The organism is Actinomycetota bacterium, from assembly GCA_030650795.1.
Taxonomy (GTDB): Bacteria; Actinomycetota; Actinomycetes; order S36-B12; family S36-B12; genus UBA11398.
In genome coordinates this window covers 1-55,843 of record JAUSDJ010000021.1, presented here as the reverse complement: position 1 = coordinate 55,843, position 55,843 = coordinate 1, and the positions used below count along the sequence as shown (strand labels likewise).

At 58.8% G+C, this 55,843-nt stretch carries 59 protein-coding genes, 2 tRNA genes and 1 pseudogene (1 of these 62 cut by a window edge); 36 read left to right on the top strand and 26 right to left on the bottom strand.

Annotated elements, in window-relative coordinates; all coding sequences use genetic code 11:
• Window positions 1-562: the 5' portion of a hypothetical protein gene (locus Q7L55_06370; GenBank protein ID MDO8732180.1), read on the bottom strand. Its footprint begins 536 nt before the window's first position; the window shows 562 of its 1,098 coding nt (coding positions 1-562); the start codon lies at window positions 560-562; the stop codon falls past the left edge of the window.
• A 250-nt stretch (window positions 563-812) separates the two neighbouring features.
• On the opposite strand from Q7L55_06370, the gene Q7L55_06365 reads away from it, so the two are divergent.
• Window positions 813-1,583 (top strand): thioesterase family protein, encoded by a 771-nt coding sequence (locus tag Q7L55_06365; GenBank protein MDO8732179.1) that lies wholly within the window; start codon window positions 813-815, stop codon window positions 1,581-1,583.
• 51 nt (window positions 1,584-1,634) lie between these two features.
• Here the strand turns inward: Q7L55_06365 and Q7L55_06360 are convergent, their stop codons facing one another.
• Window positions 1,635-2,057, bottom strand: a complete 423-nt coding sequence (locus Q7L55_06360; GenBank protein MDO8732178.1) for a CoA-binding protein — start codon at window positions 2,055-2,057, stop codon at window positions 1,635-1,637.
• A 75-nt stretch (window positions 2,058-2,132) separates the two neighbouring features.
• Here Q7L55_06360 and Q7L55_06355 point away from each other — a divergent pair, with 75 nt between their 5' ends.
• From Q7L55_06355 to Q7L55_06325, 7 genes and pseudogenes are all read left to right on the top strand, one after another.
• Window positions 2,133-2,579, top strand: coding sequence for a hypothetical protein (locus Q7L55_06355; GenBank protein MDO8732177.1), 447 nt, complete (start codon window positions 2,133-2,135; stop codon window positions 2,577-2,579).
• 144 nt (window positions 2,580-2,723) lie between these two features.
• The gene (locus Q7L55_06350; protein ID MDO8732176.1) at window positions 2,724-3,113 is read left to right on the top strand and encodes an SHOCT domain-containing protein; all 390 of its coding nucleotides are present in this window, start codon (window positions 2,724-2,726) and stop codon (window positions 3,111-3,113) included.
• Between the two features lie 103 nt (window positions 3,114-3,216).
• Window positions 3,217-3,564: a nuclear transport factor 2 family protein gene (locus Q7L55_06345; GenBank protein ID MDO8732175.1), complete on the top strand. Its 348-nt coding sequence runs from the start codon at window positions 3,217-3,219 to the stop codon at window positions 3,562-3,564.
• Window positions 3,565-3,608: 44 nt separating this feature from the next.
• On the top strand, window positions 3,609-4,070 hold the full coding sequence (locus tag Q7L55_06340; protein ID MDO8732174.1) for a MarR family transcriptional regulator: 462 nt from the start codon (window positions 3,609-3,611) through the stop codon (window positions 4,068-4,070).
• A gap of 10 nt (window positions 4,071-4,080) precedes the next feature.
• Window positions 4,081-5,392 (top strand): annotated as a pseudogene (locus Q7L55_06335) (MFS transporter).
• Window positions 5,389-5,949 (top strand): hotdog fold domain-containing protein, encoded by a 561-nt coding sequence (locus Q7L55_06330; protein ID MDO8732173.1) that lies wholly within the window; start codon window positions 5,389-5,391, stop codon window positions 5,947-5,949. The pseudogene Q7L55_06335 and the gene Q7L55_06330 overlap by 4 nt, the downstream one beginning before the upstream one ends.
• A gap of 182 nt (window positions 5,950-6,131) precedes the next feature.
• The gene (locus Q7L55_06325; GenBank protein MDO8732172.1) at window positions 6,132-6,788 is read left to right on the top strand and encodes a hypothetical protein; all 657 of its coding nucleotides are present in this window, start codon (window positions 6,132-6,134) and stop codon (window positions 6,786-6,788) included.
• A 196-nt stretch (window positions 6,789-6,984) separates the two neighbouring features.
• Here the strand turns inward: Q7L55_06325 and Q7L55_06320 are convergent, their stop codons facing one another.
• The 5 genes from Q7L55_06320 to Q7L55_06300 form a co-directional block, all read right to left on the bottom strand.
• Complete coding sequence (locus Q7L55_06320; GenBank protein MDO8732171.1) at window positions 6,985-7,746, bottom strand: SDR family oxidoreductase; 762 nt, start codon at window positions 7,744-7,746, stop codon at window positions 6,985-6,987.
• A gap of 48 nt (window positions 7,747-7,794) precedes the next feature.
• Complete coding sequence (locus Q7L55_06315) at window positions 7,795-8,637, bottom strand: META domain-containing protein (GenBank protein MDO8732170.1); 843 nt, start codon at window positions 8,635-8,637, stop codon at window positions 7,795-7,797.
• A gap of 95 nt (window positions 8,638-8,732) precedes the next feature.
• Entirely contained in the window at window positions 8,733-9,638 is a 906-nt protein-coding gene (locus tag Q7L55_06310) for an alpha/beta hydrolase (GenBank protein MDO8732169.1), read from the bottom strand.
• 13 nt (window positions 9,639-9,651) lie between these two features.
• Complete coding sequence (locus tag Q7L55_06305; protein ID MDO8732168.1) at window positions 9,652-9,936, bottom strand: SHOCT domain-containing protein; 285 nt, start codon at window positions 9,934-9,936, stop codon at window positions 9,652-9,654.
• A 40-nt stretch (window positions 9,937-9,976) separates the two neighbouring features.
• Window positions 9,977-10,420: a DUF6325 family protein gene (locus Q7L55_06300; protein MDO8732167.1), complete on the bottom strand. Its 444-nt coding sequence runs from the start codon at window positions 10,418-10,420 to the stop codon at window positions 9,977-9,979.
• Window positions 10,421-10,719: 299 nt separating this feature from the next.
• On the opposite strand from Q7L55_06300, the gene Q7L55_06295 reads away from it, so the two are divergent.
• The 6 genes from Q7L55_06295 to Q7L55_06270 are packed head-to-tail and all read left to right on the top strand — an operon-like array spanning window position 10,720 to window position 17,342.
• Complete coding sequence (locus Q7L55_06295) at window positions 10,720-12,384, top strand: nitrite/sulfite reductase (protein MDO8732166.1); 1,665 nt, start codon at window positions 10,720-10,722, stop codon at window positions 12,382-12,384.
• Window positions 12,381-13,088 (top strand): phosphoadenylyl-sulfate reductase, encoded by a 708-nt coding sequence (locus Q7L55_06290; protein MDO8732165.1) that lies wholly within the window; start codon window positions 12,381-12,383, stop codon window positions 13,086-13,088. The genes Q7L55_06295 and Q7L55_06290 overlap by 4 nt, the downstream gene beginning before the upstream one ends.
• On the top strand, window positions 13,085-14,302 hold the full coding sequence (gene cobA, locus Q7L55_06285) for a uroporphyrinogen-III C-methyltransferase (protein ID MDO8732164.1): 1,218 nt from the start codon (window positions 13,085-13,087) through the stop codon (window positions 14,300-14,302). The genes Q7L55_06290 and cobA overlap by 4 nt, the downstream gene beginning before the upstream one ends.
• A 3-nt stretch (window positions 14,303-14,305) precedes the next feature.
• The gene (locus Q7L55_06280; GenBank protein MDO8732163.1) at window positions 14,306-15,001 is read left to right on the top strand and encodes a CbiX/SirB N-terminal domain-containing protein; all 696 of its coding nucleotides are present in this window, start codon (window positions 14,306-14,308) and stop codon (window positions 14,999-15,001) included.
• 48 nt (window positions 15,002-15,049) lie between these two features.
• Entirely contained in the window at window positions 15,050-16,099 is a 1,050-nt protein-coding gene (locus Q7L55_06275; protein ID MDO8732162.1) for an acyl-CoA dehydrogenase family protein, read from the top strand.
• A 25-nt stretch (window positions 16,100-16,124) separates the two neighbouring features.
• Window positions 16,125-17,342, top strand: coding sequence for an acyl-CoA dehydrogenase family protein (locus Q7L55_06270; protein MDO8732161.1), 1,218 nt, complete (start codon window positions 16,125-16,127; stop codon window positions 17,340-17,342).
• Here Q7L55_06270 and Q7L55_06265 read toward each other — a convergent pair.
• Complete coding sequence (locus Q7L55_06265; protein MDO8732160.1) at window positions 17,339-18,259, bottom strand: pirin family protein; 921 nt, start codon at window positions 18,257-18,259, stop codon at window positions 17,339-17,341. The two genes, Q7L55_06270 and Q7L55_06265, sit on opposite strands and share 4 nt — an antisense overlap.
• Before the next feature lie 20 nt (window positions 18,260-18,279).
• Window positions 18,280-19,245 carry a pirin-like C-terminal cupin domain-containing protein gene (locus tag Q7L55_06260; GenBank protein MDO8732159.1) on the bottom strand — a complete coding sequence of 322 codons (966 nt, stop codon included), beginning with the start codon at window positions 19,243-19,245 and terminating at the stop codon, window positions 18,280-18,282.
• A gap of 99 nt (window positions 19,246-19,344) precedes the next feature.
• On the opposite strand from Q7L55_06260, the gene Q7L55_06255 reads away from it, so the two are divergent.
• Complete coding sequence (locus tag Q7L55_06255; GenBank protein ID MDO8732158.1) at window positions 19,345-19,974, top strand: TetR/AcrR family transcriptional regulator; 630 nt, start codon at window positions 19,345-19,347, stop codon at window positions 19,972-19,974.
• Window positions 19,974-20,777, top strand: a complete 804-nt coding sequence (locus Q7L55_06250; protein ID MDO8732157.1) for an alpha/beta hydrolase — start codon at window positions 19,974-19,976, stop codon at window positions 20,775-20,777. The genes Q7L55_06255 and Q7L55_06250 overlap by 1 nt, the downstream gene beginning before the upstream one ends.
• A 3-nt stretch (window positions 20,778-20,780) precedes the next feature.
• On the opposite strand, the gene Q7L55_06245 is transcribed toward Q7L55_06250, so the two are convergent.
• Genes Q7L55_06245 through Q7L55_06235 form a run of 3 tightly spaced genes read right to left on the bottom strand, consistent with a single transcriptional unit; the run spans window position 20,781 to window position 23,610 of the window.
• Window positions 20,781-21,749: an NADPH:quinone oxidoreductase family protein gene (locus tag Q7L55_06245; protein MDO8732156.1), complete on the bottom strand. Its 969-nt coding sequence runs from the start codon at window positions 21,747-21,749 to the stop codon at window positions 20,781-20,783.
• 47 nt (window positions 21,750-21,796) lie between these two features.
• Entirely contained in the window at window positions 21,797-22,558 is a 762-nt protein-coding gene (locus Q7L55_06240) for an SDR family oxidoreductase (GenBank protein MDO8732155.1), read from the bottom strand.
• On the bottom strand, window positions 22,555-23,610 hold the full coding sequence (locus Q7L55_06235; GenBank protein MDO8732154.1) for a phosphotransferase family protein: 1,056 nt from the start codon (window positions 23,608-23,610) through the stop codon (window positions 22,555-22,557). Before Q7L55_06235 ends, Q7L55_06240 begins: the two co-directional genes overlap by 4 nt.
• Window positions 23,611-23,758: 148 nt before the next feature.
• Here Q7L55_06235 and Q7L55_06230 point away from each other — a divergent pair, with 148 nt between their 5' ends.
• Window positions 23,759-24,301, top strand: a complete 543-nt coding sequence (locus Q7L55_06230) for a hypothetical protein (protein MDO8732153.1) — start codon at window positions 23,759-23,761, stop codon at window positions 24,299-24,301.
• 9 nt (window positions 24,302-24,310) lie between these two features.
• Window positions 24,311-25,069 (top strand): sulfite exporter TauE/SafE family protein, encoded by a 759-nt coding sequence (locus Q7L55_06225; protein MDO8732152.1) that lies wholly within the window; start codon window positions 24,311-24,313, stop codon window positions 25,067-25,069.
• Here Q7L55_06225 and Q7L55_06220 read toward each other — a convergent pair whose 3' ends face one another.
• The 4 genes from Q7L55_06220 to Q7L55_06205 all read right to left on the bottom strand — a co-directional run bounded on the left by Q7L55_06220 (window position 25,070) and on the right by Q7L55_06205 (window position 30,075).
• The gene (locus tag Q7L55_06220) at window positions 25,070-25,831 is read right to left on the bottom strand and encodes a helix-turn-helix transcriptional regulator (protein MDO8732151.1); all 762 of its coding nucleotides are present in this window, start codon (window positions 25,829-25,831) and stop codon (window positions 25,070-25,072) included. It abuts the gene before it with no gap.
• A 12-nt stretch (window positions 25,832-25,843) separates the two neighbouring features.
• Window positions 25,844-27,793 (bottom strand): hypothetical protein, encoded by a 1,950-nt coding sequence (locus Q7L55_06215; protein ID MDO8732150.1) that lies wholly within the window; start codon window positions 27,791-27,793, stop codon window positions 25,844-25,846.
• Entirely contained in the window at window positions 27,790-29,214 is a 1,425-nt protein-coding gene (locus Q7L55_06210) for a sigma 54-interacting transcriptional regulator (protein ID MDO8732149.1), read from the bottom strand. Before Q7L55_06210 ends, Q7L55_06215 begins: the two co-directional genes overlap by 4 nt.
• A 108-nt stretch (window positions 29,215-29,322) precedes the next feature.
• On the bottom strand, window positions 29,323-30,075 hold the full coding sequence (locus Q7L55_06205) for a lysophospholipid acyltransferase family protein (GenBank protein MDO8732148.1): 753 nt from the start codon (window positions 30,073-30,075) through the stop codon (window positions 29,323-29,325).
• Between the two features lie 113 nt (window positions 30,076-30,188).
• On the opposite strand from Q7L55_06205, the gene Q7L55_06200 reads away from it, so the two are divergent.
• The 4 genes from Q7L55_06200 to Q7L55_06185 all read left to right on the top strand — a co-directional run bounded on the left by Q7L55_06200 (window position 30,189) and on the right by Q7L55_06185 (window position 33,257).
• A complete protein-coding gene (locus tag Q7L55_06200) occupies window positions 30,189-31,070 on the top strand; it encodes a universal stress protein (protein MDO8732147.1) in 882 nt (293 codons plus the stop codon).
• 47 nt (window positions 31,071-31,117) lie between these two features.
• Entirely contained in the window at window positions 31,118-31,747 is a 630-nt protein-coding gene (gene orn, locus Q7L55_06195) for an oligoribonuclease (GenBank protein MDO8732146.1), read from the top strand.
• Between the two features lie 60 nt (window positions 31,748-31,807).
• A tRNA-His gene (locus Q7L55_06190) sits at window positions 31,808-31,883 on the top strand.
• A 93-nt stretch (window positions 31,884-31,976) separates the two neighbouring features.
• Window positions 31,977-33,257: a site-specific integrase gene (locus tag Q7L55_06185; protein ID MDO8732145.1), complete on the top strand. Its 1,281-nt coding sequence runs from the start codon at window positions 31,977-31,979 to the stop codon at window positions 33,255-33,257.
• Here the strand turns inward: Q7L55_06185 and Q7L55_06180 are convergent.
• The 3 genes from Q7L55_06180 to Q7L55_06170 all read right to left on the bottom strand — a co-directional run bounded on the left by Q7L55_06180 (window position 33,208) and on the right by Q7L55_06170 (window position 37,310).
• On the bottom strand, window positions 33,208-33,516 hold the full coding sequence (locus Q7L55_06180) for an excisionase family DNA-binding protein (protein ID MDO8732144.1): 309 nt from the start codon (window positions 33,514-33,516) through the stop codon (window positions 33,208-33,210). The two genes, Q7L55_06185 and Q7L55_06180, sit on opposite strands and share 50 nt — an antisense overlap.
• A gap of 122 nt (window positions 33,517-33,638) precedes the next feature.
• A complete protein-coding gene (locus Q7L55_06175; protein MDO8732143.1) occupies window positions 33,639-34,133 on the bottom strand; it encodes a hypothetical protein in 495 nt (164 codons plus the stop codon).
• 87 nt (window positions 34,134-34,220) lie between these two features.
• Window positions 34,221-37,310 carry an AAA family ATPase gene (locus Q7L55_06170; GenBank protein MDO8732142.1) on the bottom strand — a complete coding sequence of 1,030 codons (3,090 nt, stop codon included), beginning with the start codon at window positions 37,308-37,310 and terminating at the stop codon, window positions 34,221-34,223.
• A 410-nt stretch (window positions 37,311-37,720) separates the two neighbouring features.
• Here Q7L55_06170 and Q7L55_06165 point away from each other — a divergent pair, with 410 nt between their 5' ends.
• From Q7L55_06165 to Q7L55_06150, 4 genes are all read left to right on the top strand, one after another.
• Entirely contained in the window at window positions 37,721-38,518 is a 798-nt protein-coding gene (locus Q7L55_06165) for a hypothetical protein (GenBank protein ID MDO8732141.1), read from the top strand.
• A 293-nt stretch (window positions 38,519-38,811) separates the two neighbouring features.
• Window positions 38,812-40,341 (top strand): Eco57I restriction-modification methylase domain-containing protein, encoded by a 1,530-nt coding sequence (locus Q7L55_06160; GenBank protein ID MDO8732140.1) that lies wholly within the window; start codon window positions 38,812-38,814, stop codon window positions 40,339-40,341.
• Window positions 40,338-41,324 carry a BsuBI/PstI family type II restriction endonuclease gene (locus tag Q7L55_06155; GenBank protein MDO8732139.1) on the top strand — a complete coding sequence of 329 codons (987 nt, stop codon included), beginning with the start codon at window positions 40,338-40,340 and terminating at the stop codon, window positions 41,322-41,324. Before Q7L55_06160 ends, Q7L55_06155 begins: the two co-directional genes overlap by 4 nt.
• A 132-nt stretch (window positions 41,325-41,456) precedes the next feature.
• On the top strand, window positions 41,457-42,320 hold the full coding sequence (locus Q7L55_06150) for a hypothetical protein (protein MDO8732138.1): 864 nt from the start codon (window positions 41,457-41,459) through the stop codon (window positions 42,318-42,320).
• Window positions 42,321-42,511: 191 nt separating this feature from the next.
• Here the strand turns inward: Q7L55_06150 and Q7L55_06145 are convergent, their stop codons facing one another.
• Together Q7L55_06145 and Q7L55_06140 are read right to left on the bottom strand one after the other, a co-directional pair.
• Window positions 42,512-43,510: a hypothetical protein gene (locus tag Q7L55_06145; GenBank protein MDO8732137.1), complete on the bottom strand. Its 999-nt coding sequence runs from the start codon at window positions 43,508-43,510 to the stop codon at window positions 42,512-42,514.
• Entirely contained in the window at window positions 43,507-44,571 is a 1,065-nt protein-coding gene (locus Q7L55_06140) for a DUF262 domain-containing protein (protein ID MDO8732136.1), read from the bottom strand. Before Q7L55_06140 ends, Q7L55_06145 begins: the two co-directional genes overlap by 4 nt.
• Before the next feature lie 157 nt (window positions 44,572-44,728).
• On the opposite strand from Q7L55_06140, the gene Q7L55_06135 reads away from it, so the two are divergent.
• Window positions 44,729-45,004, top strand: a complete 276-nt coding sequence (locus tag Q7L55_06135) for a helix-turn-helix domain-containing protein (GenBank protein ID MDO8732135.1) — start codon at window positions 44,729-44,731, stop codon at window positions 45,002-45,004.
• On the opposite strand, the gene Q7L55_06130 is transcribed toward Q7L55_06135, so the two are convergent.
• The 3 genes from Q7L55_06130 to Q7L55_06120 form a co-directional block, all read right to left on the bottom strand.
• Window positions 45,001-45,306, bottom strand: a complete 306-nt coding sequence (locus Q7L55_06130; protein MDO8732134.1) for a helix-turn-helix transcriptional regulator — start codon at window positions 45,304-45,306, stop codon at window positions 45,001-45,003. The genes Q7L55_06135 and Q7L55_06130 overlap by 4 nt on opposite strands.
• Window positions 45,299-45,667, bottom strand: coding sequence for a type II toxin-antitoxin system RelE/ParE family toxin (locus tag Q7L55_06125; protein ID MDO8732133.1), 369 nt, complete (start codon window positions 45,665-45,667; stop codon window positions 45,299-45,301). Before Q7L55_06125 ends, Q7L55_06130 begins: the two co-directional genes overlap by 8 nt.
• A gap of 134 nt (window positions 45,668-45,801) precedes the next feature.
• Complete coding sequence (locus Q7L55_06120; protein ID MDO8732132.1) at window positions 45,802-46,041, bottom strand: hypothetical protein; 240 nt, start codon at window positions 46,039-46,041, stop codon at window positions 45,802-45,804.
• Between the two features lie 408 nt (window positions 46,042-46,449).
• Here Q7L55_06120 and Q7L55_06115 point away from each other — a divergent pair, with 408 nt between their 5' ends.
• The 6 genes from Q7L55_06115 to Q7L55_06090 all read left to right on the top strand — a co-directional run bounded on the left by Q7L55_06115 (window position 46,450) and on the right by Q7L55_06090 (window position 52,354).
• Complete coding sequence (locus tag Q7L55_06115) at window positions 46,450-46,602, top strand: hypothetical protein (GenBank protein MDO8732131.1); 153 nt, start codon at window positions 46,450-46,452, stop codon at window positions 46,600-46,602.
• 7 nt (window positions 46,603-46,609) lie between these two features.
• Window positions 46,610-47,317 (top strand): disulfide bond formation protein B, encoded by a 708-nt coding sequence (locus tag Q7L55_06110; GenBank protein MDO8732130.1) that lies wholly within the window; start codon window positions 46,610-46,612, stop codon window positions 47,315-47,317.
• 184 nt (window positions 47,318-47,501) lie between these two features.
• Window positions 47,502-48,338 carry a nitrilase-related carbon-nitrogen hydrolase gene (locus tag Q7L55_06105; GenBank protein MDO8732129.1) on the top strand — a complete coding sequence of 279 codons (837 nt, stop codon included), beginning with the start codon at window positions 47,502-47,504 and terminating at the stop codon, window positions 48,336-48,338.
• A gap of 16 nt (window positions 48,339-48,354) precedes the next feature.
• The gene (hydA, locus tag Q7L55_06100) at window positions 48,355-49,773 is read left to right on the top strand and encodes a dihydropyrimidinase (GenBank protein ID MDO8732128.1); all 1,419 of its coding nucleotides are present in this window, start codon (window positions 48,355-48,357) and stop codon (window positions 49,771-49,773) included.
• Between the two features lie 37 nt (window positions 49,774-49,810).
• Window positions 49,811-51,298, top strand: coding sequence for a CoA-acylating methylmalonate-semialdehyde dehydrogenase (locus tag Q7L55_06095; protein ID MDO8732127.1), 1,488 nt, complete (start codon window positions 49,811-49,813; stop codon window positions 51,296-51,298).
• Between the two features lie 36 nt (window positions 51,299-51,334).
• Complete coding sequence (locus Q7L55_06090; protein MDO8732126.1) at window positions 51,335-52,354, top strand: TIGR03842 family LLM class F420-dependent oxidoreductase; 1,020 nt, start codon at window positions 51,335-51,337, stop codon at window positions 52,352-52,354.
• A gap of 36 nt (window positions 52,355-52,390) precedes the next feature.
• Here Q7L55_06090 and Q7L55_06085 read toward each other — a convergent pair whose 3' ends face one another.
• Complete coding sequence (locus Q7L55_06085) at window positions 52,391-52,945, bottom strand: heme-binding beta-barrel domain-containing protein (GenBank protein MDO8732125.1); 555 nt, start codon at window positions 52,943-52,945, stop codon at window positions 52,391-52,393.
• A gap of 114 nt (window positions 52,946-53,059) precedes the next feature.
• Complete coding sequence (locus Q7L55_06080; protein MDO8732124.1) at window positions 53,060-53,668, bottom strand: vitamin K epoxide reductase family protein; 609 nt, start codon at window positions 53,666-53,668, stop codon at window positions 53,060-53,062.
• A gap of 101 nt (window positions 53,669-53,769) precedes the next feature.
• Between Q7L55_06080 and Q7L55_06075 the strand changes: the two genes are divergently transcribed.
• The 3 genes from Q7L55_06075 (at window position 53,770) to Q7L55_06065 (ending at window position 55,574) form a co-directional block, all read left to right on the top strand.
• A complete protein-coding gene (locus Q7L55_06075) occupies window positions 53,770-53,991 on the top strand; it encodes a DUF5522 domain-containing protein (GenBank protein MDO8732123.1) in 222 nt (73 codons plus the stop codon).
• Window positions 53,984-55,477: a GDSL-type esterase/lipase family protein gene (locus tag Q7L55_06070; protein ID MDO8732122.1), complete on the top strand. Its 1,494-nt coding sequence runs from the start codon at window positions 53,984-53,986 to the stop codon at window positions 55,475-55,477. Before Q7L55_06075 ends, Q7L55_06070 begins: the two co-directional genes overlap by 8 nt.
• Window positions 55,478-55,501: 24 nt before the next feature.
• A tRNA-Lys gene (locus Q7L55_06065) sits at window positions 55,502-55,574 on the top strand.
• Window positions 55,575-55,843: the final 269 nt, after the last annotated feature.

Below are 55,843 nucleotides of genomic sequence, written 5' to 3'. Positions count from 1 at the left end.
AAAGACCCGCCACGAACAAAGTGCCACCAACATATTTGATGTCAGTGATCGACGCTGTGCGGATTGGATTGCGGACGAGCCGGAACTCACGCTCTCCGAACTTGACGAGTTCTCCCTCGTCGCCATACGCCATGAACATGTCGACGCGCTCATCCTCAGCACTTGGAGCATCGTCGAGCGTCACTTCGGAGAGCGCGACGCCTTCGAGATCCACTGCAGCAAGAGTCCCGTCGGTGCGGTCGATCCGAATGATCACAGGCACAGCCGCATCGCCAGCGCCGCGCGTGACGGAAAGATAGATATTCTGAGTGCGAGGGTGAATCGCCAAGTCCCCGATGTGCACGTCGCTCACGCTGCAGCCCAAGTAGGACGCCAAGTTCGCGTCGAGATCGTGCAGATCAAATGGCTCCGCGCTCCCATCCGGGCCGGCATCGGCTACGTCCAATGCCACGATGGTCGCCCTTCGGCTGTCCGCGACGAACAAGACATCCGCAGGACCAAAGGTCAAGGCGCCTGCCGACTCCAAGACCACGTTTCCCTTTTGCAATCCGAAATCGGCCATTCGATCCTCCACCCAGAGATATGTATTTACCCTAGTTCTCGAATCACGCACGCGCAGGGCTCTGACATATGCCGCACCACAGGTCGACTGTCGTCCGCTGCATGAACGTCCTTAATCTTTGGTGCCGTTTGCGCCAATTGTCATGAATGCCAGGCAAACGGCCTGCTCTCAATGCTTGAATGCATAGAGGTAAGTGACACGAGCAGCGGCTCAAACGGCGACAGCTTCGAGGCATTGAGGAGGCCATCAGTTGTCAACTTTGGTTGACATACTCGCAATGCAGAGCACCCACCAGGACGTCTTCGTCACTGGAATCTTCGACTCGGCCACACCGAGTATCTTCGGTGGTCAACTTCTGGCTCAAGCACTCATGGCCGCCTGCAAAACCGTGCCTGCAGAAAGAGTGCCGCATTCACTGCACGCGTATTTCGTGGCAGCCGGTGATTGTTCAAAGCCAGTGGAAATTCGCGTCACACGCGAACGAGACGGTCGCGTAATCTCTGCGCGCAAGATGACAGTTGTACAGGGGAATCGCCTGTTGATGAATGCGCTCGCATCATTTCAAATACCCGAAGCAGGTATCGAGGCCCAATCTGAGACCTTCCCAAGAACTTCCGTGCCGGGTGATTCATTCGAGCTCTACCCGCATCCTGTTTCCCGCGACATTCAGATTGTCGACTCGGCACCGGAGTTGCAGCTTGCCCATCCTCCGAGAAGCTGGTGTCGAGTGCTTCCCGAGTTAACGGAAGACAGCGGCCTTCAAGCCTGTGCGATGACATACGTCTCCGACTTCTACACCGGCCTCGTCCAGTTCTCAGAATTTCCCTCGGATGCGATGGTCACCAGCATCGATCACGCAATCTGGTTCTACCGTCCATTCAATTTGAATAATTGGCACCTCATGGATTGGCACGGCCATTCCTTATCGTCTGGACGCGGCCACTACAGCGGCAACTTCTATGACGAGACAGGTCGAATGGTGGCTTCGGCCAGTCAGGAAATGGTCGTTCGCCCCAATTAGGAGCGCTCGTCGACAGTGCTTTCACTCATCGCATCATGTTGAGAGAAGCGATCAATCAAGCAAGCCAGCCCATTCGACCGCCGGGCAGCGGTCCATCACCATGCCGAGCCCAGCAGCATTCACCCGCTCCGCTGCCGCAGCGTCAATGACTCCAAACTGGAACCACACCGCACTCGCGCCAATTGTGATGGCTTCGTCTGCTACCTGCCCAGCCAGACCACTGTTCACGAACACATCGACCACTCCAATGGGCCCGACTGCTTTTCGCGCTTCGGTCAGAGTCGCGTGCCCTTTTTCACCGAGCACGGTCTCAGCGGAAGGATGCACGGGGACGATCCGCTTACCCTTTCGCTGCAAGAGTTGCGCGATGCGGTAGGCGTCGCGGGCTTGGTTGTTCGACAGACCAACCACCGCCCACACTTCGACATCGTTCAATAGTCGAGCGATGACTTCTGGATCGTTGATTGCCGCCATCCCGCAAATCTACGCTCTTGCGACTCGCCAAAGGGAAGGTGAAAAACTCCCTTTGTCTGCGCTAGCGTGCGCCGCATGACAATTTCACGGACGAGCGCAATCGCCCTCACGGCAGGCCTCGTATTCGCATCTTTCAGCCTGGTGGCCTGCAGTAGCAGCACGCCGAGCTCGTCACCGTCAGTTGCCACCGAGGCACCTGCGAGCCAGGCGCCTGTGGATGGGGCGACTGACGGCGGCAGCACCTATTGCGATCCGCTGGCAGCGGCTTACGCAATCAAGCCAGCGTCAGGCGAGCCGGTAAGTGATGCGCAACTCCTTGCCTTTGGCGAGGCCATGGTGCCTGTGGCGGATGCGGCCGCAGCTGATGGTCGCCAGGACCTTGCGGACATGTTCACGCTGATTTCCCAAGTGAATAGCGATCCGAATGGAACAACAGAAACTCAGACGAGCCAGGCGCTCAATGAGGTCCTCGCGAATGCTGACGCAGTCAAGGCGGATTGCGGGATTGACCTTCTCCAGTAGTCGGAATATTGCCTAGAACGCATTGGAGTCACAAGTTCGCTTATGCGAATTCGTTACTCCTGCCGGTGCTGATCCACATCGCTGGCAGACTGCGCCCTGAATGCACGCGGAGTTCCCGCAGGCGCATCTACGAAGGGAACCCTCGTGTTCGAAGACAACGGCCACTATCTGCTCGGACTTATTGAATTCTTCTTGTTCTTTGCATGGTTCATGTGCTTGTTCTGGGTGTTGAGTGACATCTTCCGCAGCAAGGACCTCAGTGGCGCAGCGAAGACCATCTGGGTCGTCGCCGTCATCATCGTGCCTTGGCTTGGCATTCTCGTGTACCTCATTGTTCGCGGTGGCGGCATGCACGAGCGCGCCGTTGAGCAGGCACAGGCCATGCAGAAAGCACAGACTGAATACATCCAGCAGGTTGCCGGAACTACCGGAACGCCGACTGAACAAATCACCTCAGCGAAGTCTCTGCTCGACAGCGGCGCCATCAACCAGGCTGAGTTCGATCAGCTCAAGACGAAGGCACTCGCTTCCTAATTTCAACACCGATTAGTTTCAACGACGAACGCCCCACCGGTAGCAAGCAGTTGGTGGGGCGTTTGTCATTTCTGCATCTACCTCATTGGGCACAATGGCTCGCATGACGCCAACTGAAACTGCACAGCGGTATGTCGAACTCTTCAATGCCAATCGCATGGGAGATATGGGTCGCCTCTTTGCGGAAGATGGCCTGTGGGTTCCACCCAATGGAACGCCACCGACACGTGGTCGCGAGGCAATCATCGCTGGCTATGAAGCGCTGACTGAGCAAGTCGCTTCCATGACCTTCACCCAGGTCCGCTATTACCAAGACGGCAACGTTGCTATTGCAGAGATGATCTCGATGTCGCCAAATGGTCCAACCGGACGCGTCGCAGACGTATTCGAGTGCAATGAGAACGGCGAGATATTGCGGATGACGGGGTATAGCGGCCCAGCCCCAATGTGACCCTGCAATTTTATTAGGCCACCTAATTTGGTAGCCTTACGAATATGCATCGGCAGTTGAGCGGGTCGCGCACCAGTCAGTCGTCTGGCTCGCCCAGCGATTTGGGCATCGATGTCGCAAGCGCGATTGTCCGACTTCACAGGCGACTCAAGGCTGAACGCATCGATGATCAGATCGGTGACACCCACTACTCAGTGCTGGTGTTCTTGGTCAAGCAAGGTCCACACTCGTTGAAAGAACTGAGCATTCGCGAGCGAGTCACTCCCCCTTCGATGAACCAAACCGTCAATGCCCTCGAGGCTGCCGGATATGTCGAACGCCATGACGATCCCGATGATCGGCGCAAGGTGCTCATTGCCGCCACTGACACCGGCATTGCCATGGCAAAGAAGACACGGCGCTTGCGTCACGGCTGGCTGAACTCTCGTCTGAAGGATTTGTCGCCAATAGATCGCGAGGCATTGGAGAGGGCGGCACACATTCTTCGCCAGATCGCCGACTCATGATGAGGCGACTATGAGCGCGATGTTTCGCTCACTCTCAATCTTCAACTACCGAGTGGGCCACTGGAGCGATCGTCTCCAATATTGGCTCTTGGATGCAGCGGACCGCTCAAGACTGGCTGGTCCTCACCCAATTGACGCACAACAATGCAACTGCAGTCGGCGTAGTCATGGCTTTGCAGTTCGGCCCATCAGTGCTGTTGCTCCCATTCACCGGAATGGCCGCCGACCATCTCGATCGTCGCAAGCTCCTGATGGCCACCCAGGGAGCCATGGGGGCTCTGGCTCTTGGCCTGGGCATCCTGACGATCAGTGGATCAGTGCAGTTGTGGGAAGTGTTTGTCTTCGCATTCCTTCTCGGATGCGTCACTGCATTCGATACACCAGCACGCCAGACCTTCGTCTCTGATCTGGTCCCAGGAGGAAATCTCTCCAACGCAGTTGCATTGAACTCAACTTCGTTCAACGGCGCGCGACTGATTGGCCTCGCTGTTGCTGGCGTGCTCATTGCAGTGCTGGGGTCGGGCTGGGTCTTCATCATCAATGGGCTTTCATTCAGTGCAGTTCTTGCTTCTCTCACCCTGCTGCGAGTTCACGAACTTCAGCGTCGTGATCGGCCGGTGCGCGAACGGGGAAGCTTCGTCGAGGGATTCCGATATGTCTGGCAGCGCCCTGACTTGAAGGCGATTCTGTTGATGCTGTTCTTGCTCGGCACCTTTGGCATGAACTTCCCGATCTACCTGTCCACGATGTCCGTCTCGGTGTTCCATGCCGGAGCCGGAGCATTCGGATTACTGACGTCTGCGATGGCACTGGGCTCGGTCGCTGGTGCCCTGATGTCGGCCCGCCGGGCCCGGCCCAAGGTCACACTGCTCCTTGTTGGCGCGTCAATCTTCAGCATCTCTCTCGCCTTTGCAGCGATCGCACCCACGTATGCGCTGTTTGCAATCGACTTGATGATCGTCGGCGTTGCTTCGCAGACTCTCATGACAACCGCCAACAGCACCGTTCAACTCTCAACGGATCCGGCTATGCGCGGACGCGTGATTGCCATCCTGATGGCGGTGATCATGGGCGGCACCCCCATTGGTGCACCGATTATTGGCTGGATTGCCAACGCCTATGGGCCGCGCGCTGCAATCGGACTCGGCGCATTCGCCGGACTCCTGTCCGCGTGCGTCGGCCTCTACTACTTGGTGAAGTTCCACCATCTGCGTATACATCTTGAGCATTGGCGTATCCGGGTGACCCAGCGCGAGCCCGATCATCTGGCTGCGATGTTTGCCGCAGTTGGCTCATTGGAGACGTACGCTGCGCAACCATGACTTCTGAAGCAACAGTCGATCGACTTTCGCGCGCGTTACGCGAGGTACAGGACTCCTTGCCAAACTCGACCGCGCCAGAAGAGATTTCACTCGCGGCGGCTACGGCTCTGGAACAAGCCGCGGCCTTACTTGAACCCCATCGCTACGAGTTCATCCAGTCACCGGACTGGTCACTGCACGGCGGCGAAAGCGGAGTGCGAAGCCTTAGTCCGCAGTTGATCAATCCTCAGTGGCATGACGAGAGCATGCAGGCAACGATCGTCTTCACGAATTTCTTCCACGGCGCCAACGGAGCAGCACACGGCGGGGCCATTCCATTGATCTTCGATGAGATCATCGGTCGCATCGCGATCGATGACGGAATCCTGCGCCGAACGGCTTACCTGAAGGTTGATTTTCGAAATGTCACACCCGTGAACAAGGAATTGACTATCGAAGCCCACCTGGCGCGAAGCGAGGGCCGCAAATACTGGTTCCGCGGGACTGTTCGCGATGGCGAAACCCTCTGCGCTGAAGCCGAAGGTTTATGGATCGCATTGAAACCCGGCGCAATGTAAGGCCATTACCGGTCAAGATTTTCAAGAGCATGTCTGTGAGGCACTTGTGAATTTCTCCGCGTCCCTCACGCACAATTTTGCCTTTCTGTGCGTTGCCTGAGAATCAACCTTTTGCGCTTCCCACGCTGAGCTATTGCGAACAGACTTCAAACAACGCAAGACAACGTTCGAAGGAGATCGACATGAAGGTTCAACGCTTTATCGCAACCACAGCTGGCCTCGCACTCGTTGCCTCGGCACCGCTACTTGCATCGTCGGCTTCCGCGAACAACAACGGTAATGACCACCACGGCGACAACGGACGCGGATCAGACCACAGTTCTCCGCGTGACACCGTCAGGGTATCTGTCACTCAAGCACAGGCCACAATAATTCTTGCTGCCCGCAAGGCGTACTTCACAAGTATCGCTTCAGCGAACTCGGCTCTGCAAGGTGTCCTGACGCAGGTGCAGACTGAGATATCCAATTCGACGAGTGCTCAACGTCTCGCCTTGGTAATTGCCAAGGATGCATACCAGTTCACAGTTGACGCTGGGCTCGATGCAACAGGTGCACGCGCAGCGCTTGATCAGGCGCAGACTGCATACAACTCTGCGGTGAGCGCCGCCAAGAGCGCAGCGCAAGCGAAGGTGGACTCTTCCAAGAGCGCCTTCAAGGCAGCCGTTGAGAATGCAAAGAACGTCTACAAGGCAGCCGTTACCGCAGCCTTCCCGGCGGGCACAGCAATTCCCAAGGAGTTGTTGAACATCTCGAGCAAGAGTTTCGAATTGCTCCATGGCGACCAGAATTGGAACTCACTGGTGAAGATCCAGGGCTCGCATCTTGGGGTCCATAGCTAGCCAGCGATGAAACGTGGGGCGAGTCCATCGGGCTCGCCTCACCTCGCATTTCTGATGTGGCAGGAATACTTGATGACGTGAGCAAGAGGTCGATTGCAGTCGCAAGTGCTCTCGTGATCACTGTCTCACTCTTGGCGAGCCAGGCGGCTGGTCAGGCGCCGAGCAAGAACAGCATCGTGTAAACACAATTGTGTGCTCAGACAAGCGTGAAGCCACCGTCTGCAACGAGGATCTGCCCGGTAGTGAAAGCGGCATCCGCAGACGCCAGCATGTACACAGTGTTCGCCATTTCACGCGCGCTGGGGATGCGGCCGTAGGGAGTCTTGCGAGCAATGGCCTGCAGAAAGGCCTCAGGCGATTCAAGCAGGTTCGGCGTGCCGATATATGCCGCCGCAACAGCGTTAACCGTGATCTCGCGTGGGGCAAGTTCGGTCGCGAGGTAGCGCACTGAGACTTCAAGTGCTCCCTTGGCCACAGCCATCGGAAAATACCCGAGACCTTGAGTCGGGTGGAACAGACGCTTGGTCGCAACGCTGCTGGTAGCAACGATGCGCCCCGATCCCGACGGCATCATCGGTGCGGCGAGCTGAGCGATCGACATCAGAGCAAGGGGACCCACTTCCATAGCGCGCAGCCACTGCGCGCGATCTGCCGAAAGCGGATCGGCGTTGGTGAGATGGAAGGCGTTGTGAACAACGACATCAAGCTCGTCAGTCAATTGCGTAATTTCCGAGAACAGCGACTGAATTCCCTCGTCGGTGCCCATATCGGCCTGAATGACGTGCGCGATTGAACCGCGGGTTCGGACGCCGCTAGCCACGGCCTCTGCGGCAGAACGATCATGCGCAAAATTGATGAACACTTCGCAGCCTTCGTCGACAAAGCGGTCAACGATGGCCTCGCCCCAGCCCTTTGAACCTCCGGTCACCAAGATCTTGCGCCCAGAATCCCCAGTCATATTGACCCTCCCTCATTAGTTCTTGGGAGGCTAACCGAGTTCGGGTCCTTAGGAAGCAGGAACGAAGGTGACTTGAGTGGCGCCGGAGGCATCCCTCAACGTGAGTCGATTGCCGTCTCGGTGATACGTCGCAACCTTTGCAAGCGCTGCAAAGTACCGCTGTTCGGTCGTCATGACTGAATTTGGCTCGCACGCCATCATTGTCGAAATCGCAGGTCCGATTTTCAGACGCTTTTTGCCGGAGGTGGTGAAACTGGCGGTGTAGGTATTGCAACCGCCGTTACCCGAAAGCCCACCTTCATTGTTGAACTTGGCCGTGACCTTGGACGTGTTGGCGTCGCTGACAACGCCACCTTTCCCGTTGTTGATTCCCGACGCGATCCACGAGGTTCCTGCAAGGCCAGTTGCATCTGCCTTGTATGTGAGAACAGTGGGACTTCCACTCTTGAGTTGCAGCCGCGAATTAGCCGTGAAGGAGTCCACCAATGCAAGATTTGCCAGCACAGCCGATTCTTGAGTAGCAGCCGCACCGCTACACGACATCATCGTCATCGGACCCACCGTGATGGTGAGCGATGAGCCTGCTTCTTTGTAGGTGCCGTTGAAGCTGTTGCAACCGGTCGAACCCGAAAGCTTGCCGCCCGCCGCAAAGACAAGAGTCCCGGCAGATGGAGAGGAGGTGGCTTTCTTTGCTGAACCGCTGGAAGAAGCGAAGGAGGTGAGCTTCCAGGCACTGCCTGCAAGCGATGAACTGCTCGGAGTTCTTGAGCCAACTGTTTCGGTTGTCGAGGCATCCGGACTCGCTGAGAACGGCGTTGCGATCGGTCCTGACGACGTGTCGCCTGAGTTTGACGAATCAGAACCGCAGGCCGACGCCAAAAGGCCGGTCATGGTCAATGGAACTGCAATCAGCAAGTACTGGCGTCTGCGCGTCAACATGCCAACAGCGTATGTCGCAGGATGGCAAATCAAGGACTCAGATCAACTTAAAGATGGGACTGAAACCAAGTTGTGACCGACCCCAAAGCGAAGTGCAATCCGGGGTCGCTGTCGAGTGAATTGTGATCGGCACCCGGCACAACTATCCACTCTTTGATCTCGGGAATCGAAGCAAAGATCGGCTCGATCGTTTCAATAGGCGCGGTGTCATCCAACTCGCCACTGACAAACAGGCACGCGCAATTGGCAAGGCTTTCGGTCATTGGCAATAGTTTCAAGTCGGCCATTCGATCGACGCTGGCAAGGTAGAAGGAGTCCTTGCCCAAACCTTGGGTTCCTTGCAAAGCGCTGGTGCCGCCCTGCGCTTGCTTCAACAGCGCATAGCCAGCGGCAAACTTCGGACTGAAAGGAAATATCTGATCTATTGGTACAACTTCGGGTGCCTCGCCACTTTCGAGCCGAATGCGTTCAACAACAAGGCGCTGCTTCAGCGTGACCCAATCCCAGGCAGGTCGAGCTGCGCGCAACATATCGGTGCCAGATCCGGGACTGGAAAGTGCGGCAAGTGCTTTGATCCGAGGATTTGTTGAGGCCAATTGCAGTGCGATCGGACCGCCATAACTGTGGCCATACAGTCCGATTCTGTTGGAATCCACCTCCGGCTGGGCCTGGAGTTCGGCCAAGGCCAGACGAGCATCGCTTGCCCGAGAACTTGGGTCGATCCAACCCGGATCGCCTTGGCTCTCACCAAAACCGGTGTAGTCGAATCGCAAGGAAGAGATACCAGCTTCTGCCAAGGCCTGCGCAACCTCGGGCATGACAAGGTTTCGAACTCCAGAGAGCCCCTGGCACAGAAGAACGCCCGGAGTGGCCTCTCCCGCTGCCTGAAAGGTTGCGGCCAGTTGCTCACCGCGGGCATTGCTGAAGCACAACTCTCGGGGATCAGCTGACATCAGGGCACCTGCCTTACGAACCGAGGAGCTTGACCTTCTGCGCGGTGAACTCTTCTTCGGTGAGAACGCCCTGATTCTTCAGATCCGCGAGCTGCTTGAGCTGGCTGATGACCTCGTCAGTCATCTGTCCGGCGCTCGGGGCAGCCGGTGCTGCTGGAGCCGGCGCAGCCTGGGCCTGCTGAGCCTCAACCTTTTGGGCTTGCCGGTTGCGCATTCCACCTGAGACTGCCGTGGCAGTGCCGGCTACAACAGCCGTCGTGGCAGCAACACGAAGAAGGCTTGGTCCGCGACGAATCATTGGTGTCTCCCTAGTTCAGATGTGACGGTGAAAGTCAGATTCAGCTCGCGAGTTCGGCAGCAGCAACCGCGGCAAGCACGAATTCACGAGGAATGCGGTCATGGGCAACCACGCGGCCGTTCGCATTTTCAATTGCTCCGGCCAGACGGGCTGCCCAGGTGTTCTCCCACAGGATCAGCCCAGCAGATGAATTGGGGGCCAGTTCAGCCGCAACCGTGGCGATGTCATCCTCATTGAGCAGCCCCTGGAGCTGGTCGAAACTGTCCAGGAAGCCCATTGCGAAGTCACCGTCAACAGCGTCGGCTTCCAGCCAAACCACGTCACCATTCTCATCCTTGGTGATGAAGACGAGGTCCAGAATCCGCACGATCCCCGCCTGCGCTAGGGCAGCAATCTCAGGGGCGATCTCGCCCTTGAACTCATTGCCGGGAAACTCAACAACGAGATACTCGACAGGTCCGATTTCCGGTGCGTCGGTTGGCATGTTTCTCCTCTAGATCGTGGCTGAGTCAGCGTAGTGTGCGGGTAGTTCTTAAGGACTGCTCAGTCGGCGAAATGTCGGCTTCATGCAAAGGTTTCGCAACTGTCTGGTTCGTCGTAGACACTCCCTTACCCCGGAAGTTAGGCTTCCTTTATGTCAGTTGCATTCCTCACGCGCCGCATGCATGTAGATCTTATGCGCGTGACCTCAATGCGCTGTTGCTAGTCGCCTCCCCCCTTCGGCGACCCCTCTGCTGTTGCTGGTGTTCCAGCGCTGCGCATCCACACCCCTCAAAGGAATTGATGACGACCACGACCGGTACCACCCGCCCCGCCAAGTCCAACGGCCAATGGGCGGTGGACGGTGATGCCCCATTGAATCCCAATGAGGTCATGAAGCAGGAGGCTGACGGTCTTTCGGTCCGCCATCGCGTGGAGACCATCTACGCCCTTGAAGGCTTCGACTCCATCCCAAGCGATGATCTCCGTGGCCGCCTGCGCTGGTGGGGGCTGTACACCCAGCGCAGGCCCGGCATCGATGGCGGACGCACGGCCACTCTTGAGCCAGAAGAGCTCGAGGATTCCAACTTCTTGCTGCGCGTTCGCTCTGATGGCGGGCGCCTGACCCTTGCGCAACTGCGCACCATCGCTGGCATCTCCATTGAATTCGGTCGGGGCACTGCTGACGTCACCGATCGTCAGAACATCCAGCTCCACTGGATTCGCATTGAAGACGTGCCTGAAATCTGGCGTCGACTCGAATCAGTTGGCCTGTCCAGTGCGCAGGCTTGCGGTGACGTACCTCGCGTGATCCTGGGTTCGCCGGTGGCCGGAGTCGCTGTCGACGAGATCATCGATGGCACTCCCGCGATCGAAGAGATCCTGAACCGCTATCTGCTCGATCCTGAGCTGGCAAACCTGCCGCGCAAGTTCAAGTCAGCAATCAGCGGCTCGCCTCGCCTTGACGTTTGTCACGAGATCAATGACATCTCTTTTGTTGGCGTAGTTCACCCCGATCATGGTCCGGGCTTCGATCTCTGGGTCGGTGGCGGACTTTCGACCAATCCTCATCTGGCCGTGCGCCTTGGCGCCTGGGTTCCGATTGAAGAGGTGCCCGAGGTGTGGGTCGGCGTCGTGAAGATCTTCCGCGACTACGGCTACCGCCGCTTGCGCACCAAGGCTCGCTTGAAGTTCCTGGTTTCCGATTGGGGTGCTGAGAAGTTCCGCCAAGTTCTCGAGCAGGAGTACCTCGGCCGTGCGCTCATCGACGGACCGGCCATCGCCGATACCGGCCAGCGCGACCACGTCGGTGTCTACCCGCAGAAGGATGGCCGCAACTACGTGGGTGCTGCCCCAACCGTGGGCCGCCTCTCTGGTGATCGCCTCGCCGCCCTTGCTGATATCGCTGAGGCTGCCGGTTCAGATCGCGTGCATCTCACTGCTGATCAGAAGATCGTCGTCTTGAATGTCGAAGGGGCCAATGTCGATGCGCTGGTCATCGCGCTGTCCTCGATCGGACTTGAGGTCTTCCCGAGCCAGTTCCGGCGCAGCACCATGGCCTGCACCGGCGTTGAGTTCTGCAAGTTGGCCATCACCAACACAAAGGATCACGCAACCACGCTGATCTCTGAGTTGGAAGCTCGCCTTCCCGAGTACAAACTGCCGCTGGCTGTGCACGTCAACGGCTGCCCCAACTCCTGCGCCCGCATTCAGGTCGCTGACATCGGCTTGAAGGGCATGCGTGCCCTCGATGCTGATGGCAACGATGTTGAAGGCTTCCAGATTCACCTTGGTGGTCGCCTTGGCCATGAGTCCGGCTTTGGTCGGACCGTCAAGGGCTTGCGGCTACCAGCCGATCAGCTTCCCGATTACGTCGAACGAGTTGTGCGCCGCTTCACTCAAGAGCGTGAAGACGACGAGTCGTTTAGCACCTGGGCCCTACGCGCGGATGATGAGGCAATCAGATGACAGTTGTGCAAAGAAGCGACGCTCGAGTTCTGCAGGCCGTTGCTCGATATGCCTCAGCGGGTCTTGAGGGCGCAGATGCAGCAGAGGTGATCCGCTGGGCCGCCGACTCCTTTGCCGGGCGTGTGGTTTCGACTCAGGCTATGGCGAACACTTCGATGTCGCATCTCATCTCCACGATCGCTCCTGAGATTCCCGTGGTATTCCTCGATACGGGCTATCACTTCCCCGAAACCATCGCCACTCGCGATGACTTGGTAGCCCGCACCAATATCAACCTGATCACGATCACGCCATTTCAATCGGTCGCCGAGCAGGACGCGCAATATGGCAAGGATCTCTGGGCTCGCGACCCCGACCTGTGCTGCGAGTTGCGAAAGGTACTCCCGATGGAGGAGTCGCTCATCGGCTACGAGGCCTGGATCACTGGACTGCGCATCGCCTCCTCGCCCAGCCGGGAAGATGTTCCCGTCGTGCAGTTCGACGAGAAGCGCGGCGTGCTGAAGATTTCACCCATGCTGCACTGGTCTGATGATGATCTCCTGCGCTACACCCTGGAAAACGATGTGCCGGTCAACCCTTTGATGTACAACGGCTACCCCTCGATCGGTTGTGCTCCTTGCACCGCCCGTGTCGCTGAGGGCGATGACCCACGTTCTGGACGTTGGGCCGGCATGGACAAGATCGAGTGCGGCCTGCACACATGAGCAGTTACCCACTCTCGCTGAACTTGGCGGGCAAGCGGGTTGTTGTGATCGGCGCGGGCTCAGTCGCGCGAAGAAGGATTCCTACTCTTATTGCTGCTGGCGCGCGAGTTCTCGTGATCGCGCCATCGGTGACCGATTCGATCGACCAGCTCAGCCAAGAAGGTTCAATTGAGCTGCAGTTGCGCCGCTTTGAAACTGGTGACACCTCAGGGGCTTGGCTCGTGCACGCATTGACCGACGATGCAGGAGTGAACGCGGTAGTTGCCGCCGAGGCTGACGCCGCCGGTATCTGGTGCGTACGAGCCGATCAGGCTTTGCTCTCCGAAGCATGGACGCCGGCTTCCACGAGCGTTGACGACATCACCATCGCAGTGACCGCTGGCGGGGATCCTAAGAGAGCGGCCGCCATTCGCGATTCCATCGCTGATCTACTCAAGGACGGATCGTTACCTGTCCGACGAGTGCGCCCAGCAGATGGGCATGTCGTGCTGATCGGCGGCGGCCCCGGTGACCCGGATCTCATCACCATTCGCGGCCGCCGTGCTCTGGCTATGGCCGATGTGGTGGTCTTTGATCGCCTTGGCCCGACCGCATTGCTAGAAACCCTTGCCGACGATGTCGAGCTCATTGCGGCCGGCAAGAGTCCCGGTCACCAATCACTGACCCAGGATGAAATCAACCAGGTGATCGTGGATCGAGCTCAGCTTGGCAAGCGAGTGGTGCGCCTCAAAGGCGGGGATCCCTTTGTATTTGGCCGCGGTTCAGAAGAGGTCCAGGCGTGTGTTGCAGCTGGCGTCACAGTCGAGGTGATCCCAGGCATCAGCTCAGCGGTCGCCGCTCCTTCTGCTGCAGGCATTCCCGTTACCCATCGAGGACTTTCCAATGGCTATGCAGTCATCACAGGCCACCAGCTTGACGACCTCACGCCGCTGGCTCAGTTGCAACTGACTCTGGTTGTGCTCATGGGAGTTGCCACTCTGCCTGGTTTGGTGACGGGTTTGATGGCCGCTGGCAAAGTTGAATCAACACCTGTGGCCATCATCGAGAACGCGAGCACAAGCAAGCAGCGAGTGACCGTGGGCACTCTTGAATCAATAGTGAAGCTTGCCGCTGAAGTGGGTGTTCGCAATCCAGCTGTCATCGTGGTGGGCGATGTTGTCTCGGTGCCGAACTTGCTCGCAGCCGAATCCGCGCTGCATCAGGTCTCGGGTTAGTTCATGAGCGAACTTGTCGTACTGCTCGCACACGGCAGTCCAGATCCGCGCTCGAGTGAGGCCGCGGCAAAGATAGCCGTTCAACTGGAGCATCATCTGGCTGGGCCGATCGTGCGCATCGCCTATCTCCAACACAACTGGCCCACCCTCACAGCGGCCATCGGTCGCGAATTGGATTCGGGAGCCATCAACAAGGTTCGCGTGCAACCCTTGATCCTCACTGAGGCAACCCACGCAGTTCGCGACATCCCCGACGCCATCGCACGTGCCGAGCGTGACCATCGGATGACTCTTGAGGTCGGCGACACCATCGGCATGGATCCCAGCCTTGGACCCGCACTGGACGCCCTGATTCCCGCTGGCGTGCCTGTGGTGCTGGCGTGGGCCGGTGGCCGCACGCCTGCTGCCTTCGCTTCGACTCAAGCTCTGGCTGATGCTTGGGCAAGTCAAAGCGGCCGCGAGATCCTGCTGGCAATCGTCAGCGCATCTGGTGAGGCGATCATCGCCGCAGTGCATGAGTTGCAGCAACGCACCGGCCGCACGCCCGTTGTGGCCACCTTCACCTTGTTCCCTGGGATGCTCGCCGATCAAATTTCAGCCGCCGCAGCCCAGGCTGGGACCTGCGCCACCACCCCGCTATGTCAATTGCGCAAGCTCATTGACATTCTTGACCAGCGGCTAGGTGTGCAAACCGCTTGACGGGACTCCACACCCGTAGAACGCTTCACTCGACCCGGGAGGAACACGTTGGATCTGTATGAGTTGCGCCGCCAGGACTATGAAGTTGAGGAGATCGGCCAGGAAGTCCTCGTCGCATTTGGCGATTTCTTCAGCGATCAGTGCCCAACGTCAGTCGTTCGAGCCGCTGAACCCCTTGGTTTCGATCAGAGCCTTTGGGAGCGCCTAGTCGAGATGGGCACCACCACAATGGGCCTTCCCGAATCTGCGGGCGGCGATGGTGCCGGCGTGGTTGAGCTGGCGCTCGTTGCTGAAGAGTTTGGCCGGGCCGTCGCTCCGGTTCCTTACATCGAACATGTAGTGACTTCGCGCGCACTCGCAGCGGCAGCGAACCCAGAACTTGATCAGATACTTGCGGGTGCCGCCGATGGCTCACGCATTGTTGCTCTTGCCAGCTTCCCCATCCAGCCCGGTTCCAAGCAATTGGTCCCCGCTGGAGCGATAGCCAAGAGCGTGCTCGGCTTGGCTGGCGATGACCTCGTGCTGTACACCGTGGAGCAGTCCCCTGCCCATGTACGCAATCAGGGCCACACTCCCCTGGCCTGGTGGGATTTCGATTCGGTGTCAGATCGAATCGTCGTCGCAAGTGGCGCGAAGGCCCGCAAGATCTTTACCCGTGCGCATGACGAGCGCATGGTGCTCATAGCCAGTGCTCTCATCGGGATGACCGAATCAGCTCTAGCCCTCACGGTGGAGTTCACCAAGACGCGCGAAACCATGGGCGTGCTCATTTCAACTCTGCAAGGAGTCGCGTTCCCACTCACGGATATTGCAACCAATATCGCCGGGGCTCGCAACATCGCTCGCAAGGCTGCTTGGTATCTCGACACCGAACCTGATGCGCGGCCCGAACTGCCAGCCATCGCGATGGTTTACAGCTCTCAAACTGCAACTCATGGCACGACGAACGCAGCACACTTCCAAGGTGGGCTTGGCTTCACGCTAGAAGCCGATGTCAGTCTGTACTTCCTACGCAGCAAGGGTTGGAGCGCACTCGCTGGCGACCCAAGCGCCCAACTTCTCAATATCGGCGATCACGTACTCGCCTCGGTCAAGTAGTCAACGAAAGTAGAAGGAGAACCCTATGGATTTCAGTCTGATTGACTTGGACGACGAGCAACGTGCGCTGCAGCAGGAGATTCGCGCATACCTCGCCGAGCTGTTCACCCCCGACGTCTTCAAGGAAGAGCACGAGACCGGCAGCGGCTTCAACACGCGGGTCTACGAAGGCCTTGGCAAACGTGGCTGGCTGTTTCCCGAGCTGCCGGTGGAACAGGGCGGCGCCGGCTTCACCCCGCTGCAGCAGAAGATCATGGGCATTGAGATCGCCCGGCAGGACGCACGTGTGATGATGATGCGCGGTGTGACGAGCCTGCCGATGTCGGCTGTCCGCAAGCACATGCGAGCGGATGTGGCCGATCCGATCCTGAAGGCATGCGCCGAGGGCAAGGCGGTTATGTGTCTTGGCTACTCCGAGCCTGATGGCGGCTCTGACATCGCAAATGCCAAGGTGCGCGCCGTGCAGGACGGCGATATGTGGACGATCAATGGCTCCAAGATGTGGACGACCGGCGCGCATGTGTCGACCTACACCTTCCTGGTGACGCGCACTGATCCTGATGCTCCCAAGCACAAGGGCATCACGATGTTTCTTGTCCCTCTGGATACTCCGGGAGTGACCATTCAAGGAATCCGGACCTTCAGCGGTGAGCGCACCAACATCGTGTACTACGAGGACGTTCAGCTCCATGATCGTTACCGTCTCGGCGGTGTCAACGACGGTTGGAGTGTCTTGCATGGGCCGCTCGACGCCGAGCACAGCATCGGTATCGACATGTCTGAGGGTCTTACCGATCCATCCGTCGGTGTCGGCTTTGCCAGGGTACTTGGCGAGTCGATCAACGAGGTTGCTGAATGGGCCCACAAGACGGTCAGCCCTGATGGCCGCAGCATGGCAGAGGACACCCGCGTGCGCGAGCGCCTTGGTGCTGCAATGGTCGACTTCGAGGCTGGCCTCAGTACCCCTGGCCCCATGGGTCGCGTGCGAGCATCTGACGCCCTTGTGAAGCAGTCAGCGATTCTCCAGGATCTTCTTGGGCCCGCGGGCCTGCTCCCAATGGATGAGGAGGGAAGCGTGGGCAAAGGTGACGCTGAATATGCCCACCGCTTTGCGCAGGGAACCGGCACTTACGGCGGCACTGTCGAGGTGTTCCGCACCATCATCGCTCAGCACGTGCTCGGGCTCCCAAAGGCCTCGTACCCCGGCTCGAAGGTGTTCCTCGCCGGCAAGAAGAAGAGCTAGCCGCGGGATTTCAAACGCAAATGGGGAAGCTCAGGGGCCAGGATCGGCTCCTGAGCTTCCCCATTTGGCCAGCCAAAAACTGGGTGATCCTTCGGATCTGTTGAACCTGATTGGTTCTCGGCATTCCACTGGTGCTGGAAACGAACAATCTCTTCATGCGTTCTACCGATGAAGTTCCACCACATGACAATCGATTCACCCAGCGGTTGGCCTCCGATCATCAGCATCCGCGATTCCGAAGTCGCGGTCAGCCTGATGACCCCCGAGCCGGGCCGCACATACGCAAGATTGCGCTCGCCAAGATCTGTGCCATCAACGGCGACGGCACCGCTATCCAGCAGGAAACCGTGCTCATGCGCGGCGTTAACCTCGAGCTCAATCGTTGTTCCAGACTCCAATAGCAATTCAGCTCCGAGTAATGGTGAGTAGGTGACCACGGGCGAAGTGCTGCCAAGCAGCGAGCCGAGGAACACCCAAGCGCGCACGCCTTCGCGCTGGACGACCTGAGGCAAGTAGTGCTCAAAGCCAGGGTCAACCCATCTCGAGGAATCAGGAAGCGCAACCCACATCTGCACTCCATGGAGCGGGCCGCTGTCCGGCACTGACATCTCAGAGTGGCTGATGCCACGGCCCGCCGTCATCAGATTCAACTCGCCAGGTCGGACTGTTGCGATCGAGCCGGCACTGTCACGGTGTTCGATCTGGCCAGCAAACAACCAGCTCACGGTTTGCAGACCAGTGTGCGGATGCGCGCGTACTGACATGCCGGATGTTCGCGTTGCGCTGACAGGGCCGTAGTGATCAAGGAAGCACCAGCCTCCGATGAGGCTGCGAGTGCGTGTCGGAAGAGTCCGACGCACAGGCATGCCCTCATCAAAGCCGAGCGCAACCTCGTGAGGCCGGATGATCTCGACCATGTTCATCCGTCGTTCATCCGTCAGACGCGGTGCGGCTGGATCGCATCTGCAGGAATGACTCCGAGCCGTCCGGCTTGGAAATCTTCGAAGGCTTCGACGATTTCAGCCTGCGTGCTCATGACAAAGGGACCGTATGCAACAACCGGCTCTCGTAACGGCTCGCCTCCGATGATGAAGAGTTCGAAGTTCGGCGAGCGCGACTCCTGCTTCTCCGCAGCGGTGATGCGCAGTGCAGTGCCGTATTGAAGGATGGCGGTTTGCCCTGCCGACAAAGGCCGTTGTTCAACGCCGACTGAGCCCGAACCGGCAAGTGCATAGAGAATGGAGTTGAAGCTTGGACTCCACGGAATATCGATCTGTGCACCGGGCGCGAGAGTCAAGTGGGCGATTGACAAGGGTGTGTGCGAAATGCCTGGGCCCTTATGCCCATCAATCTCACCCGCGAGCACTCGCAGGACCGCGCCGCCATCGGCACTGGTCAGCAACGCAGAGTCTGCATTCTGCAGATCCTGATACTGCGGATCAATGCGCTTCTTATCGCGAGGCAGGTTGATCCACAGTTGCAGGCCATGGAACAGGCCGCCCGACTCGACCAGCTCCGCTGGTGGAGTTTCAATGTGCAAGATGCCGTTTCCCGCAGTCATGTACTGAGTGCCGCCGTCCAGAATCAGCCCACCACCACCGTTGGAGTCCTGGTGGATGAACTTGCCGTCAATCAGATAGGTGAAGGTTTCAAAGCCGCGGTGTGGGTGCCACGGTGTTCCCTTGGGCTCGCCAGGGGCATATTCGACCTCTCCCATCTGGTCCATGTGAATAAAGGGATCCAGATCAGCCGCGCTGATGCCGTAGAAGGCGCGACGAACCGGAAATCCCTCGCCCTCGAATCCTCGAGGTGCAGTGGTAACGCTGGTCACCGTGCGTTGGTCGGCAGCGGGATCCACGCTCACGCGGGGCAGGGTCAGCGGGTCAGCAGAGATGGCAGCCATGGTGGCTCCTTTCGAAAATAAGTAGTTTACCATTCAACTACCCACGGCACAAGCAGCAGCCCGCCTCTCAGAATGCTCCTCATAGCCCATACTTAGCCAGTGTCCACCGCCGCCGAAGATCCTGTGGAACTCGCGGTTGACCGAGCCTTGAAGCCCTTGCGAGATGACGCCGTTCGCGATGTCGAGGCCATCTTGGATGCAGCCCTGAAGGCCGCCGAGAAATCAACGCCGGCAGCCCCACGTGTGGCCGACATCGTCGCCGAGGCTGGCACTTCCAACCAGGCCTTCTACCGGTACTTCACCGGCAAGGAAGACCTAATGCAAGCCGTGATGGCTCGGGGTCTGCGGCGAGTGCGCGCATATCTCGTGTACCGGATGTCCAAAGCCACCGAGCCGGAAGCCCAAATTGAGCTCTGGATCCGCGGGCTGCTCACCCAGGCCACCAACCAGACAGCAGCAAGGCAGGGGGCCGCGGTCAGCGAGATTCTCGCTGGTTCGCATCGACGTCCCGATACTCGAACAGCAGAGGCCACCAACGCACTCTGGGATCTGCTGCTCGCCCCCCTGCAAGCCTTGGGCAGCGAGCAACCTGAATTCGACGCTCGGGTGATCCACGAGGCAACGATGGGCACGATGTCTCGACACCTTCAAGTCCAGTCCGTGCCGTCCGACCAAGAGTGCTCGCACCTCGTTGCCTTCTGCCTGCATGGATTGAATCTGCAAGCCTGATGCATGCAGAGCTCGATCGAACGGTCGCCGTCAATGGTGCACAGATTCGATACCGTGTCTTCGGTGAGGGAACTTCACCGCTCGTGCTCATTCACGGAGCTGGCGCGCATCACATGTGGTTCTACCGAATGTTTGCCGGGCTTGAGTACGACTGGCGAGTCATCGCCATCGATTTCAGCGGGCATGGCGCAAGCGACCATCGCACTGCATATTCAGTGCAGTTGTGGGCTAGCGAGATCGCCGCAGTCATCAAGGCCGAGCAGGCTGCGCCTGCCGTCGTGGTTGGTCACAGCATGGGTGCGCGCATCGGCGTAGCACTTGCCGCGCAGTACCCCGAACTCGTGCACCGACTGGTGATGCTCGACGGCAATGTCCGCTCCCCTGCTGAATACCCAAAGCCCGGTGATCGCCCTGGGCCGCGAGAACATCGAGTCTTCGCCACCCGCGACGAGGCCATTGCACGCTTCCGACTCGTGCCAGGGCAAGACGCACCCGGGACCGAACTGATGCGGCCGCTCGCGGAATATTCACTCTGCGAAGCCGAAGGCGGGTGGACGTGGCGGCACGACTGGAATAGCCCGACAACGCCATACGACGAATACATCAATGGCTGTATCGCACAGCTCACGATGCCAGTGACCTTTGCGTACGGCACCGCAAGCCCTGTGGTCAATGATGCCAAAGCTCAGTACTTCGTCTCACTTGCCCAAGTCGAAGTGACCATCTTGCCGATTGCGGACGGGCAGCATCACTTGATGCTCGACAGGCCCGATGAATGCATCGCAGCCATTACAGCTGCGTAGCAGCTACATCCGAATGACAACCTTGCCCGTTGACTTGCGCTCGGCTACGAATTGGAGTGCATCACGAGCTTGCTCGAGAGGAAACACATCGGAGATGTGTGGCACCACGCCCTGACTGACGAGTGCGTTGAGCGCGGCATCCCCGGCAGCAACCTCATTCGGCAGATGCTCACTGACGGTGCGAATCTCAAAGCCCTTGATGATTCCGCCCTTGAGCAGCACCAGATTCAGTGGAATGCGTGGGATGTCTCCCTGGGCAAAGCCAACGACGACAAACACGCCACCCCAGGCGATGCCGCGGAATGCTTCCTCGGCATATGGGCCGCCAACGGGATCAATGATCAGGTTTGCTCCTGAGCCAGTGATTGCTTTGATGCGCTCCTTCAGGCTCTCAGTTGTGTAGTTGATGCCAGCAACAGCACCCAAGCGCGCGCATACCTCGAGCCGCTCGTCGCTTGCCGCGACGGCGATCACGCGAGCACCGAGTCGGGTAGCAAGATCAACCGCTGCGGTGCCAACTCCTCCAGCTGCGCCAAGCACGACCACCCAATCATCTGGCTTGAGATGACCAACAGTCACAAGTGCGTGATACGCGGTGCGATAGGTAACGCTGAAGGCAGCAGCCTGTTCAAGAGTCAGACCAACGGGGATCGGCTTCAGCGAAGCTGCAGTAACAGCAATCTGCTCGGCGAATGAGCCAACAAAGGAACCGCCCATCACCAAATCGCCCACGCGAACATTCGTCACGTTGGCCCCTATCGAGGTGACCTCACCAGCGAATTCACTGCCAGGTGTGAAGGGAGTGGGGATCGAGACCTGATACAGATTCTCCATGATGAGCAAGTCTGGAAAATTGATTGCGGCCGCTCGAATCGCGACCACAGCATCATCTGGCCCCGCTATCGGATCTGGCAGATCCAGGATCGACAGTTGAGCCGGCGGGCCGTAATTCTCACAGACAACAGCCCGCATGACTTCTCCTCGTGAAATTGTTGATTGATGCTAGCCAGTTCGAAGGCCTATGGCATTCCACCATCAACGCGGATCGTGGCGCACGAGGTGTAGCTAGAAGCATCGGACGCGAGATAGATAACGGCGCCCACAATCTCTGGTGGATCACCAATGCGCTTCATCGCGATGCGCTGCATGCCTGGCTTCATCGCTTCCAGATCCCACGCCTTGGAGATGTCAGACATCATCGTTCCGGACATCACCGTGTTCACGCGAACTGCCGGACCGAAGGCAGTTGCGAAGCCCTCGGTCATTGTGTTCAGAGCAGACTTGGCACCGGCGTAAGGAATGATCGTTGCGCTTGGCCGGATGGAACCAGACGAGCTGATGTTGATGATCGAGCCAGCGCCGGCAGCGACCATCCGCTCGCCCATCAACGCGGTGAGCCGATAGGGACCCTTGAAGTTCAGGTTCATCACGCTGTCGAACATCTGCTCAGTGACTTCTGAGTTCTTCTCGTAGATCGGCGACATGCCCGCGTTGTTCACCAACACGTCGACTTTGCCAAAACGCTCATAAACTGCATCGACGAAGGGCTCGATCTCATCCCAACGCCCGACATGGAGTGCATAGGGCATTGCCTGGCGACCAGTGGTCTTCTCGATGTCCTGCGCCACCGTTACACAGTTTTCAAGTTTGCGACTGGCGATGACAACGTCAGCACCAGCCTGTGCACAGCCGTAGGCCATCTCTTTGCCCAAGCCCCTGCTACCACCGGTGATGACGACGACCTTGCCGGTCAGATCGAACAGGCCATCGAGATAGCTCATTTCACTCCATTGGGCATCGTCGCGGCGAGTCCAGCAGCCTGGCTCATGAGTTCGAGCACAAGTGGACCGAAGCCAGCAAGCGACGGATTGTCGAGATTTTCCCTCACGACTCTGGCATATGACATCTCGAGCACGATGGCCAATTTCCAACGAGCAAGAACGAGGTAGTAGTTGAAGTCTGCAGTGCTGCGACCGCTCAACTTCTCGTAGTGCGCTAGCAATTCCTCCAGTGAGGCCTGACCTGCCGTGGTGGCCTTGATATTCGAATCATCCGCGTCACCTGTTGGGCCCCAATCGCGCAATGCCCATGCGAGGTCAAGCAGCGGATCACCGATGGTGGTCATTTCCCAGTCGACAACGGCAGCGAGACCGGCCGGAACATCGTTGGTGAACATGATGTTTGCGAATTGGTAGTCGCCATGCATGATGCCGGGTTCCCAGGCGCGTGGCTTGTTGTTATCCAGCCATGCCGTAGCTTCGTCAAGCCCTGGGATCTCACGGAACTTGTATGCGTCCAGGAACGAGGTCCAACGGCCCACCTGTCGCTCATGGAAGTTGTCAGGGCGACCAAAGCCCTCCAGCCCTTGGGCCTTCCAATCAACAGCAGCAAGCTTCGCAGCACCTTCAACCAATGCGTACCCGAGCGAAGGGCGCAAACTGAGATCAGACGCATACGGCTCCGGCCATCCGCCACCTGTCATTGACCATCCGATGATCTGCTTCATCAAGTAGAAAGGGATGCCTAGCACTTCTGGGTCTTCGCAACCAACGACGAGCTCACCGCGTGGCACGTCAGTGCCATTCAATGCAGCTAGGAACCGCTGTTCGCGAAGGATCCCATCGGCGCGCGCAGGTCCCATCGTGCGCGGCGGGATGCGCATCACAGTGCGATCGCCTCCGCGATCAACGAGGTACAACTCGTTCTGCGAGCCACCAGAGATCTTTGTCAGTTCAGGGGTGTCACCCGTGCCCGGGCGATCAACCGAATCCATCCAGCGCGTGAGGCGCTCGAGCTCGGCGGGAGTGAAGGGATGTGTCGCGGTATCAGCCATAACAAGAGAATAGCATTCTGACAGGCCAGAATGCTATTCTTAGCAAGAATTATTCGTGGCTTTGCCTTGGGGTTCGCGCGGCGAGCCTGAGGCTATAAGCATGGTCGAAGGACAACGCTGGTAGTACCTCACCACGGAAAGGGCGCAGATGAACCAGAAGCCAAGAAATCTGCTCCTGGCTGGGCTGGCCCTCAGCGGCCTCCTCGTGCTCAGCGCCTGTGCTTCGGGCGCAGAACCGGCAGCAGATTCGTCCTCATCAGCTTCAGCCACTCCCACTTCAAGCATCACTCAGATCCCAGCGCTCAGCAGCGCTTGCGCCAGTGTGTACGAGGTTGATCTATTGGTGAATGACTACAACGCCGGTGCTGTGGCCAATGGTGACTTCACCGAGAAAGAGGCCTTGGCCGACTACGCGCGATTGACCAAGGCGGTCAACACCGGTGCCAAGACTGTCGTCGGTGGCGGCGCCGCCAAGGCCGCCGTTCTGGCCAAGAGCAGCAAGCGCAGTCTGCGCATCGTCAAGGCACTCAACAAGAGTGCAACTCTTGGCACCATGTCGTCTGCCAAATCCAAGAAGCTTTCAGCACAACGCACTCGCATGATGGGCGTCTGCACTGCGGCGGGCTACCCACTGCCGGCCGTTAACGCGCAAGCGAACGTGGACGTTACGCCACAACCATCTGCCAGCTGACTTCGGTTCATGCTGCTTGTCCTTGAGTTTCTTCTTGCCATTTTCGCGGGAGTACTCGCAGGCGCGGTCGGCGGAGGCGGCGGGATGCTGTTCGTGCCGATTCTTGTGTTCAGCGGTCTGACGCCCGTGGCTGCTGTCGCAACCAGCAATATCGGAATCCTGGTCACAGCTGCGGCCGCCACATTCAGCAATGCTCGAGCGCACCTGGTTCCCTGGCGGCGAGTGATCATGATTGGCATCCCCGCCGTGATCATCGCTCCACTTGGTGCGTTTGTCGCTCACCATCTGCCAGGCACTGCACTGCTCCTTGGTTTCGCTGCTCTGAATCTGCTCAACGTGGTGCTCACGAATCAACGCATCGATGCCGAGGACGCCGAGAATGCGCATCACACCAACGCAGCCACTGCAACGCAGATTGCTCTCACTGGTGGATCTGGCGGCTTCCTCGGTGGACTCTTTGGCATTGGCGGAGGCTTGATCACAATCCCGCTGCAGATCCTGTGGCTCAACACGCCCATCAAAGTTGCTGCGCGGGTGTCACTTGCCGTGATCGTGATGTCGAGCACGGCTGCCCTACTCGGACATGTGGCAAGCAGTGCCGACATTGATTGGCGGGCAGGGATTTTTCTTGGATTGGGCGGTTTGATTGGCGCGCCCATCGGCGCTCACCTCTTGCGTCGCATGACTCCGCGCATGGCAACTCGGCTATTGCAGACTGTGTTGATCGGCGTTGCCATTCTGGTCACGTCCAAGGCGATCGCAGGCTGATCAACTGGTGAGCATGCCCCCATCCTGTGCGACCGAGACTGCGTCCTTGCGCGAGTTCACGCCTAGCGCCTGGTAGATCCGAAGAGTCTCCTGGCGAATGGTGGACTCGCTGAACCCAAGATCCTCAGCAATGGACCGATTCGTTTTGCCATCGCGGATACCTCGTAGTACGAGTACCTGACGTTCGGAGAATCCGGAGTCCTCGTCACCGCTGCCCTCGGAGCCGCGACGCTGCTCTGTACCGCTCATCATCGAGAGCCGTAGTTCCAGCAGGCTGACGACCGCAGAAACAAAGGGCTTACTTGCTGGGTTCTCCGGGAGCGGCTCGGCGAACGTTAGGACAAGCACCTGTTCGGGGATGGTCACGCGATTAAGCGGGGCTATCACGACGGCGCCGCGCACGCTCGGTTGCAGGCTGTTGGGGATCAGCCGACTAAGGCGCGTGCCACTTTCTCCCCAAGATATGTCGCCCTTGGACAGCAAGCTCGACAGCGCTGGGTGGGCACTGAGCACGATCTCATGCACGATGTACGCATCCGCAACGCCATACGAAGATGTCAGGGTCAGCGTGCCCTGCGCGTTCACTGAGAACAGCAGCACGGTTTCGCAGGACCACGAATCAAAGATGCGCAAGGCAAGGAGCCTTGTCAGCTCATCCCACTTCGGCGTGCGCACTAGAGACTGAGCCAACAAGGTCAGCCGCTCCACCCGATCAGGAGCATTATTGGATGTGGCAACTGGCCGGTTCTCTGCTAGGACCATCGATACCTCTGACTAGTGTGCGCCACGGGCACGAACATAGTCACTTACAACGTAATCCCCCAAGCGGTCACTTGATGCCGCGAGCACGCGTCCACCATTGCGGCGAGCCATCTGATCAAGGAAGCGCTCCAGGCTTGGATCAGTGCCGAGTCGGAACCAGGAAATCGGCACCTTGCGACGAGTCATGAGATCGATCTGCGCCACGGTCAATGCGATGGTTTCATCGCTTGGCGGCCAGCTGAAGCAGGAGTAGCCCTCGTTGTCGATGTAGGCAGTTGGCTCGCCATCGGTGACCACCATGACTACTCGTTGCGCTGAGTGATGCTTGTCGAGGAACCGGCCGGCGAGCATCAAGGCGTGATGCAGGTTGGTGCCTTGGATATAACTGGCTTCAAGCTCTGGCAACTCATGTGGCTTCACCACCTGTGCAACATTGGCGAAAGAGATGATTTCCAGGGCATCCAGAGGATAGGCACTTGCAGCGAGCGAGTGGAGTGCCAGCGCCATGGTCTTCGCGGCGCCCCAAGTGTCACTCATCACCATCGAGAAGGACTGGTCGATCAACAGGCACACAGCGGCACGCGTGCGCGTCTCGGTTTCATGCACTTCGAAATCTTCGGCGCGCAATTTCAATTCAGCATCACCGCTCATGATCTTGCGATTCACAGCATTGCGAACCGTGCGAATGACATCGATGGGCTGTTCATCGCCGAACTGCCAAGGACGCGTCAGACCCGTGATCTCGCCGGCAGCTCCAGTGCGATGCACACTGTGATCGCCTTGCTTGCTGACGTCGAGCGAGGAGAACACCTCCTTGAGCGCTGAACGACCGATGCGTCGAACCGCCTTGGGAGTGAGTTCAAGTCGATCTCCATCGCGCTCGAGGTAGCCCTCCTCCTCGAGTTGACGTTGGATGTCGCGCATGGCACGCAGATCATCAACGGCCTGCCGACCGAGAGCGCGTGCAACTGCCTGCTCGTCAATGTTGTCCAGGTTGGCACGCGCATCGCTGTCGCTGAGCTGATCCATCAGCGCTTCAAGATCGGCCAACTCTGCAAGGGCTTGAGTTGCATCGGGAAGTCCCAGAGGTTCGTCACCACTCATGCTTTGCTTGCCCGACCAAGAGAATTCCGGGCGCATCGTCTGGAGGTTCTGTTGCAAGCGCGACATCTCATCCTGCAAGCCCATATCAGACAAAGCCTGCTGCATCGCCTCGGCAAGTTCGGCACGTTGTTCTGGGCTGAGTGAGTCCATCATGCGTTGCATTGCTGCTGCCTGCCGCGCAAGCTCGTCGATGAACTCTTGAAGAGTTTCGGGGGCGTCTGGGAAGAACTCAGAATGCTTCTCTTTGAAGTCTTCGTAATCTTGCGATGCATCCTCGCCACGTTGATGCTTCTCGAGCATCGCATTGAGGTCTTGCATCATTTCTTTCATCGCAGCGCGCGACTCAGGTGAGTCCATCTGCTTCATGCCTTGAGTCATGTTCTTGAACTGCTGATCGATGACATCGCGCTGCAGGCGATCCTTCAACTCCTGGAACTTCTGCGCGGCCTCGGGTGACTGCCAGTCGTAATCGGCAAGTTGCTGCACTGCGCGGCCAATTTCATCGGGCACAGTGTCGAGCATTGCCTCGCGGAAACGGGCGTCATCCGATGGATCTGGGAACAGCGCAGTGCGTTCTATCGTCAGCGCCTGATCGAGCAACTCGCGTAGATCGGTGAGCAGCCCATCCATCCGCCCAGACTTCTCCAGCTCGCGGCGACGCTTCTGCGCCTCGCGGAACATGTCGCGAAGACCATCGCGCTTTGACAGTCCCTCGCGGAACATGTCGCGGAATGCATCCTTCAGCGACTGCCCTTCGAGCAGTCTGCGGCCGATCTCATCCATGCCGCCACCGGCATCGACCGGGGCGGCAAGTGGATCGGGTCCGTCATGGAAGGACCCATACCGGAAACGACTCATGCGGCCCCGTAGCGAATGACCCCATCGACCTCGTCCTTATCAATCCGACGGGTCAACCAGAGACCTTCAATCGCAAACTCAACACAGGAAGCTGCAAGCCCCGGTGATTCAGCAAGATCCGGCTCTACTGCTTGCAGCAATTTGCCAAGGCCCTCGAACTTGCCGAGCTCTCCGATCAATGACTCCCCAGCAGTCTCATCTCCGGTCTGCAAGGTGTTGCCCTCGTCGAACCACTCAACAAGTGAGGTGAGCACCGGACGAATGTCATTGCCACCGAGCAGCAATCGCCAGGACTCAGCCGTCGCACGACGAGCCAGGTGCTGAAGCAACTCCTGCTCACGGCCCTCTTCGCTGACATCGAACTCGACCTTGCCGCGCAAGGTCGGCACAACGCCCATGAGATCTCCTACACGGGCAACGGGCTCACGCTCGCCGGTGATGGCCGAGCGACGAAGCGCTGCACCCGAAAGCGCTTCTGTGCAGGCGATACCGAAACGAGCTGAAACACCACTGCGCTGATCGATCGAAGATGAGCCGCGGACCTCATTGGTGAATCGAGCCACGATGTCGAGCAAATGGCCAGGAACAACGGCCTGGATTCTGGACTCTTGGCGAATCAGGTCGATCTCATCATCAATGTCGAGCGGGTAGTGAGTACGGATCTCAGCACCAAAGCGGTCCTTCAGCGGTGTGATGATGCGGCCTCGGTTGGTGTAATCCTCGGGGTTGGCACTGGCAACAACCAAGAGATCCAGTGGAAGGCGCAGGTTGTAACCGCGAACCTGGATATCGCGCTCTTCAAGCACGTTCAGCAATGCAACCTGGATGCGCTCCGAGAGGTCAGGCAACTCATTCATCGCGAAGATGCCGCGGTTGGTGCGCGGGACGAGTCCGTAGTGAATGGTCTCAGGGTCACCCAAACTGCGACCTTCGGCGACCTTCACCGGATCAACATCTCCGATGAGGTCGGCAACGGAAGTGTCAGGTGTCGCGAGCTTCTCGCCGAAGCGCTCACTGCGATGGCGCCACGAAACCGGCAAGGCGTCGCCCAACTCCTCAAACTCCCGACGACACCCAGCACAGATCGGCTCAGCCGGATCGTCGTTGATCTCGCAGCCCTGTATCACAGGGATCCACTCGTCAAGGAGAGCGGTGAGGGTTCGGATAAGACGGGTCTTGCCCTGACCACGCTCACCCAGCAGCACGATGTCGTGCCCTGCAAGCAGTGAACGTTCGACCTGTGGGATGACGGTGTCGTCGAAACCCAGGATCCCCGGGAGGCTGGGTTCCCCCGCGCGAAGTCGCTGGAGCAGGTTGGTTTGCATCTCCTGCTTGACGGTGCGCGATTCGTAGCCAGAGGAGACAAGCGCACCCAAGGTGGTAGGCAGGTCAACGGGGACAGAAGGGGCGAAGTTGGTCACATGCAGACCGTACGTGGCTGGGCGCCTTAATGCCAGAAAACGCCCTTCAAGCACCTTCAATTGGCAAAGTGCCCGCGCTCACAAAAGGAAAGTTCACCAAGGTGAACTTCAGTCCGAATCCTCATCCACTGAGCCTGGCGCAGATTGCCGGCGCGCCGCCCTGACCTGCTCTGGCGTCAGGGCCGAGCCACCGAGTCGAGCCGGTATCCACCACAAGTCCTCACCGGCCGGCTTGGGATAGCGCGCAACCGTCTCATCAAGAATTTGGCCCATCACTGTGCGGAGCTTGTCGGTTTCGGCGTGGGCATCGGCTCGCTTCTCAATCATCATCGGCTCACCGATGGTGATGGCGATGGTCTTGCTGCGAGAAAGGTCGCGGTGCCCGTAGCCCAAGACTCGCTGTCCGCCGAAGGTGATCATCGGAATGATCGGTACTTGCGCCATCGCGGCCATGCGCACCGCTCCGCTCTTGAACGGCAAGAGCTCGAATGACCGACTCATCGTGCTTTCCGGAAATACGCCCAGGAGCTCGCCGCCTTGCAACATGCGAACCCCTGCACGGAATGCCTCAGAGCCAGCATCGCGATCCACACTGATGTGACCCATCGCTCGCATCGGAGGACCAGCAACTGGGTGCTTGAAGATTCCGTCTTTGGCCATGTACCGCACGAGTCGGTGGCCAGCGCGATCAGCAGGGATACCTGCGAAGATGTAGTCAAGGAAACTCACGTGATTGATCGCCAGGATTGCCCCGCCAACGGCGGGAAAGTGCTCTTGTCCTTGGACATCGAACTTCAGTCCGAGGAGTCGAAGCATCCCCTTGGCCGCAAACACGAGGGGTCGATACACCGAATCTGCCATACGCAAAGGCTAGTCACGCGGCAAGATCAGTGCCTTGGACTCTAATTCGGCGTTCAGGACTCTTCGCGCAGACAATGGCGGAGGAGCATTTTCGATACGTGGAGGTAAGCAGCATGTGGAGCAATCGTGTCGTCGTTGGATTTGATGGCAGCGAAACCTCGCTTCTGACTGCCAAATGGGCCGCCGCCGAGGCCGAACTAAGGGGGCTCGGACTCACATTGGTCAATGCGCTCATCCTGCCAACATCAGGCGGCACTTTCGGCCCCGGCATGGCCGTAGGCCTGGACACCTTGGAAGACATTCGTAAGTCTGCGCAAACCACGCTCGATGAAGTGGCTGCCACATTGGCGGGCAAGGACGTGCAGTCGATCGTACAAATCGGATCCCCGACTGGTGTGCTGCTTGAAGCGAGTGAAACCGCAGCATTGCTTGTCGTCGGCTCGCGCGGACATGGCGGGTTCAAGGAGTTGCTGCTCGGGTCGGTGAGCTCCCAGCTCGTGGCCCACGCTGACTGCCCCGTGATCGTCATGCGCTATGAGACCGACGCCGCGAAGGATCGCATCGTCGTCGGCATCGACGGAAGCGAGGCGTCCAATGCAGCCGTCGGATTCGCATTCGCCACTGCCAGCCTTCACAAGTGGAAGCTTGTGGCAGTGCATGCCTGGGATGTGCCCTCCTTTGACTTGGTGATCATGCCTGGAACACCTGTCCCGACGAACTTCGAGAGCATCAATGACTCAGAGGTGCGCTTGGCAGCCGAAGTGCTTGCTGGCTTTCAAGCCGAATACCCAGATGTCGAAATCGAGCAGGTCGTGACACGTGGGAATGCGGTGAAAGCGCTGCTCGAGGCTTCGCCTGCGGCAGCCATGATCGTTGTCGGCACTCGTGGACATGGCCAGGTCATGAGTTCTGTGCTGGGTTCGGTCAGCCACGGCGTGCTGCACAAGGCAAAGGTGCCGGTAGCAGTCGTTGGAGAGCCCGTCGAGAAGTCTTGAGCAAAGCAACCACACCCGCAGTCGCACCTCATCGCTAGCCTGAACCCATGGCTAACGGCGATCAACTGGTGTGGGTGGACTGCGAGATGACGGGATTGCTCCCCGAAACCGATGAGATCGTCGAGATCGCCTGCATCGTCACTGACGCAGAACTCAATGAACTCGACGCGGGCATCAGCCTCGTCGTGAAGTGCAACGACGCACCTCTCGCGGCCATGGACGAGTTCGTCGTGAACATGCACACCGAATCCGGGCTTATCGACGAGATCCCCCTCGGCATTACTCTTCACGATGCCGAAGCGCGGGTGCTGGCGTACGTCAAGACACATGTGACCGAGGCAGGTAAGGCGCAGCTCGCTGGTTCCAGCGTCTACGTCGACCGCGGATTCCTCGCCAAGTACATGCCTGAACTCGATGGCTATCTGCACTACCGACTTGTCGATGTGTCCAGCATCAAAGAACTGGTGCGTCGTTGGTATCCGCGTACGTATTACGGCCTGCCCGAAAAGCACGGCAATCACCGAGCCCTTGGAGATATCCGCGAATCGATCGCTGAACTGCGCTACTACCGCGAAGCCGTCTTCGTTGCGCAGCCCGGGCCAGACTCGGCAATAGCCAAGGAACTTGGCATGCGTCACGTGGTCGACCACGCCCAAGGGAGCGAGTCCGGCCAGTAGGTCATCCGCTACGATTCCATTTCCGCGCGAGCGGGTGACGAGGTTTTCAACTGCGTCATGGTGGGTGTAGCTCAGCTGGTAGAGCACCTGGTTGTGGTCCAGGACGCCGCGGGTTCAAGTCCCGTCACTCACCCCACGAAAAGTTGTTGCAGCGCAACAACTTTTAGCGATTCGCTCCTCCCCATGTCAGCAGTGTGTCAGCATAAATGACACAGGGAGGGGCAATTTCATGGCCTGGATTAGGCGCAGGACACGCAGCGATGGTCTCGTTTCGATAGCCGTTCAATGGCGGGACATTCGCGGAAAGCTCCAGTCGGAAACGTTCAGGGAAACTGACGAGGCCGCCGCCAACGAATTCCTGCGACTCGTTGAGGGCAGTGGCGGTGACTGGCCTCCTCGTTGGGTCAAGGGGGAAGGGTTCCCTGCGGCCGTGTCGAGTGTGACGGTGCGGGCCGCCGCCCTGGCGTGGGTGGCGTCGAACACCCAGGCATCCGACCGGACCCGAGCCGAATACCGGCGCTCGCTGGATCGGTACCTGCCCGAAGGCGACCCGTTCGGAGAATGGCCCGCTGGGCTTGTGAAGCACTCTGATGTTCGCAAGTGGATAAGGCGGCTTCAAGACCGGCAAGTGGTAACGAAGAGAGGGGATTCTGCTGACACGCTGTCAGCAAAAACGATCCGAAACGTCCATACGGTCGTGTCGGCGGGCTTCGATCTGCTGCTGCGGGACGGAGACATTTCGTCGAATCCCGCACTTGGCGCTGCACCGAGCCTCGGGGACAAGCCAAACGATCATGTGCTGACCGTCGCGGAGTATCGAGCGCTCCTGTCCTACATTCCCCTTCACTACCGACCATTGATCGAGACGCTCGTGCGAACCGGCTCTCGATGGGGCGAGGCCACCGCGCTTCTGGTCGGTGACGTCAACCCAGACGCAGACAACCCGCGTATCCGAATAGACAAGGCCTGGACTGAGGGCGACAGACGCGGCGAATACAGGGAGGGCACCCCCAAGACGCAGCGGGGCTACCGAAGCGCCGCTATTGATGAGGCGCTGCTTGCGACGCTCGCGCCTCTCATGGTCGGTCGAGGCCGCGACGAGTTCCTGTTCACGACCGCCACCGGGCGGGTCGTCCGTCATAACAACTTCTACGCCCGAATTTGGGCTCCTGCCGCGACTACTGCGTTCCAATCCGGGGAACTCACGTTCAAGCCCCGCATCCATGACCTTCGACATGCGCAAGCGACCTGGCTCCTGGAATCCGGGGTACCTGTGGGCGAGGTTGCACGTCGCCTGGGACACGATCCCATCACCCTCATGCGGGTCTACTCGCACGTGTTGAACCCCGATACGCGGGCAAGCGCCAATGTCATCACCCGGCTGCTGGGTTCCACAGAAGGCGTGGAAGTGAACACCGCGATCGCTGCGCCTCGCAAGAGCCGGGCAAAACCCAAAGGGGTCAAGAAGACCGACCGCGACGCGAAGGGTTCGTCCGAAAACCCGAGGTGATCCCGGCGACCGACCCACTGACGACAACGTTGGACGCCTTGACCTCCGCCGCGCTCATCCACGCGTCAAGGTCAGTGATCTTGAACCGCAGCGTCCGGCGACCATGCCGGTAGCCGGGAAGGTCACCATGACGGAACGCAGCCTTGACGTAGTCGGCAGTCAGAGACGTATAGGCGGCAGCTCCATCTGCAGTCAGCCACGCAGGTGAGATAGTCACTGTCAAGGTTGGTTCGCCTATCTTGACCTGCGCTCTCGCCATGCTGTCCCACCTCCTTTCGTGATCGCCACTCGTCCCTATGCCTGGTCAACCACGCAACCCGTCTGGTGCCTCGCAAGTTGCGCCGACAACGGATGTCTCCGCTTCAGGTTGAGTGCATTGCGTCAGTCGTCGAACCAGCAGAGCTCGAACCACGCCACCCACTGAGCAGCGACGATGTAGGCCTCCGCGCTCGCGGCTGCGCCCAAGGCGCAGACGACCAAGTCCCCGCATTCAAGAACTCCTGAGTCGTTGACGCCTAACCAGTGCTGAGCATCGAGGCCCTGGCATTCCGGTAAGCACGGCTGCACTGATGACTCAAGGGCGATGCTGGCGGCCCAACAGGCGACGTTGCTCAGGACTGCTGAAGCAATGTGTGGCGGGATCTCGGGCACCAGGAAGTCAGCCATGAGTGCCCCGGCATCGTCGAGTCGCTGGACCACGACTTCGGTTCGGTTCAATCCAACTGCGATCAAGTCTCGACGGTTGAGCGGTGTGTCAGCAGCCAGCGCATCTGCGACGTCGTAGAGCAGTTGCATCGCGTAGCGAAGTCTGTTGAGTCCCGGCTCCCATTCGTTGGCCGGAGACATTGCCTCGTCAAGCCATTCAATGACGTCCATGACGGTCCTTTCGCAGAGTGCTGGTCGAAGACAAGTGCTGTCACCTCTACAACGGTGCGACCCCCTTGGTACCTCGCATTTACGGCGTCACATCGACATCCCCGAACTCGGGAGGCCCGTGCGTCTGCCGTATGAAGGCCTCGCCGGGCCCCGAGTAGGTCCGAGGGCGCTGTGGGGTGAATCGAGGTGTTCGGCACGGCCGGCGAGCACTGCGTGGACTCTCTCGAGGACTTCGTCGTCGAGGTCGGCAGGGTGCCACTGTGCGGCTGCTCGCATTTCCTTGTCCGTGAGGTAGTCCCGGGCATCGGCAACGAACAAGGTTCGTCCACGGGCACGACTCGCGCTGACGTACAGGCTGGCCGCGTCTTTGGTCGGGGAAAGCGAGGCAATGTGGATTTCGCTGGTCTGGCCCTGCACCGTGTGCGTGGTTCCGACGTAGCCGTAGTCCAGATGCCTGAGCAGAGCATTGGGCTTCAGGCGGCGCTGCTTCCCATCGTCGAAACGGACGCAGACTTCGTCCCGGCCTGCGTGGACGACTACCGCGCGGTCGCCTCGGACAAGCCTGCGCGCGGGATCCCGATGGCTCAGTGGAGTGCGAACGCGTAAGACCGTGCCAGGGGCCAACACTCGCTGGCCCGAGCGTCCTTGATAGATGACCGCTGCAGCCGGGTCGATGGTGTGTGCTGCGAGGAGCTGAGCGTGGATGCGGTCGTTGAGGTCATCAACCTCAGCATTGGTGACCGCATCGCACGTGACGTTGTCAGCGCCATGTGTGCTGATCGCGCGTACCACCGTGGTAGCGACGAGATCAAGCTTGTGCTCGCGATTGCGGGCAACCAGAACGGCACCATCGGCGGTGAGGTGTTCCCACGCGGTGTCGAGATCTCGGGCGTGCAGAGCGGCTGCGACCACCCGACCTACTTCGGTGCGCTGCCGCTGGTTGACCTCGAGTCGAATCACGGAGTCCGGCTGTGCTGAGCACAGGACGTTGAAGGCGTCGCCGGCTCCCACTGCTCGCAACTGGGCATGATCGCCCTGCAGGACCAGACGCTTGCCCTTCTGCGCGCAGTAGTCGGCGACTCGCGCGAGGGTTGCAACGTCCGCCATCGATGCTTCGTCGACCACGATGACCCGAGCGTGCACCGGCTGACCGCTAGTGATCCGATGGACCAACGCGGTCAGGTTCATCCACGGCGCACCCGACTCGTGACCTGCTGCGGAAGCGGCGCGCGTCGCGGTGGACGTCACCAGCAATCCGTACCGCTCGCCGTTGAATCCCATGTGAGCCGCCGCCAGGACGCTGGTCTTGCCCGAACCGCCGACGCCTGAGATCAACGTGACCGGTGCGGTGCCGTCCACGATTGCCTGCACTGCGCGCTGCTGTTCGCTAGACAACTGCCAACCGCGGTCGACCTCGAAACGGCTGATGCCCGTCCCTGTTCGCCAGGTCAGCCCTGGAGCCTGGTAAGCGCTCGTGGACATGCGCTCCAACAGGCGAGCCTCGGCCTCGAGTGCGGACTTGGAGATCCATTGCTGCCCGCCGCTGCGCATGCCGCGGTCCCGTGATTGGTGCGCACGGACGAAACCATCCTGGACAACCACGCGCGTGATGAGCGAACGTTCGGCTTCGGGCATGCCAGCAGTTGCCAGATCCACGATGGATCGGATCTTGGCCAGACTGGTGACGGACTCGTGCCGGCAAGCGACATACGACACCCAGTCGACCCAGTCACGGTCCGACCACATCGATGGCGAAGCGAACCGCTCCCCCGTCGCGTCGCGCTCCGCCGCAAGGTCCACTCCAAGTTCGCCGGCACGCGTGAGTACCCGTTCGCGCAATTGCGCCCAGGTCGGTTGCTCATCAGCCTTCGCTTGGGTGGCTCGCGTTTTCGCGGCACGATTGCGGGCACCTCGACCCGACGTGGAAATGGGTTGCCCGTCGTCAGCGTCGGCCTCTTCCGCCAACACCGCCTGACGGCCGCGGGAGAACGCCCACAAAGTGTCGTCGCTGAATCCACCTGCCTCCCATTGCGCCGTCCGCGGGCTAAACCACACCTCCCCCAACAGACCTCGAGCCTGGGCCTCGGCGAGAACGAACTCCTGACCCCACGCAGCGAACCGCGGTGCGTTCACATGCAACTCGCGCCCACCGTCGGCCATCGTGCGGACAATCCCGTCCTGTCCGACGAGCACGTTAGGCAAGGTGCAGTGCACGTGCAGGTGCGGGTCGCCGGCACGGGAAGAGATCTCAGTCGCGATGAACCCGGCCCAACCATCCGCTGGCATCAGCATGACGTTTTGGCCTTCCCCGCGATGGCCGGTCGAGCAGAAGCCCGCCTCAGCCATCAGCCGTTCGAGCGCGCGCGTTGCCGCAGTCTCCATAACGTCCAGCCATTCCCCAGCCACGACAGGATCTCCGGTCAAGGCATATAGGCTGATCGACTTCGGAAGTGTCAACGTCAACTCATACCCGGCATTGCCGACCGGCTCGCGGCGCGACGACGCTGCCTCAGCGGCTCGCCACACCCGCTCCCCAAGTTCCTCGTCGCTCAACGTCTCCACCTCAAGTGCGTCCAGATCCAACTGCTGAACCGCGTCGGTATCCCGGCGCGCGGCGACCGGGCCGAATAGGCGGGCGCGAGTCGAGCGACCAAGTGCGGAATGCAACTCCGACTCCTCCACATTCGCGCCAGCACGCGCTGCGGCGCGAAGCAGCCCGGTCGCAGTCAGGAACGACACTGACCTGCCTCGCTCAGCACCTCGGGAAACGGCGCGCCACCAGTTGCCCGCATCCCGCGACGCGAAGACGCTCCCCGGGCCGAGGCCAGCCCGGCACATGGCGGCGACAACGACATCATGGATCGGCCCGGCTGGAACACGCGCCAGTTGCGATCGCTGCATCTTCACCCCGCGCGTCAGATACCGACCCGAGAAGGCCAACTCAATGTGCAGGTAATCGACAGGGTCGACGATGAGTTCGCCCGGTCGAAAGCCGATGAGTTCTGCGGTGGCACCGGCCCCGACGAATCGCACGCGTCGCGCGTCCTCCGCGCCCGCACCGACCCGATAGGCAACCTGCACGTTCCCGACTCCGGTGTTGCCAGTGACGCGATACCAGACCTGACCCATCCCAGCAGCCGTCTGACCGATGATCGTCACCTTCGCGTGAGCCGTCATCGCGACACCGGTGAATCCGGATTCCAAGCCGGATAATTGATTCTCGTTCTTGAGTGGTTCGTGATCGTGCTAATTGGCATGGATTTGATTGGTTGGCTTGGAGCTCCTTTGATCGATTCTTGTGTCGTTCGATGTGATGTCTGTCCGGGATTGAGTTCGCTTCTTGGGCTACTTGGCACTTGCTGCGGTTGAAGGGTCATACCCCTTCAACGGTGCGACCCCCTCGGTACCTCGCAATTACAGAAATTCCATGGAAGTACGCGCCCCGGAGTGGGTGTCGCTTAGCCATTTGGCTCGTATGGATTCAGTCTGGAATACATCCTGAGTGCACACATGTGCGGCCTATTCCGTCGTCCCTCGACCGTGGACGTGACCCAAGCTCTCCAGCTCGTAGGAGGAAGATATTTAGCATGACGGAGCAAGATGAGAATCCCGATGTCCCGGGTTCATTTTTCGACATGCGCCAGCAAATACTCTCTGCAATCAATTCGAGGATCGTATTGCTCGTTGGTCTTGCAACGCTGAAAGACCCTTCGTCAAATGTTCCTGAACGACATCGAACGGCGGCAGAAAATCCGGAACATATCGCGAGCCTCAATGCCGCCACAGTGGTCCAAATCTTCGGACACATCGAGGGTTTTGTGGAAGGCGCCGGAACTAGGTTGGGGCCGGCGATTGTTGCGGCAAGAGCGCAGCAGAAGGAGGAATTTCGGAAGATTACGAAGCAGGCAAACATTGAGGCGCGGGCCAGGGGAGTATCCGAAGAGGGGATCAAGTTACTTTCCAATATCGGGATGAAAGCATTCGAAGCACTGCGTCCTGGTACCCCCCGAGGCCGTCTCGATCTGACCCTTGACAGGCCTGAACGGTGGGAAGATGCGCTTCGTCGAATCTGGTTGGGCGCTCCTCCCGATAGGCCTCTACCGAAAGACCTTTCCCAGACATTGAACGAGCTGGCTCAAGTTCGAAACGTTCTATTGCACCGGATGGTGCGGATAGATCGAGCTGGGCTGGCGGCGGTGATTGAGGGGCCGTGGACTCAAGAGGACGAACTCGTTCATATCGACGGAGAAATTTACAATCGCTATATCGCTGCTCTCTGGACCTATGCCGAAGAGATACAAGACCGCTTCCTCATCGTCCTGAATTCTCCGCCTCGAAATCCCTCGCTGGAAGACTGGCGAAGTCGTAAACCTGCGGGTGGCTAGGTCCGTTTTGTAGTCCTACCGGCCGTCCTAAACCCGGAGAAACCTCCGACAACTCCTAGACCGTTTACGCCACTTTCAGATGCTTACTGCTGTCCTAGTTGCTCGACCACCCGTGGACTTGAGCCTTCTGGGGTGTTTGCGTTGCCTGGGATTCCTACCCACTCAGCTGGTCGTAGAAGTATCGGGGCAGGCGACCTTTGCCCATTTCCGGGAATCGAGGTCGGTCATCGCAGGGGGTGTCTGCTGAATGTTCAATGGCTCGCAGTTGTCAGTCCTCTGCCTAGACTAGACACATGCCGAGTCGTGAGGAAGCCGCTCACGCTCTGTTAGAGCGTGCAGAGCTCAGACGCCAGGAATTTAGTGCGCGCATCGGCGACAGGCACCGAAGCAAGTTCGGCCAGTTTTTCACTCCTGGCCAGGTTGCGCGCCACTTAGCGTCCCTGCTGGACGTCCCGAAGGCGGGTAAGTGGCGAGTAGTGGATCCAGGTGCGGGGACTGGGAGTCTGACGGCCGCGGTTATGGCGCGAGCCATCGAAGCAGGATTCAAAGGGAATATCGCTTTCACGGCTTTCGAGATTGACGAGTCATTAGCGGTTGGCCTAGATGAAACCCTCGAAGAGTGTGTGGCCGCAGGGGGTGAGTTTGGAATCACTGTCACGACGGATCGACATACCGACGACTTTCTGAGCTGGGTCGCCTCGCACGACCAACACGGAGGTCAGGAACTAACGAGGTTCGATGCGGTAGTTATGAACCCGCCCTACAAGAAGATCGCACGCGGTTCACGGGAACGACTGATGGCTGAGAACGCAGGTTGCGGGAGTCCGAACCTTTACACGGCATTTGTGACTATGGCGCTGCGTGTAATGGGCGATGGTGGGCAGATCGTCGCTATTACGCCCCGGAGTTTTGCTAACGGTCCCTATTTCCTATCGTTCCGCCGGGACCTGCTTCTGCACACTTCGTTACGCCACGTCCACGTGTACGAGAGCCGCTCCTCGGCGTTCGCAGACACCGAGGTACTGCAAGAAAACGTGATCTGGCGGGCAGATGTCGGGGCCAAGCGTGGAACCGTCGTCATCTCCCACAGTGAATCGCCAGCCCATGAGGCTGTAAGTCGGGCTGTTCCACATAAATCGGTGGTATCTGATGACGATGGCAACCTCTTTCTGCACTTCCGTCTCGACGAAGACGCTGACGCGGTGGCTGGACTAATGGAAGCAATGCCAGAAACGTTGACGACGCTTGGCGTGGAAGTCAGCACAGGGATTGTTGTGGACTTCCGAAGCCGCGAACACCTAAGTGAAATCGCCACCCCCGACACAGTGCCCATGGTTTACCCCGCGCACTTAAGAGGTGGAGTGTCGCATTGGCCTGATGGCGTTGAAAAGCCGAGTTATTTTGTAGCCACCGATACTTCACGGAAGATGCTTCTGCCTGAAGGTTGGTATGTTGTTGTCAAGCGTTTCAGTGCGAAGGAAGAGAAACGTCGGGTAGTTGCCTCACTTTGGGATCCCGTGCTGAACGGTGGCCCCGTCGCCTTCGACAACAAAACAAACATATTTCATATCCGCAAGCAAGGGTTGGACGAAGAGGTAGCTAGGGGCCTAACTGCGTATCTGAATACGCGATTCGTTGATGAAGCCTTCAGACAGTTCAGTGGGCACACACAAGTGAACGCCACTGACCTCAAGGAACTTCGTTACCCGACCGTGGACCAGCTGAGAATAATGGGCCAACGCCTCGAGAGTAGCGCGCCTTGGGGAGATGAAATGGACGATCTGCTCGTGGCATCTATGCGGCCCGAACGGAAGTCAGCATGAATGCTCTCGACAGTGCTGGCGTTCGGACGGGCCAAGCAATCATGGCCCTGAAGGACCTGGGGCTTCCAGCAGCCCAGCAGAACGAGCGCACTGCGCTGGCGTTGCTCGCGCTTCTTGGGATGACACCTGAGACGCCATGGGCAGATGCTGCAACGCCGATGCTCGGTATCACTCAGATGATGGCGGTGTTCCGTGACCATTGGGGCAAGGACTACGCGCCGAACACGCGCGAGACAGTGCGTCGACAGTCCGTTCACCAATTGATCGCGGCGGGAGTGCTCGTTCAGAATCCCGATGACCCAACACGTCCTGTGAATTCCGGAAAGAACGTCTATCAGGTGACGCCCGAAGCCTTCTCGGTTCTGACCGCATTCGGGACTGATGCCTGGGCTGCCCTCGCTAAAGGCTACAGAGAAGAAGTGGGTTCGCTTGTCGAGCGCTGGGCGATGGAGCGTTACCTTCAGCGGATCGCAGTCACCCTTCCGAATGGTGAAGCAATCACGCTTTCGCCAGGAGGCCAGAACCCTGTGATCGTTGCGGTCATCCAGGAATTCTGCTCGCGCTACACACCCGGTGGTCACGTCCTTTATATCGGTGACGCAGATGACAAGTGGGTCGTGCGCGAGGACGAGGCGCTCAGAGCGCTTGCGATTGATGTTGATGAACATGGGAAAATGCCAGATGTTGTCATCCACGACGTGTCTAGGGGCTGGCTCATACTCGTCGAGGCAGTAACGTCGCATGGGCCCATGGATGCGAAGCGAGTTGATGAACTCAACAGGCTGTTCGCTAGTTCGACTGCCGGGTTGGTCTTCGTCACGGCCTTTCCTGATCGCGCGACATTCAAACGATGGGCCGGAGATTTATCGTGGGAGACGGAAGTGTGGCTCGTAGCCGAGCCGTCACACATGATCCACTTCAATGGAGATCGCTATCTGGGTCCTCATGAGCGCACCGTGTCCGACTTCATGTGGAACGAATGACGGCCTAGCGTCGTCAATACCCGTGTAGCCCCTACCTCAGGATGTCGCATGCTGTCTCATACGAGACAGCAATGGATGTAACTGCGATGGCATGATCGCCCTGCAGCGAAATCAGTCAGCGACGGGGGAACTATGTCCAACTACAGGCCACCTGCAAACCGCATTCATCGTGGCTTCTTCTACTTAGATGATGAAACGGTCATCAACTCACTATCCGCAGTCGAGAGCGGAAAGATCGACGAGGTCGCGGCACGAGTAAATTCGGCTCGTGAAGGGGGCTTTGGCGGTGGGCTGGGATTCTCGGGAGTTAGCTTGGAAGCTTCTAAGAAGTCCTCGTCGGAGTTCGAGGAGGAAATGGTAAGAACCCGGACGAGATTCTCAGTATTCGAACTTTGGTACCAGACTCTAAAAGAGGGAAAGGCACTCGGGTCCTTTGATGGCTGGGGGCCAGATGCTCTTCTCAATGTAGCTTCAGGCGACACGGTTGAGTTTCGCGCACACCTTGAAATCGCGCCAATACAGACTCTCTTCAGGCTCTTCCTTTGGTACGTCAGCAAGGCTAAGGAACAAGGTCATGTCATGAGCGCCCAGGGTGCCGAATTGAAATCTTTAAAGGAGAACGAACGCGTCATCAGAATGTTCCTCGGCGATGGCGAAGATGATCAAGTAGTCGTTATCGCAACGCCGAATGGCGAGGCGGGGCCAAAAGTCGCTATGCCGATCAAAACACGATGGCTCATTGGTCGCTTCGGGCAACTAGGTGGGGAGTATTCCATTGTGGCCCAGGTGGATCGCATCGTTCCCGAAAGTCAAGAGATCCCTGCGCTACGGTTGACGCACGACCTTGCGGCGACCTCGCTTGAAATGACCCTTCTCAAGGAAGCCATCGAGAACTTCAAAGAGCCTGCAGAAAGCATGGGGATCACGATCACGGATGATGACGCAGCAATCGCTGGTCCGCTCCTGTGGTTGGAGCCAATTGCTCTCTACCGATAGACAAGATCTATCTGCATTATTGCCGCCAGACTGTGGCCTTACTTCATGTATCTAGGTTGTTCGCGGTTGTCCCAAGCCCATTATCGCGTTGTTTGAAAATTTGATGCTGGAATTCCCATAGATTCCTCTTCGCGGATGAACCCTGGCTTGAACTAGCTTGGTACTCACCTTCCTAGTCAGACACGATCAGGTTAAGCCCCTACGACGACTGCGCCTATGGCGTCTTGTGCGCTCAACGAAAGAGCATCTAGGACTTCCGGATACACCAGAAGGCGCGAGCGCGCAGTTCCGTCCTTGATGCGCTGCGTCAGTCTGCGCGGATACTCCTGAGCTATGTAGTTGAGCACCGACCGATAGGGGGACCAATCCAGACTGTGAGCCCCTGAGTTGCGAGCCTTGCCGTCCTGCAGCAGCTTCTTCAGAATGGCAGGCCGGTCGGCTTGTCGTCTGCGCTCAACGACCCACAGCAAAGACTCGACGGACTCCGCAACTCGACGGATGTTGTAGGGCAGTTCTTCCGCGCTCCATTCCATCTGCAAGAGGGCGATAACTGCGTTTAGATCAGCGATTGTTTGATTGGTGGTCGGAAGTAGATCGGTGCCCGCGAGAGATCCGATTCCACCAATTACAACCTCAGCCTGCTCCAACGTGGCTCGAATCTGATGCGCGATGCGTTCTCGACGCCAGTCACGGAGTTCCGTCTTGTAAATCAAGTCGTGCGTGGCGACTGCCCAGGCGTGCTGAAGAAATGTCTTCACCTGCACTTCAAACACCACTCCGTCAGGGATGCCCGACTGCTCGCCCTCGACGCGCTGGTATTTGACGTATAGGCGAAGATCGTCGAAGGGAAAACTATCGGGCGAACTTGAGGTGAACGAATTTGATACAGGTCGTCTTTCCTGGAGTGTGTATTTGTCGAGGACTAACTCCACCGCCGCCTCGATTTGGGTCGCGTCAGGGACCACGAGGGTTGCTGCAAATACGTCCTCAACCTCTGTGATGGAGGCGATCCGTCCGGTCTCTACTTTGAGAGCGAAACTCTCTAGCTCCTTCACACGACTCTCGTAATGCCAGACAGTTCGCTTGCGTTTCTGCAGATCGCGGTCGATCTCCTTTTGCAGAAGCTTCGCGATTTGCTGCTGGATTCTGAAGGACTCACGGATGGCCGCATCGATTTTCAACGAAGTCACCCCAACTGCATGGCTTGCTGCAACGCATCTAGCCGCGCAATTCTTTGAGGTTCCTCAGTTGTCGCTCCGACCGACGCAGACTTGTACTGCGCGACGAGTCTTTCAAACTCGGTTGCGGCGCCGTCGACTGGCAGAGAAGGCTCGTTTGCACTGGCGTCGTACGAGCCTACGGCCTCCATGAACTTCCGATAACGATCTCCGAACTCTGTCAGACCAGCCGGCGCATTGCCGAGTTGGTTGATGTACGACCACAGAGTGTAGAAATGGAGGAACGGCTGAGCAATCGTCGACACCACTTCAGTTTCCTTGTCGAGGTCATCAAGCCAATCGCGAAACCCGAAGAAGTCGACCGTGAAATTATCAACATCGAATGGAGTCTCATCATCGTCAGCCTCATCGAGTTCGGCGAAGAATCCGTCCAGATCTTCCTGATCAAACCCACTCACTTTGTGGCGCACGGTGACCATCGCCAGCTCAGCGAGGTTTTGAACGTCTGCCATTCTCTTTTCCTTGGCGGTCGTGTGGATCTTGAAGCGCTTCCACATCGGCTGGATAATCTCGTCTTCGAGGAAGTTGATAAGCCAGCCGTCGAACCGTGCGTGCCTTAGTTCCTGAGCAGTGAGTTTGCGGGAGTTCTTGTTGAGCCGTTCGAAGACTTCTCTCACAAACGTTGGAGAGACATCGTCGATTTCCTCGACAGTGACTCGATAGTTCCAAAGGCGCACCCGTGCCTCGTCATCTTCTGACAGGTCGCGCCACCGCTTGCCTGCGAAACGCGAATCGCCGAAATCGTGCGGCAGATAGACCTTGTTATCGAGGAATTGGAGCACGGTGCTTATGCGCTGTTTGCCGTCGACAACATGGTATGTCGCCTCGCCCGTTGCCAGATCGATTGTCTTGTGCAGGAAGATTGGAGGCGACGGGTAGTTCTTAAAGATTGTGTCCATGAACGATCTGCGATCCCGTGGCGTCCAGACACTTCGCCGCTGATACGGAGGATCGAGATCGAGTTGCTCGCGCCGATTTTGCTCCAGTAACCAACTCAGATCCTGAGTGGTCACAGTTCGGTTAACCGTTTCGTAGGGCTCCTCGTCTGGCACAACTCCTCTTTTCTGATCATCAGCGCCACCGCACGATGAACCTTTTCCCGGGAGGCTACCAATCTGCAGTCCACTATTTGAGGTTCCTTGTCACGGTACTTTACGAGACTCTCGTGCAATGCTTCGCCAAGCGCTAGGCGATGTTCTGCGCGTTCTCCGGGCGGCCCAGCATCAAATCCCCCGCTCGCACATACTTACCATCGAACAAGCCGCGCAGGCACTTGGCGTTACGCCACGAATGATCCGCCGTCTGACGGCAAGTCGGCAGTTGCCGTATGTGAAGGTTGGGCGACTAGTGCGGATTCGCGACACCGACATTGCCCAGTGCGTCGAGGAGTGGACCGTGCCCTCTATCGAGTTTCGAAGGACGCCGAGGTGTCTACGCCAGTGTTAGCCGATCTGGATGCGCTTGTCTCCGTACTCAACCTCGACGTGCAACGTGCCGCCAAGCGCTTCGACGTACTTTCGAAGCGTGTCGACTTGGGAATGTTCGATTTCTCCGTGCTCAATACGAGAGACGCGGTTCTGACTGACATGGAGGAGTGAGGCGAGTTCAACCTGGGTCAGGTTCGATGCCTCGCGCAATTCGCGAAGCCGATAGGCACGGACCTCATCGAGCAAGCGCTTCTTGTGCGCGTCAACTGCAGCCCGATCAACAGGGCGCTCGCGCAGCAGATCCTCAAGGCTCTTAGCCATGATGCCCTTCCTTCCGTCGTTCCAGGTGCTCGGTCAAGCGTTCGTCAGCGACCGGGATGTTGACTCGATACCACTTCTGCCAGTTTCCAGCCTTGTCTCCAGCCACCAGCAGGATTGCACGGCGATCCGGATCGAATGCAAACAGCACCCTGAGCTCGGACCGACCGCTGGATCCCGGCCGTAACTCCTTCATGTTCTTGTGTTGCGAGCCGACCACTGAGTCGACCAGAGGCCTTCCCAGTCCCGGTCCGCGTTCGGCCAGTAATTCCAAAGCAGCGATGACCTGTTCATAGGACTTCTGGTCCAGTGATATGAGCCAGTCCTCGACAAGGTCAACTTCCACTTCCCAACGAGCAGTCACGCTACACCCTCTAGGCTATATAGCGCAAGTGTTGTATTCATCCGGAAGACCTCTGCAGTCGCGGAGGTCTGGGCCAGATAGTCGTCCGGTCGCTGGCGCAGTCGCACCAATGCCTCGTTCACAGCGACACCCTCTCATCTGCCCACCGGCGGCGGACCAAGCTCGTCTGGCGCAGCAACCTCGTCGAGCGAGTCCAGTCGAATCTGTCCTTCGGTGTTCAGACGCCGCAGGGCTTCAACGAGAGCTTCATGGCCGCCATCCGAAAGCCGACTAGGCAGATGGCCGGGATAGAGGAGATACTCTGCTGACGGCGTCAGCACGATCAAGCATTCATAGAGGCACACAAGCACGCATGGGAGCGGGGTTTCCCTCATAGAAGAAGGCAAAGTGGGTGGTTCAAGTCCCGTCACTCACCCCACGAATTTTCGTTTAACCGCAATAGTTTTGAAGGTCGCTACTCTCGTGTGAGAAGAACCCCCAAATCCGGTATACACGGTGCCCGAGAGGGGCTCCAATGCTCAGTCGCGTTCCACCCGCCAACCTCACCGCGGCGATGGCGGCGTTTTGCACGTAGGGGGCGGCGAACCCTGTCGCTGTCTACCGAGGCGGAGGTCGGTCGGACTGGTACCTGCCGGCCATCGACAAGCGCTTCGCCGTCACGTGCGTCCGATCAGGGCCTTCGCCTAGCCCGGGCATTCACGTAGTCCGAGGTGGCACTCGCATGAATTGATGCAAGTGCCTGTCGTTGCTGGGTTTCGAAGGCACGCGCTACCTTGGCGCCCGTGATGTTCTCGATGTTCCTCCTGTGGATGGCGGCATTTCTCGCCATCATCCTTCGCTGGAAGTGGACGATCGCTCTGGTTCTTGTCTGCTTGGTATGGACTGCAGTGATCCTCAAGTCCCATATCAGCGATCCGATCCCGCTCAACTTCTAGAGCGACCATGTCCTCCATCAAGACAAGCCGACGCGAGGCCCAAGAGGTGCAACTTTCGCGGTGGGTCAACATCCTTGCCCTCTTCGCCCTGATCGGCGTGCTGGCCGGATCCCTGCATCTGCAGTTCGGCGTCGGCGAGCAGCCCTGCCCACTGTGCCTGGTTCAACGCTCGGCGATGATCGGCCTGGCCATCGGGCCACTCATGAATCTTCTGTGGGGAATGCGGCCAGCCCACTATGCGATCAGCATCCTCGCCGCGGTCGTCGGTGGGGCCGCCTCGACACGGCAGATCTTGCTCCACATCGCAACGCCGGGCGATCCCGGTTACGGTCCGGCCGTCGCCGGACTACACCTTTACACTTGGGCCTTCATCACCTTCACCATCGCCATAGTCGGGTGCGCTCTGCTCCTGCTGTGGGACGCGCCATTCCGAGCAAGCGACTCCGGCATCCTCCACCAAAGGCGCGTCATTCGAGTGCTGGCGTTCACAGCGATCAACTGGGTGGCCCTTGACCTGCTTGTGATCGGCTTAGCGGTGATACCGGAGTGTGGGCTGGGATCGTGTCCCGACGACCCCGCCAACATCGCTGGGTTCGGAAACGTGCCCGGATGGGCAGCCGTGATGTCCGCTGGCCTGCTCGCCCTCGCCATTGCAATGGCCATCGTGATGAACCGAAGATTGGTACCGGACCGCGCGAGCGCGAGCATTCCGTGAGTCCGCCCTCCGCCCAAGTCGCGCTGTTCACAGGTGCAGGGATGTCCGTGAGCGCAGGGTAGTTCTTGTACTTGTGGTGACGCCAGGATTGGCTATCGAGCACTTTCAACGTCCTGCCTACTAGGCCATACTTGGTTAAACGCTTTGTGTCACCTTGCGCGCCCCACCTATTTGGGAGGACGTCATGACCACCATTCGCGCCGCATTGGTCCAAGCAAGTTGGACCGGCGACAAAGAGTCAATGATCCTCGCGCACGAGGGCTATGCCCGCGATGCAGCCGCACAGGGCGCCCAAGTCATCTGCTTCCAGGAGCTCTTCTACGGTCCGTACTTCTGTCAGGTCCAAGACCCTCAGTACTACGAGTACGCCGAATCGATTCCTGGGCCTACCACGGAACGCTTTCAAGCTCTGGCCAAGGAATTGAACTTGGTCATGATCCTGCCGATGTATGAGCAGGAGCAGCCAGGCGTCCTGTACAACACCGCTGCCGTCGTCGATGCCGATGGCACTTTCCTTGGCAAGTATCGAAAGCATCACATCCCACAAGTCGCTGGCTTCCTGGAGAAGTTCTATTTCCGCCCAGGCACTGGCGGCTATCCCGTGTTCGATACGGCAGTCGGCAAGATCGGCGTGTACATCTGTTACGACCGCCACTTCCCCGAGGGATGGCGTGCGCTGGGTCTCAATGGCGCACAGATCGTGTTCAACCCGTCGGCCACCTCTCGGGGACTGTCGCATTACCTCTGGAGCATCGAACAGCCGGCCGCCGCAGTGGCCAACGAGTACTACGTGGGCGCCATCAACCGAGTCGGTATCGAGCCGCTGGGCGACGACGACTTCTACGGACAGTCCTACTTCGTGGACCCCGAGGGCAACTACGTCGGCGACAAGGGTGACTCCTATCAACCCGAACTTCTAGTTCGGGAACTGAACATGGATCTGCTCGCTGAGGTTCGAAATCGGTGGGCCTTCTACCGCGACCGTCGGCCAGATACCTACGGCGACGTCGTCCGCCCGTAAGCGAAGGGACTGACTCATGACCATCCTCATCAAGAACGGAAGCGTGGTTTCGGCCCAAGGCACGATTGTGGCCGATGTCCTCGTCGACGGAGAGCGCATCGCCGCACTCCTCTTGCCTGGCGACACGTCACTGGGAGCAAACCTCGAGGCCGAGGCCGAACGAGTCATCGATGCATCCGGAAAATATGTGATCCCCGGCGGCATTGATGCGCACACCCATATGGAGTTGCCCTTCGGCGGCACCTTCGCTTCAGACACTTTCGAGACCGGAACGCGCGCCGCAGCTTGGGGTGGCACTACCACCATCTTGGACTTTGCCGTCCAAAGACAGGGCGAGCGCGTTCAGGACGGCCTCGCCGCCTGGCACACCAAGGCCGCCGGAAACTGCCATATCGACTACGGATTTCATCAGATCATCGGTGGAGTCGACGACGATTCGCTGAAGGCCATGGATGAATTGGTCGACGACGGGATTACCAGCTTCAAGCTGTTCATGGCCTACCCAGGTGTGTTCTATAGCGACGATGGCCAAATCGTGCGGGCTATGCAATCGGCTGCGCAAAGCGGGTCGATGGTCATGATGCACGCGGAGAACGGCACTGCCATCGACGTTCTCGTCGCGCAGGCGCTGGCGGCAGGAAAGACCGACCCCAAGTACCACTCGCTGACGCGGCCCTGGGAGACCGAGGCGGATGCCACCAACCGAGCCATCATGCTGGCGCGGCTCACCGGCGCACCCCTGTACATCGTCCACATGTCGGCCAAGCAGGCCGTGTCGGTGCTGCAATCCGCCAAGGACGACGCGTGGAACGTGTATGGAGAAACCTGTCCGCAGTATCTGTACCTATCCCTTGAAGACCAGTTGTCGCAGCCAGGATTCGAAGGTGCCAAGTGGGTGTGTTCCCCTCCGCTGCGCTCCAAGGCCGAGGAACACCAGAAAGAGTTGTGGCGGTACCTGCGCACGAACGACCTGTCGATCGTGAGCACTGACCACTGCCCCTTCTGCTTCAAAGAGCAGAAGGAACTCGGACTCGGAGACTTCTCCAAGATCCCCAACGGAATCGGATCAGTAGAGCACCGTATGGACCTGATCTACCAGGGCGTCGTCGATGGGCAGATCAGCCTGGAACGTTGGGTTGAGATCACGTCAACAACTCCCGCACGGATGTTCGGCTTGTATCCGCAGAAGGGAGTCATTGCACCCGGATCCGACGCTGACATCGTCATCTACAACCCTTCGGGTCGAACCGAGATCGGCTTTCACAAGACCCATCACATGAACATGGACCACTCGGCGTGGGAGGGCTTCAACATCGACGGCCATGTCGACACGGTCATCTCCCGCGGACTTGTCATTGTCGATGACAAGCAGTACTTCGGAGTGAAGGGTCGCGGCAAGTACCTCAAGCGAGGGCTCTCGCAATACCTCATCTGACGCAGGTCCCGGTAACACGGAGAGCGGAGTAACCCTCGTGCACACAATCGACCATTGGATCAACGGATCCTTCGTCGCTTCGACTTCGGGACGAATGGGCCCGGTATTCAACCCGGCACTGGGCGTGCAGCAGTCAAGTGTCGGACTCGCCTCAATCGATGAGGTCGACTCTGCCGTTGCGGCCGCGAAGGCCGCCTTCCCAGCATGGCGGTCGACGTCGCTGTCCAAACGCGCAGATGTCATGTTCCGATTCCGCGAGCTCGTTGTGGCTCGGCGCGATGAGATCGCGGAGTTGCTCTCTCTCGAACACGGAAAGGTCCCCAGCGATGCTGCGGGTGAGCTCGCACGAGGCATCGAGAACATCGAATTCGCCTGCGGAATCCCGGCAATGCTGAAAGGCGGCTACTCCGAGGGAGTGTCCGGCGGGGTTGACGTCTACTCGATCAAGCAGCCGCTCGGAGTCGTTGCCGGCATCACGCCGTTCAACTTTCCCGCAATGGTGCCGATGTGGATGTTTGCCATCGCGATCGCATGCGGCAACAGCTTCGTGCTGAAGCCGAGTGAAAAGGATCCCTCGGTCTCCTTGCTCCTCGCTGAGCTGCTGCAGACGTCTGGGCTGCCCAACGGAGTCTTCAACGTCGTCCACGGAGACAAAGTCGCGGTCGATCGCATACTCGAGCATCCCGATATTGAGGCCGTCAGCTTCGTCGGCTCCACGCCCATCGCGAGATACATCTATTCCACCGGGACCGCGAACGGCAAACGGGTGCAGGCCCTCGGCGGCGCAAAGAATCACATGGTGGTTCTGCCGGACGCGGACATCAACATGGCAGCCGACGCCGCCGTCAGCGCTGCCTATGGATCCGCCGGCGAGCGGTGCATGGCGATTTCCGTGGTGGTTGCCGTGGGCGGCGTGGGAGACACGCTCATCGATGCGATCACCGAGCGCCTACCGAAGTTGAAGGTCGGGCCAGGCACCGACCCGACCTCGGAGATGGGGCCGCTGATCACCGGCGAGCACCGAGACAAGGTTGCCTCCTACCTCGCCAGTGCTCCCAGTGAGGGAGCCACCGTTGTTGTTGATGGCCGCGACGCCGACCTGCCGGAGAGCGGCTTCTTTCTCGGCGTCTCGCTCATCGACCATGTCGCACCGGGTATGTCGTCGTACGACGACGAGATCTTCGGCCCGGTCCTGTCAGTTGTTCGGGTCGACACCTACGACGAGGCGGTGGACCTCATCAACAGCCACCAGTACGGCAATGGCGCCGCGATCTTCACGCGCGACGGCGGTGCCGCACACGCGTTCCAATTTGACATCAAAGTCGGGATGGTCGGTATCAACGTGCCGATCCCCGTGCCCGTCGCCTATTACAGCTTCGGCGGCTGGAAGGCCTCGATCTTCGGGGACAGCAATATCTATGGACCCGCAGGAGTGGAGTTCTACACCCGCACGAAAACCATCACCTCACGATGGCCAGATCCCGCAACGTCGACCGTCGACCTTGGCTTTCCCCGCACGCGTTAGCCCAACCGAAAGACTCCCGCGAACGAAAGGTGACTCATGGACATCGGCATCGTTCTACAGTGCACGCCTCCGGCCGCCCGCGTCATAGACCTCGCCAAGCGCGCCGAGGCCTACGGTTTCGGCTACGTCTGGACATTCGACTCCCACATCCTCTGGGAGGAGCCCTACGTCATCTACAGCAAGATCCTCGACGAGACACGCAAGGTCATCGTCGGTCCGATGGTGACCAACCCGGCAACCCGCGACATCACGGTGACGGCATCCGTGATCGCGACGCTCAACGAGATGTACGGCAATCGCACAGTCATCGGCATCGGCCGCGGTGACTCCGCGGTTCGGGTAACCAATGGCAAGCCGGTCTCAGTCGACCACATGCGCCAAGCGGTACTCGATATCAAAAGTCTGGTCAACGGCGATTCGATCGACTACAGAGGCAGCAACCTGCGGCTGCCCTGGGGCAAGTCCAGCCGTGCCGACGTGTGGGTAGCGGCGTACGGACCAAGGATGCTCGCGCTGGCGGGTGAAGTTGGTGATGGTTTCATTCTGCAACTCGCTGATCCGGCGATTGTCGAATGGACGATCAAGGCCGTCCGCGATGCAGCCGCAGCAGCTGGCCGGGATCCTGATTCCATCTACATCTGCGTCGCCGCGCCCGCGTATGTCACCGAGGAGATTGAACACGCCCGCGATCAACTGCGGTGGTTTGGCGGGATGGTCGGCAACCACGTCGCAGACATCGTCGCTCGCTACGGCGATGATTTAGGAGAAGTCCCTCAGGAATTGACCGACTACATCAAGCATCGGCGCGGATACGACTACAACCTGCACGGCCAGGCAGGCAACGAGCATGCCGACTTCGTACCTGATGAGATCGTCGACCGCTTCTGCATCATCGGCCCCCCCGCCGAACACATCCGCCGACTCCAAGAACTTGAAGCCCTTGGTGTCGACCAGTTCGCGCTCTATCTCCAGCACGACGACAAGGACCACACCCTTGCGGCATACGGAGAGAAGATCATTCCGGCCGTACAGGAACACATACGCGCGATTGACTGACCGGGACCGCGTTCAGTCAGTTGAGTCGGGCTACTACTACTCGCTGACGCGAGTCAGCAAGTGATGGTCGGTGTGCGGGAAGGGCTCGGTGAATTCCTTCATCGTCAACCAGGTGGTCTGGTCGTAGCCGAAGGTCCCGTCACCAACGGTGATCGTGACCTCGTATGAAGTGCTACTGGCGTTGGCTGAGAGGTAGTCGTTCTCACCAATGGCGTACTTGAGATCGCCCAAAGCAGCCTTCAATGTGAATACCTTGGCATCTGCGGTGGTGAAGGCTCCAGCCAGCACGACGATTCCGCGGGGCACGACGAAACCCTTCATCACCTCGCCAGTTGCGGCATCCCACAGCCAATAGCCGACCTCTGTGTGGAATGGGTTCTCTTCGTCATCGCGCCACATCGCCGACTTGTAGTCCAGGCCGTAAAGCGACTGTTTGCCATTGTCGACGGGACCGAATGGCTTCATGGAGCACTTCTCGCGGTAGATCGTGTCGAAGACAACTTCCGTGCTGTGCTTGAAAGCGTGGTCTAGGCCACTCTCGCCTTCCCATTCGCCTATGAGCCCGGCCAGTGGTCCCCACTCTTCATTCATAATCGCTCCATTTCGATTGGCGCAAATTGCGTTAACTTGACGAGTACGTGTGTCGGTTATTCATAGCAGCCAGGCCCGCCAACTGCGGCGAGATTGGCCATTAATGTGCTGACATTAGAGGTACTTGATCGCGATCATGCCGCCAATGATCGCGATGATCAAGATTACGATGTACTGATCAACCCACGCATCAAGCAAACGGGTAAGTCGCAGATGCAATCGCTCGTTGAATCCGAAGGTATTGCGGTAGATATTCACGCGAGTCATCGATGCAAAGACCATTGTCGTGGTGACCGTCACCAAGAGACACCATGGGCACAGCGCACCAATGTGGAAATACGCCTCATATAGGAGCCAGTAGGCAAACAGCAGCCCTACGGTGTACATCAACTGTGCGGCATTCATGAACCAGCGGGGGAAGCTCACTCCCGCGATTGACGCAAGGGCGACAGTAATAACTATTGGTTCAGCGATTAATCCAAGATAAGCATTGGGAAAGCCAAGGAGCGAGGCCTGCCAAGACTGGGCCACGATGCTGCAGGAGACATGCGAACTGATGTCGCAGGAGAAGATCGCATCTGGATTGGCCGCCAAGGTTATGGCCTCAACTGACAACACCAACGATGCAAGGAGTGACAGCAAGGACGACACCAGCATCTCGCTGAAGGCCCCGATGTAGCGCTGAGCTCGGGGCAGCGGGGTGAAGGCATAGGCAGTCGACATTGAGCAAGTATCCCTTGGACGTCGAATCGATCGGTGACTACTGAGCTGCGGGCATGTCGAAGCCAATGGTCTGCACGAGCGCCTCCTGCATAATCGACGATATGACTGCTGCGTCACGACCGCTCGCGCAGCCGCATGAAGATCGGCTCTCGCCAGATCATCCGCAGTACAGCGAAATCATTCACCGTCATTCCACCGCAATGGAACATGGGGAGGCCGGTTACCTCGATCCGGCTACCGGGCTGTTTGTCATCACGGCAGCCACGCATCTGCAGCGCGGAATGTGCTGTACCAACGGCTGTCGGCATTGCCCCTATGTCTAGGAGACTCGCCGCTCTTGCAAGTTGCGCCGCACTGTTCACTTTCGCTGCGCTGATTCCGGCATCTGCTGCCCACTCTCCAGTCACAGCCAAGGCGTCCTGGTCCATGGTTGATCTGAGCAAGGACACCAACGGCGACGGCTTCATCGAAGGAGATGGAGGGGTGCCGAAGTCAGGCGCACTCACCATGAATCCATCCCTCGCCATGGTGGGAAGCGGTAATCACATCGCCCAGCCCAATGAGCGATTGATTAATGGATCGCTTTCTTGGTACCTCTCCCCCGAGGGATTTCCGGTGACGTTGAACGCCTGTGGATCGCAGGGCGAATCCTTTACCTGGTCGATCACCAACCTGGCGAGCAGCGAACAGCAAGGGCTTGGCCCCAAGGCCCTCAGCGCCAAAACCTGTAAGACGAGAGTGACCCTTCCCGAAGCGAGCTACCGATTCACCTTGAAAGTAGACGACGGCAAGGCGTCTGCCGTGAGTTCCGTCAACGGCACAGTCAGGAACATCCTGATGCTCGCACTAGGCGACTCCTATGCCTCGGGCGAAGGCAATCCCCGCAACGTGCAGGCCTGGATTCAGCAAGGCGGCCTGTTCACCAGCTTCCGCCCGTATTGGGATGGCGCCGATTGCCACCGCAGCGTCCACAGTGCACCCGCGCAAGCTGCGCTGGCCCTGGAGAAGGCCTCTGCCCAGACCTCAGTCACCTTCGTCGACGTCACGTGCAGCGGAGCCACTGTCTCCCAAGGCGTCCTTGGCCAGCAGACTGGCCAATTACCTTCGCAGTTAGCCCAGGCACGCAGCATCATCGGCAACAGTCCGGTGGATCTGATCACCTTGTCTGTCGGCGGAAACGACGTCGGATTCGGATCAGTCATCAGCTCGTGCCTGGTGAATGCCAACTGCCCACTGGTGCCCGCCTCCTCAGGACTCCTGCGCGCTTTTCCAAGCTTGAACGCTGGCGTGAGTTCGCAGACCGCAAATCTGCCAACTGTCTACGCCTCGATCTCGAACTGCTTCACCGGGCGCAGTTGCGCCAACCCGATCACACTCGCTCCAAACGCAACTGTGCTGCCGACCCTCTATCCCGACATCACCAGAAATGCTGCAGGTGGACCCTGCTCCTATCTCACGATGACGACCCAGGACTTTTCATGGTCACGCGATGCAATCTTGAATCCCACCCCACCCACAGCAGTGAATTACCCGACAACCAACCAAGGAGTGAAGTCGATTCCGCTGCCGGCAGGTTCGCTCAATCAGCAAATCCAAGCTACGTCGAGTCTGGGATGGCACCCCGTCACCGGCACTTGGGCACGCTCCGGTGAGTCAGCCAAAGGCCATGGAATCTGTGCTGGCACGTCATCGTGGGTATTCCCTGCACAGCTCGGAGCGATGTCGAGCGGCTCCTTCCATCCAAACCCGCAAGGGCTCCGCGAGATGGCCGCTGCGATCACTGAGGCAGCAGTGGCCGCCCTCAACTGACTGTTACACTTTCTGCTCCATCACGCACCGCTAGCTCAACTGGCAGAGCAGCTGACTCTTAATCAGCGGGTTGGGGGTTCAAGTCCCTCGCGGTGTACTTTGTGAATTGTTTGGTTTCGCCTGATGCGTGACGTTTTGGCTCCGGCTGTCAGGTGACATGGTTTCGCCTGATGGGTGACGGTGGTTTCGCCTGATCCGTGACACTCCTTCGATGTTGGTGGAGTTGAGTGAAGCGCCCTAGGTTTGATGCCGCCTCCTTTTGAGTCTAGGAGGATGGAGTCATGCCGAAGAAGATTGATCCGAAGGTGAAGGAGCGGTGTGTCCAGCAGATGCTGGATCATGCGTCGGAGTATCCGAACCCGACTG

Coding starts and splice junctions, on each gene's coding strand:
- Q7L55_06265 (MDO8732160.1), bottom strand. CDS start 18,259: ATGGTCGAGATCATCCGGCCTCACGAGGTTGCGCTCGGCTTTGATGAG.
- Q7L55_06295 (MDO8732166.1), top strand. CDS start 10,720: ATGACGACCACGACCGGTACCACCCGCCCCGCCAAGTCCAACGGCCAA.
- Q7L55_06235 (MDO8732154.1), bottom strand. CDS start 23,610: ATGGCTGATACCGCGACACATCCCTTCACTCCCGCCGAGCTCGAGCGC.
- Q7L55_06200 (MDO8732147.1), top strand. CDS start 30,189: ATGTGGAGCAATCGTGTCGTCGTTGGATTTGATGGCAGCGAAACCTCG.
- Q7L55_06305 (MDO8732168.1), bottom strand. CDS start 9,936: ATGATTCGTCGCGGACCAAGCCTTCTTCGTGTTGCTGCCACGACGGCT.
- Q7L55_06165 (MDO8732141.1), top strand. CDS start 37,721: ATGACGGAGCAAGATGAGAATCCCGATGTCCCGGGTTCATTTTTCGAC.
- Q7L55_06290 (MDO8732165.1), top strand. CDS start 12,381: ATGACAGTTGTGCAAAGAAGCGACGCTCGAGTTCTGCAGGCCGTTGCT.
- Q7L55_06240 (MDO8732155.1), bottom strand. CDS start 22,558: ATGAGCTATCTCGATGGCCTGTTCGATCTGACCGGCAAGGTCGTCGTC.
- Q7L55_06360 (MDO8732178.1), bottom strand. CDS start 2,057: ATGGCGGCAATCAACGATCCAGAAGTCATCGCTCGACTATTGAACGAT.
- Q7L55_06185 (MDO8732145.1), top strand. CDS start 31,977: ATGGCCTGGATTAGGCGCAGGACACGCAGCGATGGTCTCGTTTCGATA.
- Q7L55_06225 (MDO8732152.1), top strand. CDS start 24,311: ATGCTGCTTGTCCTTGAGTTTCTTCTTGCCATTTTCGCGGGAGTACTC.
- Q7L55_06130 (MDO8732134.1), bottom strand. CDS start 45,306: ATGGCTAAGAGCCTTGAGGATCTGCTGCGCGAGCGCCCTGTTGATCGG.
- Q7L55_06250 (MDO8732157.1), top strand. CDS start 19,974: ATGCATGCAGAGCTCGATCGAACGGTCGCCGTCAATGGTGCACAGATT.
- Q7L55_06270 (MDO8732161.1), top strand. CDS start 16,125: ATGGATTTCAGTCTGATTGACTTGGACGACGAGCAACGTGCGCTGCAG.
- Q7L55_06220 (MDO8732151.1), bottom strand. CDS start 25,831: ATGGTCCTAGCAGAGAACCGGCCAGTTGCCACATCCAATAATGCTCCT.
- Q7L55_06090 (MDO8732126.1), top strand. CDS start 51,335: ATGGACATCGGCATCGTTCTACAGTGCACGCCTCCGGCCGCCCGCGTC.
- Q7L55_06205 (MDO8732148.1), bottom strand. CDS start 30,075: ATGGCAGATTCGGTGTATCGACCCCTCGTGTTTGCGGCCAAGGGGATG.
- Q7L55_06340 (MDO8732174.1), top strand. CDS start 3,609: ATGCATCGGCAGTTGAGCGGGTCGCGCACCAGTCAGTCGTCTGGCTCG.
- Q7L55_06105 (MDO8732129.1), top strand. CDS start 47,502: ATGACCACCATTCGCGCCGCATTGGTCCAAGCAAGTTGGACCGGCGAC.
- Q7L55_06180 (MDO8732144.1), bottom strand. CDS start 33,516: ATGGCGAGAGCGCAGGTCAAGATAGGCGAACCAACCTTGACAGTGACT.
- Q7L55_06075 (MDO8732123.1), top strand. CDS start 53,770: ATGACTGCTGCGTCACGACCGCTCGCGCAGCCGCATGAAGATCGGCTC.
- Q7L55_06320 (MDO8732171.1), bottom strand. CDS start 7,746: ATGACTGGGGATTCTGGGCGCAAGATCTTGGTGACCGGAGGTTCAAAG.
- Q7L55_06085 (MDO8732125.1), bottom strand. CDS start 52,945: ATGAATGAAGAGTGGGGACCACTGGCCGGGCTCATAGGCGAATGGGAA.
- orn (MDO8732146.1), top strand. CDS start 31,118: ATGGCTAACGGCGATCAACTGGTGTGGGTGGACTGCGAGATGACGGGA.
- Q7L55_06070 (MDO8732122.1), top strand. CDS start 53,984: ATGTCTAGGAGACTCGCCGCTCTTGCAAGTTGCGCCGCACTGTTCACT.
- Q7L55_06345 (MDO8732175.1), top strand. CDS start 3,217: ATGACGCCAACTGAAACTGCACAGCGGTATGTCGAACTCTTCAATGCC.
- Q7L55_06215 (MDO8732150.1), bottom strand. CDS start 27,793: ATGAGTCGTTTCCGGTATGGGTCCTTCCATGACGGACCCGATCCACTT.
- Q7L55_06325 (MDO8732172.1), top strand. CDS start 6,132: ATGAAGGTTCAACGCTTTATCGCAACCACAGCTGGCCTCGCACTCGTT.
- Q7L55_06230 (MDO8732153.1), top strand. CDS start 23,759: ATGAACCAGAAGCCAAGAAATCTGCTCCTGGCTGGGCTGGCCCTCAGC.
- Q7L55_06135 (MDO8732135.1), top strand. CDS start 44,729: ATGCTTCGCCAAGCGCTAGGCGATGTTCTGCGCGTTCTCCGGGCGGCC.
- Q7L55_06110 (MDO8732130.1), top strand. CDS start 46,610: ATGTCCTCCATCAAGACAAGCCGACGCGAGGCCCAAGAGGTGCAACTT.
- Q7L55_06260 (MDO8732159.1), bottom strand. CDS start 19,245: ATGGCTGCCATCTCTGCTGACCCGCTGACCCTGCCCCGCGTGAGCGTG.
- Q7L55_06175 (MDO8732143.1), bottom strand. CDS start 34,133: ATGGACGTCATTGAATGGCTTGACGAGGCAATGTCTCCGGCCAACGAA.
- Q7L55_06120 (MDO8732132.1), bottom strand. CDS start 46,041: ATGAGGGAAACCCCGCTCCCATGCGTGCTTGTGTGCCTCTATGAATGC.
- Q7L55_06310 (MDO8732169.1), bottom strand. CDS start 9,638: ATGTCAGCTGATCCCCGAGAGTTGTGCTTCAGCAATGCCCGCGGTGAG.
- Q7L55_06315 (MDO8732170.1), bottom strand. CDS start 8,637: ATGACCGGCCTTTTGGCGTCGGCCTGCGGTTCTGATTCGTCAAACTCA.
- Q7L55_06170 (MDO8732142.1), bottom strand. CDS start 37,310: ATGACGGCTCACGCGAAGGTGACGATCATCGGTCAGACGGCTGCTGGG.
- Q7L55_06330 (MDO8732173.1), top strand. CDS start 5,389: ATGACTTCTGAAGCAACAGTCGATCGACTTTCGCGCGCGTTACGCGAG.
- Q7L55_06280 (MDO8732163.1), top strand. CDS start 14,306: ATGAGCGAACTTGTCGTACTGCTCGCACACGGCAGTCCAGATCCGCGC.
- Q7L55_06155 (MDO8732139.1), top strand. CDS start 40,338: ATGAATGCTCTCGACAGTGCTGGCGTTCGGACGGGCCAAGCAATCATG.
- Q7L55_06080 (MDO8732124.1), bottom strand. CDS start 53,668: ATGTCGACTGCCTATGCCTTCACCCCGCTGCCCCGAGCTCAGCGCTAC.
- Q7L55_06245 (MDO8732156.1), bottom strand. CDS start 21,749: ATGCGGGCTGTTGTCTGTGAGAATTACGGCCCGCCGGCTCAACTGTCG.
- Q7L55_06150 (MDO8732138.1), top strand. CDS start 41,457: ATGTCCAACTACAGGCCACCTGCAAACCGCATTCATCGTGGCTTCTTC.
- cobA (MDO8732164.1), top strand. CDS start 13,085: ATGAGCAGTTACCCACTCTCGCTGAACTTGGCGGGCAAGCGGGTTGTT.
- hydA (MDO8732128.1), top strand. CDS start 48,355: ATGACCATCCTCATCAAGAACGGAAGCGTGGTTTCGGCCCAAGGCACG.
- Q7L55_06160 (MDO8732140.1), top strand. CDS start 38,812: ATGCCGAGTCGTGAGGAAGCCGCTCACGCTCTGTTAGAGCGTGCAGAG.
- Q7L55_06300 (MDO8732167.1), bottom strand. CDS start 10,420: ATGCCAACCGACGCACCGGAAATCGGACCTGTCGAGTATCTCGTTGTT.
- Q7L55_06355 (MDO8732177.1), top strand. CDS start 2,133: ATGACAATTTCACGGACGAGCGCAATCGCCCTCACGGCAGGCCTCGTA.